A 57,671-nucleotide genomic window follows, 5' to 3' on the forward strand; every position below is an offset into this window, starting at 1 on the left:
TCGGCAGTGCGGAAACCCGCGACCATCAGGGCCACAAACACCGCCAACATGATGGCGCTATAGGTGCGGCGACGACGGGTCATTTCCAGATAATGGGTGCGGATGTCCGCAATCGGCGCATCGGCGGTTAGATCGGCCATGATGTATACCTCAAGTAAAAACAGGCCCCGGCATGAAATGCGGGGCCTGTTTCAAGAAAGGGAAAGCTTAGTTGGACTTCAGCTTACGCGCTTCGATGATGACTTCATATGCGTCATGATCGATGGGCTGGACGCCTTTGGCGTCGCCGGCCAGAACACCATAGGCGCAGTCAGGGTCAATCGCGGGCAGCGAGGCCAGCAGCGCGGTGAACTTTACTTTGACATCTTCAGGCAGCTCTTTACGCAGCACAAAGGGGCCTTCGGGGATCGGTTTGGATTTCCAGATCTGAACCAATTCGTTCATGTCGATCAGGCCAGCATCCACCGCACGACGCAGGGCGCCAGAGGTGTAGCCATCTTCCCATTCGCCCAGACCGTCGGCCCAGGTGACACCGCCATCGAAGTCGCCGTTGTAAACGCCAACGATGGTCTGCTCGTGACCGCCGGAGAATTTAACGTCGCCGAAGTAGTCGCCCGAGTCCATAGTGGCGCCGGTGATTTCAGGGATCTCGATCGAGGGGATCAGGAAGCCGGAGGTAGAGTTCGGATCACCGAAGCCGAAGGTTTTGCCCTTCATCGCTTCCAGTGTTTCAATGCCGCTGTCCTTGCGGGCAAAGCCGATGGAGTGGTAGCCGTAGCCGCCGTCCAGGTTCACCTTCACCAGAATCGGCTCAACCGCTTCGGGGTCAGACAGATAGGTTTTGGCGTATCCCGACGCGCCCAACCAAGCCATGTCGATGGTGCCGCCCAGCAGGCCCTGAATAACGCCGTTATAGTCAGCAGGCGCAAACAGTTTGGTGGGAACGCCCAGCACTTCTTCGGTTTTGGCGCGCAGGCATTCGTTGTTGTTCAGACGGTCTTGGGCGTTTTCGCCACCCAGCAGGCCGATGCGGAATTCGGTGATGGCTTTGTCTTCGGCCAGAACTGGTGTTGTCAGGGCGGTGGTGGCCGCAATGGCCGCGATCAGTTTTTTCATCTTCTCTCTCCGATGTTGAACCCTGCCTGTCGCGGCAGGAGATGAAAACTTGGTCAATCGTTAATGGGGTATGTCGTTACGCTGGCACGGCCGCAGGGCGCTGGGTGTTCAGTGCCTCGATCGAGGTGCTGGTGGCGGCCTCGGAAAAACTGGCGTCGGCGCCGTAGATGTCGCGGGCCGCGCCGGTGGTCAGCTGGTCGGGCGTGCCGTCAAAGACCACGCGGCCGTGACGCATGCCGATCACGCGGTCACAGTAGCGGCGGGCGGTGTCCAGCGTGTGCAGGTTGGCGATGACCAGACGGCCATCCTCGTCATGCAGGCGACGCAGGTCGTCCATCACGATCTGGGCGTTCATAGGGTCCAGCGAGGCGATGGGTTCATCGGCCAGCACAATCTTCGGATTTTGCATGACCGCGCGGGCAATCGCCACGCGCTGCTGCTGACCGCCAGACAGGGCTTCAGCCCGTTTGGCGGCGTGACCGGCGATGCCAAGGCGTTCCAGAATGTCCAGAGCGCGGTGAATGTCAGAGGTGGGGTACAGATTGAACAGTGTCGCTGCGGTCGAACGTTTGTTCAGTGTGCCGTGCAGAACGTTGCTGACAACATCCATGCGCGGCACCAGATTGAACTGCTGAAAGATCATCGCGCAGTCCGCCTGCCATCGACGTTTGTCCGCGCCTTGCAGGCCGGTCACGTCCTGGCCGTCAAAGACAATGCGGCCTGAGCTGGCGTCTTCCAGACGGTTCAGCATCCGCAACATGGTGGATTTGCCCGCGCCTGATGCACCAATCACGCCGATCATCATCGGTTTGTCCACTTTGATCGACACATTGTCGACGGCGGTATTGGCACCAAAGATCTTGGTCAGGTTTTCGATGTTCAGCATGGTCTGTCCCCAGTTCGTTAGGACAGCCTGCTAAAGCGATCAGGAATCGCTCAGTTGACAGTTTGATTAAAGTTTTGTGACCCCCCCGACTTGGGCTGTTTGAAGCTACGGGAGGCTAGATCATTCCTGTGACCGCAGTTTTGACCGCATCACATGACCGGGCAGAATGGCGAAGTTCTTGGCATAACGCGACGCCAGCCGCGCTGGATTGCCCAGCATCCGCCATAGCCATTCCATTGCCATCTGGCGAACCCATCGCGGTGCGCGTGTCTGCGTTCCCGCCAGAAAATCCAAGCCCGCCCCTATAGAGACAAAGCCAAGGTCGGGCGTCAGCTGACGGCCGCGCGCGGCGAACCGCTCTTGTTTTGGAGCCCCCAGTGCCAACAGGCAGACCCGCGCGCCTGCATCCTGCGCAGCGTTCAGAATATCGACGGCCTCCTCACCCATCGGGTCAAACCCCATCTTGGGTGCATGTTGATAGGCGATTTTCAGATCGGGATTTTCAGCGCGCAGCGCCTCCGCCGCGCGGGACAGGGCGTCTGCCTGGCTGCCGATCAGCGCAATCGGTACCTGATGCGCAGCACAGAGTGTGGTGATCGGCAGAACCAGATCGGACCCCGGCATCAGATCTACAGGCCGGCCCGCCAGCCGTGACATCCAGACAATCGGGTTGCCATCAGCCACCACCAGATCCTGTGCTCGATAGGCCTGCCGGAATGCCTCATCACGGCGCAGTTTTTCCAGATGGTCCATGTTCAGTGTCGCCAGCGCAAATCCTTGATGGGCTTCAAACCGCTGTACCAGCGCCTGCTGCAACCCCGCCCATTCAGCGACATTCACTGAGAGAGAGTAGGACCCGATCCAGAATTTCATGCAATTCCCCGATACACTGGATTAATTACGTTGGTTATGACTTTATAAATATCGCAATAGTAGATGCGACTTCGCTATCAAATTGAAGGGGCTTTGCCCAGTATTGGCTTTGGGCGTGGTTTCTGACGCACTATGTGACAATACGCACGACGTTCAGGCCCACCACGAAGAGTGGGCCGTGTTGGAGGGTGACAAGTGATCAAAGGCGATGTGGTTCTGATAGGTTGCGGCTTTGTTGCCGACCTCTATATGCGGTCATTTCAGACTTTCCCCGGTATTCGTATCCTTGGCGCTTATGATCACGCCCCCGCGCGGCTGCAGCGGTTTTGCGATTACTGGGATTTGCCGCGCTTTGCCTCGCTGTCTGATTGTCTGGCGGCGCTGCCGCAGGGCGGTGTGGCGCTGAATCTGACCAACCCGTCAGCGCATTTTGTGGTCAACAAGGCGATTTTGGACGCAGGTCATCATTGCTATTCGGAAAAGCCACTGGCCTTGGAAATGACAGAGGCGAAGGTGCTCTATGATCTGGCACAGGCGCGTGGGCTGATGCTGTCTTCGGCCCCCTGTAGCGTGCTGGGGGAGGCGGCGCAGACACTGGCGCAGGCGGTGCGTGATAAGGTGGCTGGCCCCGTTCGATTAATCTACGCAGAGCTGGACGATGGGTTCATTCCGCAGGCTCCGCTAGAGGATTGGAAGAGTGAGAGTGGCGCGCCCTGGCCTTTTGAGGATGAGTTTCAGGTGGGCTGCACGCTGGAACATGCGGGGTATTACCTCAGCTGGTTGATTGCGATGTTCGGCACCGTGCGTCGGGTTGTTGCCGCCTCGGCAGAGGTGTTGCCGGACAAGCGCGGCGTAGCAGATACCGCGCCCGATTTTTCGGTCGCAACCCTGTTTTTTGAAGCGGGCCCGGTGGTGCGGTTGACCTGTTCCATCGCCGCGCCCCATGATCACCAGATCCGCGTTGTTGGCGACAAAGGCGTCTTGGTGGTGAAACAGGCCTGGCACAATGGCGCGGCCGTGCGATTTCATCGCCGGTTCCGATTGCGCCGACGCTTGATCGACAGCCCATTGGGGCGTCGTCAGCGCTTGCGGGAGGTAACGCCGCCCAAGGTCGGGCGGCGCGGCGCGGCCTCGATGAACTTCGCGCTTGGCGTGGCAGAGATGTTGGCCGCTCTGGTGGATGATCGGGGCTGCAGATTGTCGAATGAGTTCGCGCTTCACCTTAATGAGGTCACATTGGCCATTCAAAACGCGGGCGAAACATCGGGTGCATGCACGATGACCAGCCGCTGTCCGCCGATGGCGACGGTTGGCTGGCCAGCGTAACGAAGGGCGTCAATAGTTTAGACGATCTGGTGTTTGAGTAGATGAGGGTTTTGTGACAGATCAGGCAATGCAAGGCAAAGAGACGGGGCAGGTGTTGCGGCTGTTGATCACCGGCGCGACGGGCGCGTTGGGGTGTGAAGTGGTGCGCCAGTGTCTGGTCGCGGGCCATCATCTGACGTTGGTTGTACGTGATCCGTCCCGCTGTCCGCCAGCGTGGCGGATTGATCAACGCATTACAGTGGTTGAGCGTGATCTGACCTCAATAACCGAGCTGCCGCAGGCAGATGTGGTGCTGCACCTCGCGGCGTCCCTCTCTGGCGATGCTGCGAAGCAGCAGAAAAATACCGTCGAGGCGACGCAGTCGTTGATGTGCGCAGCACAGCGAAGCGAGGTGCCTCCTGCGATCGTGCTGGCGGGGTCGATGTCTGTTTATTCGGCGATGCATCTGTCTGCGGGGGATGTGGTGGACGAAACCCGACCACTAGAGGATCAGCCGCATCTGCGAGACGCCTATTGTCACGCCAAGTTGGCGCAGGAACAGATGTGTCGCGACGCTGCTGTTGCCATGAACGTCCCGCTGCAAATCCTGCGGATTGGGGCCATTTGGGGCCCGGGGCGTTTGTGGAATGCCCATCTTGGCGTCATGTTGGGGCCGGTTTTCTTGCGTCTTGAAAACAAGGGCGAGTTGCCGCTATCCCACATTCGCCATGCTGCACAGGCGCTGCGATTGGCGGCAGAGGCGGCGGCGCGCGGGCAGTCGGATGTGATCAATGTGGTGGACAGTGATTTGCCGGATCGCACAACCTATCTGGCGCAGCATCGGCGCACAGGCTGGCCGCGTCTGGTGCTGCCGTTCCCATGGAAAATATTGGCGCTGGCAGCGCGGTTGACCCGGTCCTGTTTGCCGATTGGTCTGTTGAAATTGCCAACTATACGCTATCGTATGATGCCATTGCGTTTTGCCAACACGGCATTGACCGAACGCCTCAAATGGCGGCCTGAGGCAGGGTTTCAGACATTGATGGATGAGGCCGTGCGGCGGGGGGGTAAGCCATGACTGATCAGATCCACATCGCCTACCTCACTGGTGAATATCCTCGCGCTACCGATACTTTCATCCAGCGTGAGGTTGCGGCGCTGCGCGATCAGGGATTTACCGTCTCCACCTGTTCCATCCGCCGCACAGGGGCGGAACATCTGGTAGGCGCCGAACAGTGCGCCGAACAGGCTCGCACCTTCCATGTGCTGGAGGCTGCGCTGAGCCCGTTGACCGCTCTGCGCGCGCACTGGCGGGCGCTGTGCAACCCGCGTCGTTATCTGCGGGCGCTGAAACTTGCGCTAACAACCTCTCCCGGCGGGATCAAACCGACGATTTATCAGCTGTTCTACTTTGCCGAAGCTGTGGTGCTGGCTGATCATCTACGGACCCATGACGTGCAGCATCTGCACAACCACATTGCCAAGGCCAGCTGCACCGTGGCCATGCTATGCGAGGAGTTAAGCGGTATTCCCTATAGCTTCACCCTGCATGGGCCGGACATCTTCTTTGAACCCATACGCTGGCGTCTGGATGCGAAAATCGCGCGGGCGCGGTTTGTTGTCTGCATCAGTGATTTCTGTCGCTCACAAGGGATGAGTTTTGCGCACCGTCGCGATTGGTCGCGGATGCACATCGTGCACTGCGGCGTGACGCCAGAGCGGTATGACAGCGCGCCCAATCGCACTGGCAATCACCTGTTGTTCGTGGGGCGTCTGGCCGCTGTTAAAGGCGTGCCTGTCTTGTTGGAGGCGCTGGTCGAGGCGCGGCGCGAAAACCCCGAACTGCATCTGTCTCTGATTGGAGATGGGCCCGAGCGGGCAGAGTTGGAGGCCGAGGCGCAGGCGCTGGGATTGGGGCATGCGGTTCAGTTCCTTGGCTACCGTTCGCAGTCAGCGGTTGCGGAAATGCTATCCGAGGTGGACGCATTGGTCCTGCCCAGTTTCGCCGAAGGTGTTCCCGTGGTGTTGATGGAGGCAATGGCCGCAGGCCTGCCCGTGGTCACAACCCGCATCGCGGGCATTCCCGAACTGGTGGATGATGGGGTCAGCGGTCATGTGGTGTCACCGGGCGATGTTGATGCGTTGAGACGTGCATTGCGCGACGTGCTGGCGGATGCTGACGGCGCCGCACAGATGGGCGCAGCGGGTCGCGCCAAGGTGAAGGCTGAATTTGACATCGCGCAGGAGGCGGCGCGCTTGGGTGGCTTGTTCCGTGCTTATCATGGGGGCAAATCGCCGAATGTGGTGCGCGCGCCATTGCCAGATAAGGCGGGGGATCGACCATGACCCAGCCCACCGTCGCCGCCGTTGCCATTGGCCGTAACGAAGGGGAACGCTTGATCCGCTGCCTTATCAGCCTGCGCGGGCAGGTGGATCAGGTGGTCTATGTTGATTCCGGTTCCACCGATGGATCTGTGCAGGCAGCGCGGGATTTGGGTGTTGCGGTGGTGGAGTTGGACGCCTCTGCGCCCTTCACCGCCGCGCGGGCGCGCAATGCGGGGTTTGACGTCTTGCGTCAGGATTTGCCCACGTTCGTGCAATTCGTCGATGGCGACTGCGGGGTTGAAGATGGCTGGATTGCCGCCGCACTGGATGCTTTTTCGGGGCGCGAGGATTTGGCCATTGTCACCGGATGGCGCTACGAGGTGCATCCTGAGGCCAGTGTTTACAACCGCCTCGTGGACTATGAATGGCACCGTCCAGCTGGTGACATTAGTGCCTGCGGGGGCGACATGATGGTGCGCAGTGCGGATTTCATCGCGGTGGGTGGATTTGACCCAACCGTGATTGCCGCCGAAGATGATGAGTTCTGCACCCGCCTTCGCAAATCCGGCAGGCATCTGCTGCGTATCCCGCTGGCGATGACGCGCCATGACGCAGCTATGTTGCGCTTTGGTCAATGGTGGCAGCGCGCGGTACGATCCGGCCATGGCTTTGCGCAGGTGGGGGATTTGCACCCCGATTACTTTCGTCCTGAACGGCGGCGTGTGATGCTGTACGGTGGCGTGCTGCCTGCGATCGCCCTTATCGGGGCCCTATGGTTCTGGCCGCTACTGCTGCTGGTGGTTGCCCTCTATACGATATCGTATGGTCGCACAGTGCAGGGGCTACGGCGCGGGGATTTGCCGCGTAAAGAGGCATTGCATCAGGCTCTCTTCCTCAGCCTGTCGAAATGTCCCAATCTTTCCGGCATGATCCGCTACCATCTGCGCAAAGCGCGCGGGCGTGCCATGCATATTATTGAATACAAGTAAGGAGGCCCGATTTGCCGCATTCTTCCTCCACCCCTCGCCGGATCGGCATTATTGGCGCTGGCTATATCGCCACCTGGCACGCAGATGCGCTGAAGGCTTCGCCTCATGCGACTGTGACGGCTGTTTGTGACGTGTCGCTTAGTACGGCAGAAGCTTTGGCAGCGGGGTACGGTGCGCAGGCTTTTGGGTCGGTGGCCGATATGGTGGCGGCCGAGGTGGTTGATGCGGTGCACATCTTGACGCCGCCGCATTTACACCTGCCCATCGCGCTGGAGTGCATTGCGGCAGGACTGGACATACTGGTGGAGAAGCCAGTAGCAGAAAGTGCGGCTGAGCTGCGCCAGATTGCGGATGCCGCAGCGGCGGCTGGGGTGCAGTTTCACGCCGGTCACAACTTCCTTGCCGTACCGGGCTATCAGCGGCTGAAACAGGCGTTGGATCAGGGCCGCATCGGGCGGCTGTCATCGGTTGAGGTGAACTGGCATCTGCCCTTGGCCCCGTTGCGGTCGGGGCCGTATGGTTTGTGGCTGCTGCGAGAGGCCCGCAACTTGCTGCTGGAATTGGGTCCGCATCCGTTTTCTTTTGCTGTGGACCTGCTGGGTCCGCTGACGATCAAACACCTAGAGGTCAACCAGCCGATCACCCTGCCGGGTGGGGCGGTGCGCCATCAGGGCTGGCGCATCCTGGCAGAGGCAGGGGATGTGGCGGTGACGCTGAATCTGTCGATGGTGGAAACTCATGATGACCGCTCGCTCACTTTGCGGGGATCGTCGGGTTTGGCGCGGCTTGATTATGCGGCGGACGCTTTGGTTCTGGCGTCTGACAATGCGGCGGATCTGGTGATGAACCCGTTCTTGAAACAGATGTCTCTGGCGGGGCAGCACCTGCGCGAGGGGGTGGTGAACGCCGCCCGACAGTTGGTGACATTGAATCAGAAATCGCCCTACGGCCTCAGCTTCCGCGGTATGGTCGATGCGGTCTGGGGGCCGCAAACTTCGCCACAGTTTGCGCCCGAGGGGGCGGGCCATGTGATGCAGGCGATTGACGATGCTCTGGCGATGATGCCTGCGCCGGTTGAGGCTATGACAGTCACCGGCACCCCCGCCCCCCGCGTGATGGTCATTGGGGGTACCGGATTTATCGGCCGCAACCTGACCCGTCGTCTGGTTGCCGCAGGGCATGATGTACGGGTTCTCAGCCGGGGATCGTTTGGACCTTTTGCCGATCTTGCCGATCATGTGGAAACCATGGCCGTTAGCCTGCGAGACAAACAGGCCCTTATCGCGGCGATGGACGGCATCGACGTGGTGTTCAATCTGGCGAAGTCTATGGATAACACATGGGAGGCCGCGCTGGAAAACGATGTGGGGACTGCCCTGCGCATTGCTGAGGCGGCACAGGATGCGGGTGTGAAGCGGCTGATCTACACCGGGACCATCGCATCCTACGACATGTCGGATCCACGCCAGACAATTACCGAGGATACGGAATTCGGTGACATGTCCAGTCGCAACCTCTATGCGCGCTCCAAGGCGGAGTGTGAGGCGCGGCTGCTTCAAATGCACTGCGACAGTGACCTGCCTTTGGTCATTGCCCGCCCCGGTATCGTGATTGGCGAAGGTGGGCCGCTACAACATTGGGGCATCGGGCGTTGGCATGGTGCCGGGGCGGTGCGGATCTGGGGCGGTGGTGACCATACGCTGCCGTTTGTGCTGGCCGATGATGTGTCTGATGCGCTGATTATGATGATGGACCACTCTGATGCGGTGGGCCGTAGTTTCAATCTGATTGGCGACCCCATGTTGTCTGCGCGCGGCTATTTCGACGCGATCGAGCAGTCGCTGGGCGCACGGATAAAGGTGCGTCGCGGCAGCCTCATTGTCTTCTGGGCGGTGGATGGGATGAAGTATCTGCTGAAAACTAAGGTGCTGCGCCGCCATGGTGTTGTGCGTCCCTCGCTCAAGGATTGGCAGAGTCGCGCGCATTTCTCCCTTTTTGACAATGCGCAGCCTAAAGCGGTGCTGGGCTGGCAGCCGGAAGCGGACGCAAAGCGTTTTGTGGACCGTGGCATCCGCGACGCAAACCTGTTCGGTCTATAGAAATCTGGTGCTTTACCGGCTGTTCACCACGATGCGGGCACATTTTTGCCTATGTTCGCGCGCTACATGAAGGAGAGGTCCTGCGCGATTCGCAGGCCGAGTATAATTTTGCACCCGTGTAAGGGTTAGGCGATAGTATGGTTGAGCAGTCGAAGAAAGCAATTCGTCAAAAACGGCAAGCCCGCCGTGCGGCCCGCGCTGCGCAGGCGGCGGCTGAGGCATTGCAGGATACCCCCGTGGAAGAGGGTAAGCGCGAGGGTGGTTTCCTGATGCCCAGCGGCACCACTGCTGACGATATCGCTGATCAGGACCGTGCCCTGCGCGCGGCCTTCCCAATGTGGGAAGAGGATGAGGCAGAAGATGAGGTCGTCTCTTCTGCTGAACCTGTGCCTGAGCCTGCCGTTGAGGTTGCGCCTGCGCTGAAACCAGCCCCACTTCTGCTGACCCCTGCCGAAGCAGCACCCGCCGTGGAAAATATCGCTGCGGTATCGCACGATGACATCAAGGAAGAGGCGGTGGACGACTGGCCGTTTCTGGGTCCAATGCCGGTGCAGCGCGGCGCACTGTCGCGCAATCTGATCATCACCGCCAGTCGCCGCAATTCTGTGCATGCAGCCTTCGACGTCTTACGGACGCGGTTGGTGCAGGCGCTGTCGGAAAACGGCTGGAAACGGGTTGGGATAACCTCGCCCACGCGCGACTGCGGCAAAACCTTTGTGTCGGTCAATCTTGCTGTGGCCCTGTCACGTTATGACAATTGTCGCACGGTGCTGATGGATATGGATATGCGCAATCCTAGTGTTGCCAAAACGCTGGCACTGCGCGATGTGGGCAGCATCGGTGACTATCTGCGCGGGCAGGTTGCGACTCGCGATCAGTTTTTCAAGTTTGACCGCAACGACCTGAAGATTGGCGATAATCTGGCGGTTGCAATGAATGAACAGGTAGAGAGTTTTGCTGGTGAGTTGTTGCAGCAACCCGAAACTCGCGAACGCCTGCAACAGATGGAGGAGGAGCTGCATCCCGATGTGGTCCTCTTCGATCTGCCGCCTGCGCTGGCGAATGACGATGTTATTGCCTTCAAGTCGCAGTTTGATGGTGTGTTGGTCGTGATTGACGGCACCCGCACCAGTGCCGCACAGGTGCGGGAAGTGATGCGCCGTCTGGGCAAGGATACCCCGCTTCTGGGCGTTGTGCTGAATAAGGCCGAAGATGCCACTGGCGAGGAATATCGCTACTAATCCTGTGGAAATCACCAAAACAGACCAAAGGTCCCGGCATTGTCAGGGCCCGTTTGTGTATGTGCCAGGGGGGGGGGCTCAGCCGCGCCCGAACAGACCGGCCAGACGCCGCCGCAGCGGTGGGCGGTCGGTGTTGGCAGCGGTGTAGCCACGCGGTGTGCGCAGGTGCGGAATGATCACCACAGGGCGCACATCCAATGCTTGCTCCACATGGCGACTGGTGCGCAGCACGGGGCTGAGAAGCTCTATCAACAGCGCCAGCCCCAGCGCCCCGAAGACCGAGGCGATGCATCCCGCCAATACGATCTTAAACTTGCGTGAGGTGACCGCGTATTCCGGCACCAATGCGGTTTCCAGAACCTCGAACCGTTCGAACTGATCCTGACTTTCCAGCTGGCGAGCCATCGCGGCCTCTGTCCGGCGCTGGGTGATCTGTTGGTATTCGGTCTGCAGCTGTGCCGATTGACGCGCCAATAGGGTAAAGACACGCTCCACCTCTGGCGCGCCGGCCAGGGCGCGTTCGATACCAGCGATCCGCTCGTTCACCAGCGCGATCTGCTGGCGCAGTACCTCTGCCTGACGGACGCGTTCATCGGTGCGCAACCGTTCCGAACTGGTTTCGATCTGAATCAGCCGGTTTTCCAGCGTCAACTGGTTCTGCCGCAACAGCGCCAGCTGTTCGCGCTGGTCAGTGATCACGCTTGGCAGCGAGTCGGCGTGTTGTTCTTTGTAGCGTGCGAATTCAATCTCGAGTGCGTCCATCGCGGCGCTGATGCGTGCCTCTTCGGCCTCAAAGAAGGCAAGCGTCTGGGTTGTCTGGCCTTCGCTGCGTTTTTTGCCCTCAACCAGCACCTGTGCCAGCAGCTCGTTGGCTACATCTGCGGCCTGCTCGGGATCTTCCAGCCGTGCGGTGATCACCAGACCTGAGGGTTGTACATCGGTGCGCCATGCCTGAGAGGGGTCGATCAATTCGACAATTTCCACAGATTCACGCAAGGCGGTGACCTTTTCCGCCTGTGTCAGATCGGCAGAGCGGTTGAACAGATCAAATTTTTCCACCACAGCCAGCACGCTGTCGCGTGACATTAGTTTTTGTTCGATCAGCTTCAAGCGGTTGCGGTTGTTGCTGGACACAATCGCTGTGCCCGCGCCTTGCAGCGCGGTGGAGACCTGCGGTGCCTCGATCTGGATGACCGCGCTGGCTTCATAGACCGCGGGGCGGTTCAACGCAAACAGCACGGACAGAATGGATCCGCAGATCATGGTCGCAATGATCAGCAAGGCACGCCGGCACAAAATCCGATAAAGGCTGGAGGGAGAGATTAGAGAGCTCATAAATCGTCCTGTCGTGCGATACCGTCGCGTACTTGCGGACAAAACACGTCCGCATACTGCGTTTAGGTTAGCAGATCTGGCGCTTTGTTCCCAATTTTTTGGGGTATTTAGGGTGGAAACAATTTCTTTCTGGATCGTGGATCGGCGCCATGTTTCTGCCTTATTTGGTGGGGTTTTCGGCAAAAATGCCACTCAGGGGTTGGGTTTTGACCACCTCCCAGGTGATTTCTTGCATCAAACGGGCGGTTTCTGCGGGAATCGGGCTGAATGCGCTGCCATCAGTGCGCGTCAATTCATGAGGCAGGCCGACGGGGGATCGCTGGTAGATCGTTGCAAAATGGGTCAGCGCCGTCAGATAGGCGCCCAGATCGTTGATGTGGATCGGATCTAGATCACCCGATTCGGTGCGCGCAAACAGATCGTTGCGATCCTGCATGCCCGGCATACCGCCGCGGGCCTCTACCGCCCGGGTGACGGCGGCCATGACCTGACCGGTGGGTATGACGTGGATGCGTGTCGCCTCTGGCAGGTTCAGCAGTGCGGGGAATAGGATCTGACCTGTCCAATAGCGATCCAGATCCAGATCCAACCTGGTCAGCCATCCTGCGGGATCTGTCACCTCATGCCATGTTTCATAGAAATAGATCCGCACGTTCGGATTGCCTTGCCGCGCCAAACGCGCCCAGTTGGTCAAGGCCTCGGCACTGTCGAAATAGGCGATGGCATCGCGGATCTCGACCATCTCGGTCAGCACAACGGCGTCATAGTCACCAGAGGTCAGCGCCTCTTTGGCGTCGCGGTAGTGGGGGTGAGCGTTTTCAGTGTCAAAGCCGTTGATCGTCTCGGCGGGATCCCAATGCGCGCGTAGTGGCGTGCCCCAACCCAGTTGTGAATGATGATCTGGTGCGGTGCCAAAATGCGCGGCGGTCAGCTGTTGTAGCATCACCGGCATATCGCGACCCACCAGTGAATGCCCAAGGTGAAAGACCGCGCCTGCCTGATCCAACCCGTCCGCAGGTACGGCAAATCGCGCCGCGATGTCGGGATCTGTGCGAGGGATCACCGTGGGTGCCATGAGGGGTGGGATCACCTCCATCGCCATACGGATCAGTATGGCCAGCGCGGCCAATGATAAAACCGGATATCGTCTGATGTGTCGCAACACAGAGACCATCGCGTTTCTCCCGTCTCAGCGATCCTTGAGGGTGCAGGCAGAAATGACCCACCGGTCAGTTTGCACATAACGCCCTGTGGCGACAAACCCTGTTTGGAATGAACCCAGCTGTTGATTGAACCGCGCGGCGAACCGGTCGCCGTCTAACGTCACATCGAGTGCCTGAAAGTCGCACAGCTGATGGGTTAATGGATATTGCGCCTTGTAGACGGCTTCTTTGATGGAAAAGAGGACTTTAACCTGCTGAGCGCGGCGCCAGAAAGGCAGTTGCACCAGCGCTCGCTGTTCGCGTGAGGTGAGGATGATCGACCATGCTTCTTTCTCCAGCGGAGCGGTATTTTCGATGTCTACCCCGACAGCGCGCCAGACAGACATGGGGCAGGCCACTGCGACGCAGAGGTTGGCGCAATGGCTGATTGACCCCATGATGCCTGCGGGCCAGACGGGACTGCGATCTGCGGCTTGCGGGATGGCCTGCGGTGGCATGTTGATGTCCGCCAGCGCCATGCGGGCAGCAGCGCGGCCGGCGGCAAATTCGATCTGTCGCTTGGGGATTGCATTGGTGACAGCAGGCTGTTCGGGTGCCATCAGGGTATGGGAGGTGTCGCGGGGGTTGGTCACGCCGACCCCGACATCCGATCCAAAAAGATCCCGTAGGATCACACAAATTTTGCCGTTCACCATTCTGTCGTTCTAGTGGTTTCTCTTGGCCATACGGCGCTTGCGCATTTCCCGGCGCCGCGCCATTGCGTCGCTTCTTGATTGGGGGCCATCCTGTGCGGTTTGAGTTGTGGGCGCAAGGGGCGTGTGGTTTTCTGTTGCGGCGGGCGTGCTGGGCTTGGTGGAGAGACCTTCGGTCAGTTTGGCGCACAATGCCTCCAGTACGGGGAAGCGGAAGATATCCGTGATCGCCAGAGAGGTTGCGCCCAGTCGCATACGGATTTCACGGTGGGCCTGTACCGCCAGTAGCGAATGACCGCCGAGGTCAAAGAAGTTGTCGCGCGGCCCGATCTGATGCACGCCAAGGATATCGGACCAGATCGCGGCCACCTGATGTTGAATGTCGTCGCTGAGCGGCAGGGCTGGCACGGCTTCGGCACGGCGCGTTTCGGGCGCGGGCAGGGCGTTGCGGTCAATCTTCTTGTTTGGCGTCAGTGGGAACTGATCCATTCTGACAAAGGCGCTGGGCACCATATAGTCGGGCAGATTAGTCGCTAGACCCGCGCGCAGGGCCGCTTCATCTACGGCAGCAGAGGCCGTGTAATAGCCCACCAGCTGCGTGGTGCCAGAGGTGCCGTCGCGGGCCACGACCACCGCCTGCGTGATGGCGGCATTGGTTGCGATTGCAGCCTCAATCTCTCCCAGTTCAATCCGGTAACCGCGCAGTTTTACCTGATGGTCGGCGCGGCCCAGATAATCCAGACGTCCGTCACCGCGCCAGCGCACCAGATCGCCGGTGCGGTAGATGCGGTTGCCGGGGATAAACGGATCGGGCAGGAAACGTTCCGAAGTCAGATCCTCGTGCTGCCAATAGCCACGCGTCACACCCGCGCCACCGATATACAACTCCCCCTCCGCACCGATGGGCATCGGCTGCATCTGGTCATCCAGCACATAGACCTGCTGGTTGGCCAGTGGTGTGCCGATATTAGCGGTTGCCTCATCGCCCGTCGCAGCCGCTGTGGTGGACCAGATCGTGGTTTCGGTCGGCCCATACATGTTGCTAATCCGCGCCTCTGTCACGCTGCGCAGGTCGGAGACCAGATCACCGGGCAAAGCCTCCCCCCCGATCAGCAGGTGATTGATCCGACCAAGAGCGAAGCGCGCCTCATCGTTCATCGCAATCATCCGCGCCATCGACGGGGTACATTGCAGGTGGGTTACATCATGGCGTAGAATTTGCGCTGCGATGGAGAAGTCATCGTCGGCCAGTGTATCGCAAACATTCGCCCCTTCCAGTACGCGGGCCAGATGAGTCAGCCCCTGCAACACGGTTTTCTTTTCAATGCCATAGTCGATTAGGCACGCGACCTCATCCACGCCGATGCGTTTCAGTTGTTCGACCCGCGCCAGGCAGTCATTCACGGTACCAAATAGCCCTGAGTCTTCAAAATACCGCTGAAAAGCGAAATCAAGGATCGCCTCCAGCTCTTCCCCGTCGAGCGAGTCGAGGTTGAGGTCAAAGGCGTTTTTCACTCCCTCAGGCCGCTTGAAGGCGGGAAAGGCCCAAGCGAATTGCTTGATCAGCCCAGCGGCAGAGCGCAGATAATCCTTCATCGGCTCACGGGCGATGTCGCGGGCGGCTTCGCGATCCTCTGCCACAAAGGTGTGTAGCATCAGCGTCACGGTGAAATCCGCCGGATCATGGCCTGCCTCGCGCAGGGCGGCGTGGTAGATCTTGATCTTTTCACCCACTTCCTCAATCGACTGGCCCAGAAGGTGGGTTAGCACATTGGCGCCGATCTCTCCCGCTTCGCGCCATGTGGCGGGATTGCCTGCGGTGGTGACCCAGATTTGCAACGTCTTCGACACTGGGCGCGGTTGGGTGACGATGGGGTGCATGGAGCCATCGCCCATGGGAAACTCAACCGCTTCGCCACGCCACAGTGCGCGTAGCTGTTCTATGCTGCGCAGCATGGCGGGTTTGTTTTCCGGGGGGGTGTTTTCAGGGCGCAGAACAAAATCATGCGGCTGCCAGCCTGAGGCAATGCCGATGCCTGTGCGCCCGTTGGTCAGGTTGTCGATCACCGCCCATTCCTCTGCCACCCGCGCGGGATGGTGAAGGGGGGCAACGCAGCTGCCTGCACGTACGGCGATGTTCTGGGTCAGCGCGGCAACAGCGGCACCGGTCACAGACGGGTTGGGATAAGGCCCACCAAAGGCGTGGAAGTGGCGTTCTGGCGTCCAGACCGCGCAGAACCCGTTCTGGTCGGCGAATGTCGCCCCTTCGAACAACAGTTCGTACTTGTCACGGCCGACGCCATCATCGTTGCCCCAGTAAAACAGGCTGAAATCCATGCCGCGGCCTGTCTGATTCACCGGCCCAGATGACACCAGTGCACGGTTGTCGTCCGCGGACAGCACCAGCTTGAAACCGCGCGTCAGGGTATAGAACAGTTCCAACACCGAAATGTCGAAGTTCAGCGAAGTGACTGCCAACCATACGGTACCGTCTGCCGGGCAGATCACCCCGTCCATACCTGTGAAGAAGTTGCTAAGGTTGCGGTGTTCGACCATTACCCCTTTGGGCCGCCCGGTGGAGCCAGAGGTATAGATCATATAAGCCAGATCGCTGCCTGCGACCACGACATCCAGATTGTCAGTGGGCGCTGACAGGATGCGTGGATCCCTGTCCATCGCCAGCACCTCTGCCTGATGGGCCGGCAGATCGCCCAGCATGCCTTGTTGGGTGACGATAATCTGGCAAGCGCTATCTTCAACATATAGTGCGATGCGATCCGGCGGGAACGCGGGGTCCAGCGGTACATAGGCGCCGCCAGCCTTTAGGATGCCAAGGGCACCGATTATCAGATGTGGCGTGCGTTGAGTGTTGAGGCCGACGAGCGTTCCGGGTTTCACCCCCAAATCGCGCAAAACATGCGCCACCTGATTGGCGCGGGTGTTCAGTTCCAGATAGGTGAAACTGTCGCCTTCCACCACCAATGCTGTAGCATGCGGAGTCTGCGCGACCTGCCGTTCAAACATCTGATGCAGGCAGAGGTCAGCGTTATAATCGACCGCGGTCTGGTTCCAATCGCTTAGAACCATCTCTCGCTCTGCTGTGGCAAGACGGGGTAGGTCTGCAATGGCCCCGTCGGCGCTGGCCAGCATGCCGACGCGGGCGGCCAGTGCGGTGAGCATCGGCTGCGGTACCTGTGCAGCGTCAGCCCGTAAGGTTGGTGCGGGCGACAGGCATAGTGTAACCAGTGCATCAGGGCAGGGATCTACGCTGTCACTGATGGCAAGCAGTGGCTGCGCTTGCAGCGCACCAGGCAGGCGGGCAGGAAGGTCTGCAGCGACAGCGCCAAGGGAACGTGCCTGCGTTAGGGCGGCGTGTAATGTCTCATGTGCTTTCGTCACATCCGCGTCGGTGACCATGCGCAGTGGTGTCCACGGCAACAGATAGGCGTCCGCCGATGGACGCGACGCGTGATAGGCCAGATCGACACTTGCATTGCCGGTGATTTGCGCCGCGACCAGTCCCCATGCGGTGATTGCCTGATCAGCGGGCAAGTCCAATGGTTGCTCCAGCAGACCGGTTGCTCCCGTAGGCATGGCGGGCAGGGTCGCTGGTGTCAGCGTTTCAAACAACGGGCGCAGCATGGCCTCGGCCTGTGCGGCGGGTTGCAGGGCTGCGGAGATGTCAGCGGTTTCTGTCGCGTCAGGCTGCGTCAGGCGGGCGCCAACCACAGGCAGCGCGATGTCAAAGGCGCGGTCATTTAGCGCGCTTAATTTGCTGAAGATCACCGCCCCATCGCCGCAGGCCACGGTCAGTGCGTCCGCATCCGCCGCGAGTACCGTGCCCGGCGCTGTGCCTGCGGGCACTGTCAGGGTTGCGGGTTGTGCGCTGCCAACCAGCGCTAGCCTGTCCGCCAGCGTGATCTTGGCGCAGCAGAGTGGGTTCCAGTATCCACCATGATCCAGCGCCCGTACCAAAGCGCTGATTTCACCTGCGCCTTGGGTGAAATCCAGGTGTCCACCGGCTGCGGGCCGATCGCTGAACCCATAATAACTGCGCTGGGCGAAATCCTGCGGCTGCCCCGCGACGTCCCCTGTTTCCAGCAGGTCCATCAGATCGGGGAAGCTGTCCAGCGCTGCTTCATAGCAGCGGGTGTTCAGGGTCAGAGCAGTGTCATTTGGGTGAATGTCAAACAGACGTTGCACCAGAATATTGCCGCGATCGGCGCCGCTGGTGATGTGGTGCCAGCTGATGCCATGGCGGGCCTCGCCATTTTTCAGCGCCCATACGGGGGCGTTTAGGCCGGCATAGGCGGGCAGCGGGCCATCGTGGAAATTGATTCCGCCGCGCTGCGGGCATGCCAGCACATCGGCGTCCAGCATGTCGAGGTTGGCAATCGACAGCAGCCAGTCGAAGGTCGCAGGCAGGTGCGTCACCAGATCCGGGCCGGGGGTAATGGTATGCAGCCCCTTTTCTGCTGCCCAGACGGCGACGTCTTTGGACCGTGTGACCACCGCCGCCACGCCATGTCCGCGCGTCAACAGCTGCTCGCCGCATTGGATCAAAAGGGATTCGTTTCCGATTAGAACGGTGGAGAAAGACGACATATCAAACCTTGTTCAATGTATCGGATGGGGCGGATTGGGTGAGGTCGCTCGGGCAGTGAACTGCATGTGTCGCAGGCAGGTTCGGAATGCACGGTGAAGGCAAAGGGCGCAGCAGCGCCACCGCATCATTGCGCAAGAGATCGCGCAGGAAGTGATCAGGATCATCCGTGCGCTGCAGCCGGACCCAGCGGCGCAACCGGTGCACCACCCCACCCAAAAGGTGAAGCAGCGTGGCGCTGGTCGCTGTTATCCGTCCATGATTTTTCAGATAGTAATACCAGCGTGATCGAAACCAATACGCAGGCGTACGGTCCCAGCGGCCCATACCGGTGGACGCGGAGCCGATGTGCATCACCCGTGAGTGCGGCACAAAATCCACGTGATAGCCAGCGCGTTGGCCGCGCAGGCAAAGATCTGTTTCCTCAAAATAAAGAAAGTAGCGCTCATCAAAAAGGCCGATCCTCTCCAGCATTTCGCGCCGCATCAACAGGCTGGCGCCTGCCACCCAGTCCAGCGTGATGGGCTGACCTGCCTCGATCACAGGGGCTGGAATATCCAGCGGCACCCGCGCCTCTGACAGCAGGCGCGACACAGGGCCAAAGCGCATCGCGCCCTCTAACTCACCCTTCAGGCTGGGAAACCGAAAGGTTGCCAGATGATTCGCGCCGTCTTCGCCATAGATCAGGCTGCCGGCAAATCCGGTGCTGGGGCTAGCTTGCATGTGATTGACCAGTGTGATGATCGCATCCGGTTCGGGAAAGGCGTCGGAGTTCAGGATATAGATAAAATCGGGCAGCTGTCCGATGGTTTCTGCGGCTTCCAGACCAACTTTGATGCCGTGGTTGTTGCCCGCACCAAAGCCGCCGTTACGTCCTGAGGCAGTGACAGTCACATCCGACCAGTCAGCCTGCGCGACGTGATCGCGCATTACTTCAAATGATCCATCCTGCGAATCGTTGTCGACCACAACAATCAACCCGTTCAAGGGCGCCATCGCGATGCGGGCGCAGGCCACAGCACGTAGGGTCATCGCGGCAGTGCGGTAGTTCAGAACGATACACAGAACGGTTGTGGCAGACGGGGCTGGAGGGCTATTTTGATCGCTCATTCTGCGGCCTCCGTCTGTGTTGGCTGGTCTAAGTTGGTGTGCGTGTCTGCGTCGTTCAGCAGGCGGCGCAGATGGGTGGCCATCACCCGTACATTGGGTTCCAACACCATCGAGTCATGATCGCCCGGCACCTCAATCACCTGCATGTCAGGCACCCATTGACCCCAGTCATTGTCATGCAGCACATAGGCGCGTTCGCTGTTGATCAACCGACCCGGGGCCACCTGCCACTGACCGCGCATCGGTGGACGCAATAGGGTAAAGGGGCCGGACCATGGCTTCACCTGATAGCTGGCAACTGCGGTGAGGAATGCCGCTTCAATTGCCGCATTGTGGAACTGTACGGCTGCAAGACCGCCCTGCGCGGCGGCGTCATCGGGCGTTGCGCCACGGCGCTTGTCCAGTTCCCAGCGCAAGCGCCTTGTCACCCAGCGGCTTAGGTAGGCGGGGCCTTCCTGACGGATATTCAGCGCCTGAATAGCCACGCGGTCACGCAGGCTGAGCGGACGGCGTTGTGGCAGCGGTGTGTCCAGCATGATCAGCGCCTGCACCTCTTCGCCCATTGCGCGCAGTTGCTGCGCCATTTCATAGGCGGTGATGCCGCCGCCGGAAAATCCGCCCAGCAGATAGGGGCCATGTGGCTGAACCTGGCGCAGCTCCGCAATGTAATCCCGTGCGGCGTCAGGAATTTTGGTATGGGGGGTGGCGTCGCCTGACAGGCCCCGCGCTTGCAGGCCGTAAACAGGACGGTCGCGTCCCAGCATGCCAGCCAGATGGCGCAGATTCAGCACGTTGCCAAACATTCCCGCCACTAGGAAAAACGGCGTACCTGTGGCGGACGCATTGTCGTGCATCGCCACCAGATGGGTGAAGCGCGGCGCAGGGGCCTCTGGCTGTTCTACGGGCGTATCTGCCTCTGCGCCTTTGACCGCGTTCTGCGGGATTTGCGCGGCGATTTTCCGGACCGTCGGCGCCTCAAACAGCAGCGAGATGGGGAAGTCGCTGCCAAAGGTTTTCTTGATACGCGCAAAGAGCCGCACCGCGATCAGTGAATGACCACCAAGGTCAAAGAAACTGTCATCCAGCCCCACTTGATTGACGCCCAGTAACTCTTGGAAAAAGGTTGCCAGTTTTTGTTCCACCGGCGTTTCCGGCGCCGCATAATCGGTGTCGAGCGACGGGCGCTCGAAGCTTTGGTTGGTACTTTGTGTGGTGCCTGTGCTCTCTGCTTCGGCGATCAGCCCGTGCAGGTCGAGTGATGAGATTACGATCTGTGATTGCGGTTGCGCCAGCGCGCGCAGGAAGGCCTCCGCGCCGTCGGTGGGGCGGATGCCTTGGCTGACGTTATGGCGCAGTCGTTCCTCCGCAGGGGAAAGGGGGCGGGGTTCATTGGCGCTGGATTGCGCGGGGCGCAGGCCCTGCATCAGTCGGCGCAGGGTCAGGCCGGTGACCTTAATCAATACGGTGCCGTCTGGTGCTGCGATGGTGACATCAAACCGTGCGGTGCCGCTGCCATCGCTGTTGTCGTCGGCGCATCGGACCCAAGACATGATCTCTTGTTGCAACGGTGCGAAAACCTGTACCTGCTGATAGCTGACCGGCACCCACAAGTGATCACCCTTATAGCCATCAATCAGCCCCATCGCCCACCCTGTCGCAATGTCGAGGAGGCCGGGGTGCAGGCCGTATGCGGTCAGATCGTTTGCAAATTTATCGGCAAGGCTGAGGCGGGCCAGACCTTCGCCTGCATGCAGCGAGGTGTTGCGCAGCACTTTCCAGCGCGGTCCAAAATTCAGGTGCACCTCTTGTGGGGCCTCTATCACGGTTGTGGGGATCGGGGCGTTGATCCATTCGCAGCCACAGCGCTGGGCAATCATTGAGATGTCCAGCGGTTCCGTCTCTGATGGCAGGATTTCCACCCACGCCTCTGCGTTCAGGTCGAAGGCACCGCTGGCGGCGCTTTGAACAGTGACGTTGTAGGTCATCGCATCCTTAGCCGTCAGTGACAGGCGCATGTCAGTGCTGCCGTTCTCGTCAACGGTGAGGGGGGATAGGAAGGTCAGATCATGCACCACATAGCCTGCCGCAATTTCCTGTGCCCGCATGGCTTGGTGGATCAGTTCCAGATAGCCAGTGCCGGGCAGCAGGATCGCGCCATCCTTGGTACGGTGATCACCCAGCACCCAATCGCGGGGGCTGAGGGTGTTTTGATAACTGATTTCCGATTCCATACGCTCGCGTATAGTTCCCAGAAGGGACTGGCCGGAGACAGGCCCAGTGAGCGCTGTCCCGTCATTGCCCCGGCCAGCCATCGCGTCGGCGGCCATGCCGACCTCGGCCCATACACCCCAATTCAGCGCCAGCGTGCGGGTCTTAGCCCCCTTGCGGGCATTGGCAAAGGCGTTGAGGTAGGCGTTGGCGGCGACATAATCCACCTGCCCCGCAGGCGTTGTTACGGTAGAGCTGGAGGAAAACAGAACCAGCCAGTCCAATGCGCCATCGGCGAAGATCTGATCCAGAATGCGGGTGCCGTACAGCTTGGGTGCAAAGACATCGGCCACGTCGCCCAGGGATTTGCCAGCGATCGGTGCGTCTTTGATTACACCAGCACCGTGAATGACGCCGTGGATGGGGCCAAAGGCCTCTTCTGCCTCAAATTTCACCCGTTGCATGTCTTCGATGTTGGTGACGTCTGCGGCGACGGTCAGCACTTTGCCGTCCAGATTTTCCAACCGCTCAACAGCGCGGATGCGGCGGCTGATCGGATCATCGGAAGGATGGCTGTGCAGGTGATCGGCCCAGAGGTCGCGCTGCGGCAGGGCGCTGCGGGCCACCAGTACGATATTGGCGCTGTAGTTGCTTATCAGCATCTCGGCCAGCGTCAGGCCAATACCGCCGAAACCACCAGTGATCAGATAAGTCCCGCCATCCCGCAGGTTTGTGCACATATCTGCGGGCAGAGCATCGTGCGGTACATCCGGCAAGGGGGCGCTGCCGTAGCTTTGTTGCAGGCGTTTGTTACCCCGCAGGGCGGCAGTATGATTGGCGGGTTTGGCCAGCACCTCTTCCAGCAGGGCGTCAGTTAGTTGCGCCCGTGCCGCCTGCGTCAGGGCAGGTAGACTTGGTGTTGGCAGTGGTAGGTCCAACCATGCGCAGGTCAGGCCGGGGTATTCGCGCGGGATCACTCGGACGGGGCCTTGCACAGTGGCTTTCTCTGGATAGGGCAGTGCCTCATCCCGCACTTGCAGCGCGCCAGATGTGGCGACAATCATATGCGCCTTTGGGTCGCAGTGGTCGGCCAAGGCCTGCGTTAAGTGCAGCAGCGCATAAAATCCCTGTTCCAGATTGCGATGGAGGAAGGATGAACCGGGGCGGAACACCTCTGCTCCAGTGCTGAGCCAGAGATGTACAATACGATCCGGCAGCATCTGATCCGCCGCCAATGTCTCGATCAGCTGTTCATAGCCCGTGCGACCCTGTTCCGGTGCCAGAACGAAGTCCTGACCGAGTTGAGCGAAGCCATCTCCCGCCCGTACTGTCACCACCAGATGCCCAGCCATACGTAGCCGTATGGTAAGATCAGCACCGAAGCCTGCCTCATCCTCAAAGATCAGCCATGTCTGTGGTGCCACTTCGCTAAGATCGCCGTGAATATCTGCCGCGCAGTCGGCGTAGCGTGGCATCCAGATGGGACGATAGCCCCAGCTATCAATGTCGTCGCGACGCATTAATGGCGCGACCTCCGCTGTCTGCGTGCCCGCTGCGGGTTCGATGAAATAGTCCTGATGCTGCCAAGCATAGCTGGGTAAAACAACGCGGTGTCGCTGTGCTTCGCCCCAGAACTGGCCCCAGTCGAAATCCACACCGACAGCCCAGAGGCGCCCCAGCATGGTGGCGAAATAGACGTCATCGGCCACCTCATCCTGCGCATGGCGCAGGGTAGAGATGACGCGGTTTGCGGTTACGTTCGGTTGCACCTGTGTCAGGGATGACAGCGCCTTGCCTGGCCCAACCTCAAGGAACACCCGATCCGGGGTCTGATCCAGCGTGGCGATACAGTCGGCAAACAGCACCGTGTGGCGCAGGTGATCTACCCAGTAGTCTGGGTCCGTCGCCTGCTGATCGGTGATCATCTGGCCTGTGAGGTTGGAGGCAAAAGGGATCTGCGGCGCGCGCAGGTCCAGGCCCTGCAGGAAACTGCGGAAGCGTTCAAGGATCGGGTCCAGCATACGGCTGTGCGCGGCGATGTTGATTGCCACATCCTGACAGTCGATGTCCTGCAGCCGCAGGTGATCGCGAAGGCGGTCCAGTGCCGCACGCGGACCGGTGGCGACCGACAGACTCGGCGCGTTGACGCTGGCCAGATCCAGATCGGATCCTAGATGTGTGCGCAGTTCCTCTGCCGATAGCGCGACCGACAGCATGCCGCCGGTGGGCACCGTGTCAAACAGTTGCCCGCGCAGATGCACAAGGTCGATGCAATCGGTAAATCCGATCACGCCCGCCAGGCAGGCGGCGGTGTTTTCGCCCATGGAATGACCGATCAGTGCCGCAGGTTGCACGCCCCAGCTGATCCACAGCTGCGCCAACGCATATTCGGTGATCATGATCAGTGGCAGTTGGACGGAGGGTTGCTTTAACGCCTCATGCGCCGTCACCTCATCATCTTTTTCGGGCAGCCAGAGCGCGCGGATGTCATAATCCAGCTTGGCCTGCAGATGCTCTAACCCACGGTCCATCCAATCGGCAAAGACAGGCTCCACATCATAAAGATCGCGCGCCATGCCCGCATATTGCGCACCGCCGCCGGGGAACATGAAGACCACCTCTGGCCGGTCGAGTGCAGTGTGGGTGAAGACGCGACGGCGGTCATTTGCAGCCAGCAGCTTCGCTGCTTCTGCATGGGTTTCGGCCACGACCACGCGGCGGTGATCAAAGGCACGACGGCCTTCTTTTAGCGTATAGGCAACATCGGCCAGTGGCTGATCTGTGCGGCTGTTTAGGTGATCAGACAGTCTGTCACTGCCTGCTTCCAGCGCCTTTTTGTTGCGGGCCGAGAGGGTGAGGATCTGGAAAGGAAAATCGGCCTCTTCAGAAGTGGCGCGCATCGGCGCCTCTTCTAGCACCGCATGGGCGTTGGTGCCGCCCACGCCGAGCGAGTTCACGCCGGCACGGCGCGGCCCCTTGTGCGACACCCAATCCTGCAGGCGATCGTTCACCTGAAAGGGCGAGCCGTCGAAATCAATCGCTGGATTGGGCGCCTCATACCCCAGAGAGGCGGGCAGTTTGCGATTGTACAAGCTAAGACTGGTTTTGATCAGGCTGGCCACACCCGCTGCCGTGTCCAGATGCCCGATGTTGGTTTTCACCGACCCGATGCGGCAATAGCCCACCTCATTGGTGGTTTCGCGGAACGCTTCGGTCAGGGCCGCGACCTCAATTGGATCGCCCAGATAGGTGCCGGTGCCGTGGCATTCGACGTAATCGATCGTATCTGCGCTGATGCCTGCCAGCGCGTGGGCCTCAGCCACTGCATCAGCCTGTCCCTCGACAGATGGTGCCAGATAGCCCGCCTTGGCCGCGCCGTCGTTGTTGACGGCGGTGGACTTGATCACCGCCCATATATGATCGCCATCCGCCAGCGCATCGGAAAGGCGACGCAGCACGACGACGCCTGCGCCGGAGCCGAAAACCGTGCCTTGCGCGCGGTGGTCAAAGGCGTGGCATTCACCGTCGGGCGACAGAATTTCCCCTTCTTTGAACAGGTAGCCACGGCCCTGGGGCAGTTCAATCGTGACGCCGCCGGCCAGCGCCATATCGCATTCACCGTTGAGCAGCGACTGACAGGCGTAATGTGTCGCCACCAGCGAGGTGGAGCAAGCGGTCTGTACGTTCACCGATGGCCCTTTGAGGTCCAGCACATGGCTGAGGCGAGTGGTCATGAAATCCTTGTCATTGCCAGTGTGGCGCAACAGGAACATGCCTGTATCGTCGACCAGATCGCGGTTTGAGCAGATGTTGAAGTAGAAATAGCTACCCATGCCGCAACCACCAAAGACTCCGATGGAACCGTCGAAGTTTTCCGGCATGTGGCCAGCGTTTTCCAGCGCCTCCCACGATGCTTCCAGAAACTGGCGGTGCTGGGGGTCAAGGATGGCCGCCTCTTTGGGGGAGAAGCCGAAAAATTCGGGATCAAACGCCTTATAGCCCTGCAGCTCTGCCGCAAAGGGCACGTAATCTGCACGCTCCACCAGATGTGGCGCCTCACCATTGGCGATGAGCTGGTCGCGCTCCACTCGCCGAATGGCGCTGTTGCCCTGCAGCAGATTGTCCCAATAGGTCGCAACATCCTCTGCGCCTGGCAACCTTGCAGCGATCCCGACGATGGCAATATCCGTCTCAGCTGGCGCGGCGGCGTCAGGCTGGACCGTGCTGTGAGGGACACTTGGCTTGGTCATCAACAGAACTCATCTACACAAATCTACATAACGGACATACGGGGCAAATATGGATAGTTTGAGGCGTTACCCCACTAAAATCGAATAAGTTTTCGAGTTTATTGACTAAAACGCCTCTGTCACCCTTTATTTTGGTCTGATGGGTCTAGGGCAGCAGTGTTAGGATGCTATGCCAGTGCCAATAAAGGACTGCAAAAGCCCCCAAACCACCCAAAAGTGTAAAAGCCAGATCGTGCAGCGGATCCCAAGCACCTTGGTGGCGGGCCAGCCAGACCACCACCGGATAGGCCAAGAGGCCAGAGAGGCCGATGCCGATGAGGCCACCGATCAGACCGTAATATTGCAGCCCCAGTGCCAGCGCCCCCAGCAGCAGTACCGCACGGGCCAGCGCCAGTACAAAGAATCGGCGGCTGTCGCCATTGGCCAAAGCTGCACGATCATAGGTCAGCACAATCACCTGCGGGATCTGCATCGCGGCCAATAGGGTCACGATCCCCTTGGCCCCGGCATAACGATCATCATAAAGCAGACCGACCAGCCACGGCCCGAGGGCGGCCATCATCAGCAGCGTTGCCACCAGAAATGCCGTGGCTGTCAGCCGCATGCGTCGAAGCGCCAGAAAGTTTTCGCGCGACTGATCCGGCGGGCTTTGACGGTAGATTGGGATTAGCACCTTATGCGTGACCATTCCCCCCAGCATCAGCGGGAAAGAGGCTAAGAAATAGCCGATGTTATAAACCCCGAATTGATCAAGGCTGAGGTATTTTCCGATCAGCAGCTTATCGCCCTGCGCCACCAGAAACCCGCAGATGGTCGACAGAAATATCCACTTGCCGAAATGCACCAGCTCCGCCGTTGCGCTCTGGTCCCAGCGCAGGCGGTTGCCGGGGCCGGGCAGCCACAGGTGTAGGAGGATCAGATTGATCACCGCACCCGCGATGCCGCTGATCACCAGCGCCCAGACGGATTGCAGCGCCCATGCGGCGGTGATGGCGATCAGCAGGGTGCAAGCCTGCACCGCCAGTTCGATCAATGTGACCCGCCCGGCGCGCAAGTGCCGGTTGGCGGTTTCCAGCTTCGTCGGGTTGAACCCACCGATCAGCAGGCTGAGCGCGGCAAAGGGCAGGATCTGGGTCAGCAACGGCTCGCCATAAAACTGGCCTATGGGATAGGCCAGCACGCAGGCTGCCAGCCACAACCCGAAGCCGCGCAGGATTTGCAATGTCCACGCGGTGTTAAGGAAATCGGGTTCATCGCCGCGCTTGCTTTGCATGATCGCGGGGCTGGTGCCCATGTCGGAAAACATCGACAGGCCGATCATCACCACAGTGACCAGCGCCATTAGGCCAAAGGCCTCTGGGAACAACAGACGGGTCAGAACCAGATTAGAGAGCAGGCGTAGAAACTGAAACGCGGCAAAGCCACCGGCGTTGATCACCGAACTGCGCAGGGCGCGGGACATCAGGCTGGTTTTTTCGGCGGTCTGTTTGGGGAGGTCTGTCATCGACCGCGACTCCAGCCTGTGTTGTTGCGCGCCAGTCGGCCGATCAGGCGGACGCCGCTGTAGACTGCAAAACTTAGCGGCATACGCACTATGTTGCGGAACAGGTCGGGCTTGGCATAAGGCAGCTTGTCATCATTGGCTAACAGCGCGGGGTACAGCGCGTTGATTTCGCGCACCCCTTCATCCTGACGGCGGCGCACCTTGATCAGATTACGCAGCCCCGCGACCAGAGGCCAGACATAGCCGGCCGCGACCTTATGCCGTTCGGCGGCGTTGAACTGCAGGCGGACAAACGTGTCGTCGGCGATAATGTCTGGAAACTGTTCCCATCGCGCACGCCCCTTCGCATTGACCGCAAACAGGCCACAGCCCGGCACCCCGTCGCGGATGAAGGGTACAGTGCGATAGAACCGGGCAAAGGCGCGGGTAATGGCGCTGGGGCTGTCGGGAATAACCATCGTGCCGCTGGCGTAGGCGGCGCTGTCCTGATCCAGCACGGTCACCAGTTCGGTCAGCATCATTGGTGTGATCTCGACATCTGCATCCAGATAAACGCGCATAATGCCTGTGGCCGCGCCGTCGCCCGCGTTCAAGGCTGCGGGTTTACCCCCCTGCGGCAGATCCAGAACCGTCATCGCAAAGGGCGCGGTCGCGGCGAACTGCCGGGCCAGATCAGCGGTGCTGTCGGTGCAGCCATTGGCTACAAACAGCACTTCAACCCCGCATTCGGGCTGTACCGCTGCCGCCAGTGCGTTGAGGCAGGGCAGCATCGTTGCGGCCTCATTATGGGCGGGAATGATGACAGAAATCATGCGCGGATCGAATCGGGTCTAGGGCGAAATTCCATGCAGGGCAGGACGTGTGACATGACGACAACGTGAACTCGTGAACAGCGGTCGGATTAAAGTGACCATCATTTTTTACGTATTAGAGACTGTATTCCCTTTTATCTGGCCTTTGGGTCAAAAAACAATCTTCGGCTGATCTAAAACACAAAGGACCATCAGACGTGACCGAAATACCCAAGCTTGGTTACCTGCTTCCCGGTTTTCCGGCGCAGTCTCACAGCCGCTACTGGCGTGAGATCCTGAAGCTCGAGTCGCTGGGTGTTGAGGTGGTGGTGTTTTCAGATCATCCAGATGAAACGGTGGTGCATTCCTGGGCCAAAGGGGCAGAACAGCGCACTCAGTATCTGACGCAAACCACGCTCAGTGCCCGCCTGGCGGCACTACCGCGCTTGCCTTGGCGGCATCTGCGACAGGGGCGTGGCGGTGTCGATCATTGGCGTGCGGTGACCCAGGCGGCGCCTTTGGCGCGGCATCTGGCGCATATGTGTGCGGATCAGGACATCTATCATGTGCATGTGCCCGGCTGTGGTGACATGGCGCTGGTTATGGCACTGGCGCAGCGGCTTTACGGTATCGACTATTCGCTGCATCTGGATCGCCCGCTGGCCGAGGCAGGAGTGGCCCAGCATGTGAAATGGGGCGGTGCGCGGTTTGCGTCGGTTGGGTCCCAAACCATTCTTGATGATCTCACGGTGCGGCTGGGGGCGGATATGCCATCGGATGTGACTGTGCATCCTCTTGGCGTCGATACAGCCTATCTGCGCCGTGATAGACCCTATCGCGCGCGCGAAGTGGGCAAACCCCTGCGTCTGATCGCCAGCGCGGATCTGGCTGCCGACAAAGGTCATGACGCGCTATTACAGGCGGTGCTACATCTGCAAAGCCGTGACATTGAAGTGCATCTGGAGATTTTGGGTGAGGACGCAGATGGCGGCGCAGGGTTCCGCGCCGAGCTGGAACATCAGGTGGCTGAGTTGGGCCTCATAGGTACTGTTTTTATTCCCGGTGCGATGTCTGACGACACCCTGCGTGATCGGTTGTGCGCGGCTCATGTCTACGTGATGTCCAGTCCGGCAGAGATCACTGAAACCGCAGTGTTAGAAGCGATGAGCTGTGAATGCCCTGTTGTCGCGGTGGAGTGTGAAAGTGTGAACCAAATGATCACAAACGGGTTGAATGGCATTTTGGTTGGGCCTGCGGATACCATCGCCCTTGCCTCTGCGCTGGAGTATCTGGCGTTTGACCCTGCCCGTGCCGCGCAGGTGGGGCAGGCGGGGCGCAAACGGGTGATGGAGGCCGCAGATGTGGCCGCAAGCGCGTCGCGTTTGATCACCCAAATTGGTCTGGAACTGCCTGAGGCCGAAGAGGGCGTGCAGGGCTGGAGCATGCCGGAAAAACAACTGGCCAAATTTTAGAGGCGTTTAGCCTGGCCTGCTCAAGGGGCACTTACACGGTAGATCCGGCCCTGTTCTGCTGCAAACTCCAACTGCTCAATCGCGTGCATATAGATCGTCGCGCGCTCGCTTTCGGCTATCAGAAAGCGCCCCCGCGGGCCATTGGTCCAGTTGAGTTGATAATCCGTTGCGGCACCGGGCAGAACGGCAGTATCGACGCCATCGCCCCCATGCAGCCGGTCGCCACCGCCGTTGCTGATCAGCCAGTCATTGCCGTTATGCGCGATCATCAGGTCCGGGCCGGTGCTGCCGGTCAGCAGATCATCGCGGTCGCTGCCTGCCTGACTGCGTAGCTGTTGGAACACTGCGGAATCACGCGCCTCCCATGATGTGGGCAGGTTGGCATTTGCGGTATGCAGTACCTGCCAGCGGGGGTTGTCATCGCCCAGATGGCGCAGCCCCCCCCAGCTGCCCCATTTGCTGGGCGCGCCGACATCGACAAAGGCGTTGAACAGCGTGCCGCCTGCGGCCTGCCAGCCCTCGATCACTTGCTCATAGAGTGATGCGACCTCTTCACTGTAGTTCAGTGTAGCGAAAAAGGCTGTCAATTGCGTGTCCCCCTGCCATTCGCTGTCTGCCACGATATGCGTGCCGCCTTCGTACATGATCAGCGGCAGTCCGTGCTTGGCTGCGACATTAGCATGATAAGGGAAGGTTTCGTTGACCAGAGAACGCACCTCACCGGATTTCAGCAGCGCATAGGCGCGTCGCTGTGCCTCTGTCTGACCAAGGCGCAGCCAGCCCTTTACCTGATCCGCCTGTGGTGAACTGCCAAGGGCGTGGCCGAAATAGCCGGTGACAGCATACGCATCAAACTGCGCCACCGGCGGTTGGTTGCTGCGATCTTCAGCGGTGTAGAGGGGCGCGGTTAGCAATGGCTCTTCCAACCCGGGCCAGCCGGTGTGCGTGGCAATCACACGGGTCAGCCGTGTCGGTGCATCGGCGCCGAATACATCGGCCCAGATCGCCGCAACCTCTGCCGCGCGCAGGCCGGCCCATTGCATCCACGCATCGGTGTCGCGCACGCCCTCGCCCCAGCGGGCGACGGCCTGATCACCAGCATATTCTGCCTGCGAAAAGATGAAGTTCCACACCTCGTTGGAATATTCCACATAGGCCTTCAGCTGCGGGTTCAGTCCTGCCTCCACCTGCGTGGCAAAGCGGCGGACATAGGTATCATCGGCGCGGTGGGGCATGTTGAACCACGGATCGGCGCCAATGCGATTGGCCAGATCCAGCATCACCTCCAGCGGCACACCGCGCCAACTGTAGCTGTAATCTTGCGGGAGCGGCCGGTCGCCCCATGTGCGAATCGGGCTGTCGTTGGTGCCCATCCAGTCCATGAAGCGGACAACGCGCATGTTCTCAATCCGGCTCAGCCAGTCGGGATTGAATGTTTCTCCCATCGCCCAGTAGGGCAGGTGGCGTTCATGGATCACCTCAATGTCGCGGATCGGGTCTGTTGTGTCCAGCGCCGCAATCGAAATGGCGACCAGCCCCTCACCGGGTGTGAAGTCAAACCACATTTCGCCCCTAGAGCCATCGTGGCGGGCGCTGACATTGCGGGCACGGCCCAGCAGCTGGATGCGGCCTTTGCCTGTATAGCGCATCCGGTAGCGACCGGCGGCCAGCGCTGCGTCTGGGGGCAAATCCGCCAGCACAAAGGTTTCCAGCCGCTCGACCCCCTCGGGCAGGCGCTGCGGCCAGCCTGCGGGCGAAAGCGCCCCAGCGGCCCGCAGCTGATCAGCGTCCATGCCACCCCATTGTCCAGTCTTGTGTCCGATCCAGGGACGGGCGGATTTTATCTGGTCGATGAAGGGCATCTGTGTGGACCAGTCCGCAATGCCTTGCAGACCGATGCCTAATGCGGGTGCTCGGTCGGGGGGCGTGGCATGTGCGGCAGGCTGCGGGTGTGTGGGTTGCGGCTCGCGGGCTTTGACCTTGAGCGGGCGCTGGGCATGCGCCATCCCAGCACCAATTGTGGCTGCGATCACACTGTAGTTCTGACGCACCAAGGGATGAATAGTAGCGGGCAGCTCCATGCGGGAGGGCAGTGTGTCCTGAAACATCGGCCCATAACTGATCATCGCTGCAAGGAAGTAGAGTGTTGGCGTCCCATGCGGCGCATCATCGCTGAACAGATCAATAGGCTCTAATGCTTCCAGCGCAGGCAGCTGCAGGATGTGGACAAGTGAGGTTGCGATGGGCAGCAGCTCAATCTGTAGTTCGGGTCGTGCCTCATGCAGGGTGGCGGCGTAGTCGTGATACCATTGATCGTAGGCCCCGCCCTGCGCGTCCAGATAGGCTGTATAGCCCGCGCGGTCAGGGGGGAAGCTATTGACCACAGCCTCCATATCCGCCCATCCCTGATAAAGGAAGAATCGCATTTCAGTGCTGCCGCGATCGGCATTTGCCCAATCCAGTACCGGCAGGCTGGCGGCTACCGCGCTGAGGTTTGCAGGATTGTTGCCGGGCATCACGGCTTCGGGGGATTGATATTGCAAGTAGTTTTCAGCGCTCAGCACTACGGCAGAGATGCCCGATTGCCCCAATCCCCCACGCCGACGTTCCCAGACGCCACGCACACCGTCGATTTTCCAGTTCGGATCGGGTGGCAGTTGGCGGGCGTGATCAGGCAGAAAGCCCCAGCTGCCATCCGCCTCCAGACGACTGCCGCGGGCCTTGGCGATTTGGTTCAGCCAATAGGGGGTCGAGGTCAGCGGCAAGCCTTCGCGGTGGTGCACCAGTGAGTTGCCGAAGAAGAACGCCTTGAGCGGTGGCGTTTCTGCCTGCGCCGCGCTGGGCAAAGGGATGGCTGTCCAAAGGGTGCAGATCAGGGCAAGTGTCAGATGGAAGAGGCGCATCACGCATCCTTTGCGGGCAAACGGGTCTTGGGTTTGGTCTGCTGCCTAGCCTAGCGGGTTTTGTCCTGCTTTGCCCACCATCTTTGCGGGTGGGATTGCGGTGCCCATCAGATGACCGATTGCAGGCCCTTTTTGCGCGGCTCGTGCTGTGCGGCGCTTGCACTGCCTTCGGCGCGTGGGCCACGTTGGGTGATGTGTTCGCAATGCCCTAGCAGCGCGCCGGTCAGCAGCCATGTCAGCGGTGTCAGCGTGGCGTTTGGCAACAGGTCCAGGATGTTGATCGCCAGCGTCAATGCAATAGCGCCTGATAGCGGCGAGATCCCCGCCGCCTGCAGGGCACCAAACCGCCAGAACAGCACCAGAATGGGCGCGGCCAGCAACAACATCTCGGCTCCGAAGCCCAGCCAGCCGTAGAAACCCAACGCAATGATCCAGCGCCCGTCAGAAATTGTTTCGCGGCCGGTGATCGGGTTAAACACCTGATTACGCCCCCAACTGCCCCACCCTAGCAGCGGGCGTTCGTTCGCGCGTTCCAACAGGATCGCCTCATTGTTCAGACGGAATTGCAGTGATGCAGCGCGTTCCGGGCTGATGCGGGAAAACAGATCCAGCAGGGCCTGCTCCGGCAGCAGACCAGCCCCTTTCAGCAGCGGATAGGCCAATGCGACCAGCGCCACTGTCGTTGCTACTGCGACTTGCAACCGTACCGACAGCCCCAACACCAGCGGTAGCAGCAGCAGTGCAAATAACAGCGCACCGACGGATTTGCACAGTACCAGCACCGCAAAGAGGTAGAGCGACACCACGATCGCCCGCGCACGCTGTGGCCCGCTCTGATGGCGCGCCAGTGTCGCTGCGGCCACCATCGCTGTCATGGTAAAGAACGCAACCCAAATTCCGTGATAGAGGAACACCACAGGGCGGAAGCCGCCAAAGCGGATCGCCTGATCAAACAGGTGCTGGTAAAACCCGTAGATCCAATTGTTCAGCTGTGGTGACAGGCGAATTTCGACCAGCATCGGCAGGCTGTAGATCAGCCCGAACAGAGCAAAGGCCATCAACATCTCACGCAGATCGTCTTCTCGGCGCAGTAGGGAATAGGCCATCACCATCGGCACCACCATCACCAGTCTTGTCAGAACCAGAGATATCGCATCGCGCAGGCCTAACCCCGGCAGGCCGACACGGCCGGTGAATTGTGCATCGGTGTTCACAATCACCGTCAGCACCGGCGATAGCACGAAGATCAGCAGCACCATCCGCAGAACGACCGATTGCGGCAGCAGCGGGTGCTGCGCCAGATGATCACGCATCCGCGCCGAAAGCAGCGCGGCCAGCATGGTGAAGGCAGGCAGCGTGTCCTTGTCCAGCGGCGGCAGCAGCGGCAGGTCAAATTGGGTTGGGAAGGGGGGCAGGAATAGGTAGGACAGAAACAAGTTGGCCAAAAACGCACGTGCGGGCGGCAGCCATTGGAACAGGCCAATGCCGATCAGGGGCCAGAGCCCCAGTATCAGATATGCAAATGTGTTTGGATCCATCACATGCCGGCGGCGTTTGGTGTCCTGTTGAAAAATACGTTTCGGGAATCAGGCCTACGCCCGATCTCCTTCAGCATAACGCGTTCTTGCGGCATAAAAATGGCGAAGTGTTCAGCGGCCTGTTGCGCTCAGTACGACGCTAACGGTGGCGGCCAACAGGCGCAGATCGGTGCTGAAAGACAGGCTGCGATAATACTGCGCGTCAAAGGCAGCCCGATCAACAAAGCTAGCCTCATTACGGACGGAGGTTTGCCAGATGCCGGTGATTCCCGGCACCAGCGCGTAGTATTCCGAGCCGGGATAAAGGGCACGCTGGCTGGGCAAGAAAGGACGCGGGCCAACCAGCGACATCTCACCTTTTAGCACGTTCCATAACTGCGGCAGTTCATCCAACGAGGTGCGGCGGATCAGGGCACCAATACGGGTGACACGCGGATCGTTGGTCAGTTTCTGATCGCGGTCCCATTCGACGCGGGCCTCGGGGTTTTTGTCCAAATAGCGGGCCAGTTGCTGTTCGGCGTTGGGCACCATGCTGCGCAGTTTCCACATGTGGAACTCTTTGCCATGCAGGCCGACGCGACGCTGCCGATAGAACGGGGAAGCACCATCCAGTGCGATCATCACCATCAGAATGGTAACAACCACCAGAACGCCGGGTGCCATCAGCAGCACCAACAGAATGTCGAAGCCGCGTTTCCACACAGTCTGATATCCTACAGCCACTGGCGCCTGAGGGGCGAAGTGCGCTTTCAGGTCGGCGGCATCCAGCTTGGTGGACGTGGCTTGGACATGTGCATTCATATCAACGGCTCCCCCAGAAAATCTGGCGTAACTAACGGGTCGGCCGCCTAACGACGGCACGAGTGTAACACCCCTCTCCGAGTGAACTCGGAAAGAAATTGGTCAAACATTGTGTGCAACGCCGGGCAATTGGCAGACCATTGCCCGGTGCGGGTCTTCGAAGCTGGCCCGATGCCCCCACATCTTCCGATAAAACTCTTGTCGAGTTTTAGTGGAATTCACTGCAAGTTTTCCCCACAGATCAGCCAAACTTTCTTAACTTTTATGGCGATTTTGGCCTTTTGCGTCAATGAATTCAGGCGTTTTGCAACCCCTAGATGCCCTACCTACGAAGGTCCTAGCCCCTCCAAACGATTAGGTATTTTGGTACCAAAAGGATAGGTGGGCCCCCTTTCGGCTTTTCCGACAAAAAGGCTCTGAAAGCAAAGATCGTGCCATGTTGCCCGTCGGGATTCAGGCAGGTGATTGTGTGAATTTCGGCGCCATTGTTTTCGTGCTGTTGATAATCAACTTTTGATCGCGCTTATTGTATGCAGGGCCTGAACGGAAAGGGCCCTGTCGTGGTTCCGCAGGCGTTTGATTTTAGGCGTAGCGATGTGGATATTTTGACATTAAATCGCCCTCCCGACCGATTGACCGTTTGACGGGGTATTTCCGCGTGCAACGGTCGTGGTCACATTACTAGGACTTTTGTACAGGCCTTCGGATGGCAATCATGGTTAATGACGCAACCAATAAGTGTTTTGCAATTGCGACAAACGAAGTGATGTGGGGGCTATTGTTTGCAATTTTTGAACAAATCACCCGCTTGGATGATTCGTTTTTGTGTTAAAAACGGGGTGTTGGGCGGCAATACATCCTTTCGAGTCGGTCTTCATCTCGGATGTATGGCGCGGGTGTCAGGAAAATCCGATGGTGCCTGACAGGTATAGGTGGCGGGACTATAGCGCCCCGCCATACGGCGTTTCGGTTTATTTGAAACAGGCGTCCAGTAGTTCAGCAGTGTTTTCCGCTGTCATTTCCACCGGATTGCCTCCGGTCGAAGGATCTGTCAACGCGCCCTTGATGATCGCCGCCTTATCGGGATTGGTCACGCCTAGTTCCGTCAGGTTGGCAGGAATGCCAAGCGATGCGTTCAATTCCCCGACAAAGGCGTAGAACCCGTCAAAGCCACCTTCGATACCCAGATAGGCAGCGGCCTGTTCAATCCGCTCCTCAATCGCGGCGCGGTTATATTTCAGCACCGGCTGCATGACGACCGCGTTGGTGGTGCCGTGGTGGGTGTTGTACATTGCCCCGATGGGGTGCGACAGCGCATGGATCGCGCCCAAACCTTTCTGGAAGGCCACGGCGCCCATTGCAGCCGCTGCCATCATCTGACCACGGGCCTCAATATCAGTGCCATCTTTGTAGGCGCGGGGCAGGTATTCCTTGACGATGCGCAGCCCTTCAAGCGCGATGCCTTGCGACATAGGATGGAAATGCGGGCTGCAGAAGGCCTCCAGACAATGGGCGAAGGCATCCATGCCTGTGCCAGCGGTGATCATTGGCGGCATGCCAACGGTTAGCTCTGGATCCGCGATGACTACGGTGGGCAGCACCTTGGGGTGGAAGATGATCTTCTTCTCATGGGTTGTCGAATTGGTCAGGACGGACGCGCGCCCCACCTCGGATCCGGTCCCTGCGGTGGTGGGCACGGCGATGATCGGCGCGATGGCGTCACTGTCGGCGCGGGTCCACCAATCGCCCACATCTTCAAAATCCCAAACAGGGCGGGTTTGGCCGGCCATAAAGGCGACCATCTTACCCAGATCAAGGCCAGAGCCGCCACCAAAGGCAATCACCCCATCATGACCTCCTGCGCGGTAGACCTTTAGGCCTGCGTCCAGATTCACCTCGGTCGGATTTGGGTCCACCTCGGAAAAAATGCCACGGCCCAGACCGGCGGCTTCCATTATCTCTAGTGCCTGCGCTGTGATCGGCAGCGGCGCAAGGCCCTTGTCGGTGACGAGCAGGGGTTTCTTCATGCCAGCCGCGGCACAGGCGTCGGGCAGTTCATTGATGCGGCCTGCGCCAAAACGGATGGCGTTGGGGTAAGACCAGTTTGCGGTGAGTGTCATGGTGTTATTCCTCTCGATTTGCCGGACTTAGCCGGTCACCTTTTTCAGGTGGTAGGATTTGGGGCGGGTCAGGTTGTGATAGCCGATAACCGATAGGCCACCGCCGCGTCCGGTGTCTTTGCAGCCGGTCCAGCACAGACCCGGATCAAGATAATCGGCGCGGTTCATGAACACGGTGCCGGTTTCAATCTGGTCGCCAATCGCTTGCGCGCGTTCAACGTCCTGCGTCCACAGGGATGCGGTGAGGCCAAAGTCGCTGTCGTTCATCAGCGCGATCGCCTCGGCGTCGTCCTTCACCTTCATGATGCCGACCACGGGGCCAAAGCTCTCTTCGCGCATCACCCGCATGTCGTGGGTCACGTCAATCAGGATCTGCGGGGCCAGATAGGCGCCGCCATCTTCGGGGAACAGGGCGGGGTCGATCAGCGGCTTGGCGCCTGCCGCCACCGCCTCGGCCACCTGTGCGCGGACCTCATCAGCGAAACGGATGTTGGCCATCGGGCCAATTGTTGTTTCTGGGTCCATCGGATTGCCCAGCTTGTAGCCCTCGACGATCTTCACTGCCTTGGCAACAAATTTGTCAAACAGACTCTCCACAACATAGATCCGTTCAATTCCGCAGCAGCACTGGCCGGAATTGAACATTGCGCCGTCAATCAGCGTATCCACGGCAGCGTCCAGATCGGCGTCTTCCATCACATAGCCGGGATCCTTACCGCCCAGCTCCAGGCCAACACCAGTAAAGGTACCCGCGGCCGCGCGTTCAATGGCGCGGCCGCCGTTGACAGAACCGGTGAAGTTCACAAAGCCAAAGCTTTTTGCCGCGATGAGATCCGACGTCACATCATGGCTGAGGAAGACGTTTTGGAACACATCCGCAGGCACACCCGCAGCAGTGAACGCCGCAACCATGCGTTCGCCTACCAACAGGGTCTGCGTAGCGTGCTTCAGTACCACGGCGTTGCCCGCGATCAGTGCGGGCGCGACAGTATTGATCGCGGTCATGTAGGGGTAGTTCCACGGCGCCACCACCAGCACCACGCCATGGGGCACCCGTTTGATGTAGCGTTTGAAGGTGGCGTCTTCGCCCACCTCAATATCCGCCAGACTGTCGGCAGCGATCTGGCCCATGTAGCTGGCGCGTTCGTTGAACCCGCCAAATTCGCCACCATAGCGGACCGGACGGCCCATCTGCTGGGCAATCTCTGGCACAATCTCATCATTCATCTCGCCCACTTTGGCGACACCGGCCATGACCAGATCAATCCGTTCTTGTAGGGGGCGCGCGGCCCAGTTGGCCTGCGCGGCCTTGGCGCGGGTGACCACATCCGTCGCAGCCTCAAGCGACAGAACCTCACGTTCTGCCAGAACCGATCCGTCGATCGGCGAAATGCATGTCAGTTTTTGTCCCATGCCTCAGACTCCAGTCAAAGGGGCGGGGCCCCGTTTCATCGTTTGTTTATTTTTGTGCTGGTGGCCTGAGACCACCGGCGTGAATTTCAGTGATCAGGCGCGTTCAAACCCACGGGCCAGCTCCCAGTCGGTCACTGCATTGTCGAACTCTTCCTGTTCGACCTCTGCTGCACGGGTGTAGTGATCGACAACCCAATCCCCCATCGCCGCCCGTAACATTGCGGAGTTGCGCAGGGTTTCGGTTGCCTCGCGCAGGGAGTGCGGCACGTCGGTCACGCCGTCCATCTCGTAGACGTCACCCTGCAGCGGATCGGCCAGTTCCAGTCTTTCCTCAACACCTGCCAGACCGGCGGCGATCAGCGCGGCCATGGCCAGATAGGGATTCAGATCAGACCCACCGATGCGGCATTCGATGCGCACGGCTTTGCTGCCCGCGCCACACAGGCGGAAGGCGGCAGTGCGGTTGTCAACGGACCAGACCGCCTTGGTCGGGGCAAAGCTGCCTTTCTGGAAGCGTTTGTAGCTGTTCACATAAGGCGCGAGAAAATAGGTCAGGTCGCTGGCGTATTTGATCTGTCCTGCCACATAGGCGCGCATCAGATCCGACATGCCATAGGGTTTATCCGCGTCGAAAAAGACGTTCTGCCCGTCCTGCCACATCGACTGATGCACATGGCTGGACGACCCAACACGGTTCGGATGCCATTTCGGGATGAAGCTGGCGGCGTGGCCCTGTTGCCATGCGATCTCTTTGGTGGCGTGTTTCGCGATCGAGTGGTGATCGGCGGTCAGCATCGCAGGCGCATATTTGATATTAAGCTCTTCCTGACCGGCCTCTGCTTCACCCTTGGTGTTTTCCACGGGAATGCCTGCGGCGTAGAGGTGATTGCGCAGAGGGCGCATCACATGCTCTTCCTTGGTGGTCTGGAAGATGTGGTAATCTTCGTTATAGTCAGAGATTGGCGTCAGATCGCGGTAGCCGCTGGCGGAAATCTCTTTCAGTGATTTTTCAAACAGGAAAAACTCCAGTTCCGTCGCGGTGACAGGATCCAACCCCATCGCCTGCGCGCGTTCGACCTGTTTTTTCAGGATCGCACGGGGGGAATGTTCGACGTCCTTGTGATGGTGGTGGTCCAGCACATCACATAGCACCAGCGCGGTGCCCTCCAGCCACGGCAGCGGGCGGATGGTGCCAAGGTCTGGCTTCATTACATAATCGCCATAGCCCTCACGCCAGCTGGTTGCAGCAAAGCCGTCCGGCGTGCCCATTTCCAAATCGGTGGCCAGCAGATAATTGCAGCAATGGGTTTCCTCCCAAGCGCTGTCCACAAAATGGTGGCCCACAAATCGCTTGCCCATCAGGCGGCCCTGCATATCCACCATGCAGGCCAGAACGGTGTCGATCGTGCCGTCCGCAACGGCTGCTTTCAGCTGTTCAAAAGTCATCATGCCAGCCATTTGCGGGCTCCTTTGCCTTACTTTACGTCCTAGGGCCCCGGTCGGTGCCGGGGCCTCAGAGTGTTGTGTTTCGCGTGTTCAAGACGCGGGGCAGGGTGCCTTAACCGTAGCGGTAGGGGCGGCCCGCTTTTTGCATATCGGCGTTGTATTTCTTGATGATTTCGACAACCTTCGCCTTGGTCGGGCTTTCGGCCGCAACTTCATCCCAGAATTTATAAGCGGCCTCTTCCACGGTGGCCCATTCGGCATCGGGGATCGAGGTCAGTTCCATTTTGGGGCCGTTGACGCGTAGGTCAGCTTCGCCGCCCCAATACCACCACTGGCGATAATAGTGAGACTGGTCACAGCAGACGCGGAACAAGGTTTGCAGATCTTCGGGAATGCCGTCCCAGCTGCCCTGGTTGGCAAAGAACGACCCGGCCCAAGCGCCAGAGATGTTGTTGGTCAGGAAGTAGTTGGTCACATCGGCCCAGCCAACGGTGTAGTCTTCGGTGATGCCGGACCATGCGATGCCGTCCAACTCGCCGGTTTGCATCGCGACCTCGATATCTTCCCAAGGCAGGGTCACAGGCACCACGCCAAACTGGCTGAGGAAGCGACCGGCGGTTGGGAAGGTGAAGACGCGCTTACCTTTGAGGTCCGCCAGCGAACGGATCGGATCTTTGGTGGCGAAGTGGCAGGGATCCCACGCACCGGCAGAGATGTGTTTTACGCCAACTTTGGAATATTCCTCATCCCAGATCTCATTCAAGCCGTACTGGTTGAACAGCACTGGCACATCGAGGCTGTAGCGCGAGGCAAAGGGGAAGTAGCCGCCGAACACAGTGACCTCGGTAGGGGACGCCATCGAGTCGTCATCGGATTGCACCGCATCAATAGTGCCACGCTGCATTGCCTGGAACAGCTCACCCGTGGGGACCAGCTGATCGGCATAGAACAATTCGATCTGCATGCGGTCGCCAGCGATTTTGTTGAACATGTCGATAGCGGGTTTTACCACATGTTCTGCCAGCGCAGGGCCGGCATAGGTTTGCATACGCCACTTGATGGTGCTGGACGCCAGCGCCGGGGTGGCAAGGGCGGCCGGTGCAGCTGCGGCACCGGCAAGAAACTTACGTCTTGTGGTCATGTCATACTCTCCAATTTTCTGTTGGCCTTTGTCAGGCGTTGATGGGGTTATCCCCTTGTTATTGGACGCTCCCTTGGCAGGAGTTCTGTCATTTTCCATAAACGTATTCAGGCAGCCAAAGTGCGATCTGCGGGAAGGTCATGATCAGGATCAGCGCCGAAACCATGATCATCACAAACGGCAGGATGGATCCGTAGATGTCCTGCAGCGTGATTTCTGGCGGTGCCATTGCCCGCATCAGGAACAGGTTGTAGCCGAACGGCGGGGTCATATAGGCGATCTGCGTGGTGATCGTATAAAGGACACCATACCAGATCAGATCGAACCCCAGTGTATGCACCAGCGGCACATAAAGCGGCGCGACGATTACAAGCATCGCAGTGTCATCCAGAAAGGTGCCCATCAGGATAAAACTCAGCTGCATCAGGATAAGGATCATCCACGGATCAAGGCCCAGTTGTTCGGTGAATAAACCCTTGATCGCGTTCACCGCACCCAAGCCATCAAACACCGCGCCAAATCCCAAGGCGGCCAGAATGATCCACATGAACATACAGGAAATGCCCAGCGTCTGACGGATCGAGTTTTCAAACACCTCGCGGGTCATCCGTCCCTTCAGCACGGCGGCCATAAAGGCGGTCATGGCGCCGATGGCAGAACTTTCCACCAGCGAGGTCCAGCCATTGACAAAAGGCACCATCATTGCGGCAAAGATGATCAGCGGCAGTAGACCCGCGCCCAGTAGGCGGATTTTTTCCCCACGGGATACATTTCGCTCTTCTTCGCTCAGCGTCGGGCCAAGGGCGGGGTTCATTTTACAGCGGATATAGATGTAGAGGATGAACAGCGTCGCCATCATCAGCCCCGGCACCACACCGGCCAGCCACAACTGCCCCACCGGCTGGCGCGCAATCATCGCGTATAGTACCAGAACCACCGAAGGCGGCACTAGGATCCCGAGGGAGGAACCTGCCTGAATGACCCCCGTTACCATGCGCTTGTCATAGCCGCGGCGCAGTAGCTCCGGTAGCGCGATGGTAGCACCAATGGCCATACCTGCAACGCTTAGGCCGTTCATCGCCGATACCAGCACCATCAAGCCGATGGTGCCAATGGCCAATCCACCGGACACTGGCCCCATCCAGACGTGAAACATCTTGTACAGATCGTCCGCGATTTTGGACTCTGACAGCACGTAGCCCATAAAGATGAACATCGGCAGGGTCAGCAGCGGATACCATTTCATCAGCTTCATCGCGGATGAAAACGGAATGGCCGATCCGCCATCCCCCCATAGGAACAGGGCGGCAACAGCCGCCACGCCGCCAATCGCGCCAAAGACCCGCTGGCCGGTGAACAGCATCACCATCATGGTGGCGAACATGAAGATTGCGATCATTTCATAGGACATTTTGATCAGATCTCCTGTCCGCGCATGCGGGCGATATCTTTGAAGAATTCGGATAGTGCCTGTAGCAGCATCAAAAGGATGCCGAGTGTCATGATCATCTTGATCGGCCACAGGATCGGGCGCCACGCGGTCGGGCTGCGTTCCAGATAGCCCAGCAGTTCAGCCGCTGCCGTTGGGCCAGCGGTGAAGAAGGTGGTGACCAATTCCCACAGGAACGCAAAGGGTGTGCCGCGGAAATGACCCAGCGAATAGGCAAAGGAATCCACTGCTCCGTAAAAGAGGACGCCAAGGTAGAAGGCCAGGACCACCACCGTTGCGGCGTCAAACTGTGCTTTCTTGCGGTCCGACCAGTTGTGATAAAACAGGTCCATCCGCACGTTTGATCCCATCTGGATCGAATAGGGGCCACCAAGGATGTAGTAGGTGACCATTGCAAACTGCGCCATTTCCAGCGTCCAGAGCGATGGCAGGAAAAACGTCTTCGATATCGATGACCACATCAGGATGCCAACCATGACAAAGATGCCATACATCACGATCCGGCCCAGCCGGTAGTTGATGGCATCCACCCAGCGGACATATGCGCGGATCAGGCGGGGCATTGGGCGCCTCCTTCCTGTGGGATGTCACAGGCGACCATCGCCGTGCGCAGCCAGATATCCATCATCGTGGCCATTGCGGCCTGTTGGTCGGCGGTGGCGATCAGGTCATTGCGCACCTCGATCATCACATTGTGGATGCCGCGGGGCAGGGCGTGTTTTTTCAGCGTATGGGTGACGCCATGTTCCGGCCCGTAAGGATCGTTGCGGCGCACCACATGCGCAGTGTGATCAGCGGCGCAGGCCAGCAAAGCATCGGCAAAACGGCTGTCGTCGTCATGCAGAACGCCAATTTCGACCTCGCGCGGCTGACTGTTATAAGTGGCGGTGAAGCTATGCATGGTGATCATCAGCTGCGGGACCTGCGCGTCCAACAGCTTGACCATTGCAGCGTTGAACGGATCATGGAACCGGCGCACCCGCTCGGCACGGGCGGCATCGCTCAGGTTCTGATTGCCGGGAATCTCGAAGACTTCACTGTGGGGGGGCATAGCATCCACCGCTTCTGGCGGGCGGTTGCAATCAAACAGCAGGCGGGAGGCTGCACCCGCGATCAGCGGCGCGTGCAGGCTGGTGGCAATGGCGCGTGCCACAGGCAGCGCACCGGGATCCCAGGCAACATGGCTTTCCCGCGCCGCTCTATCCAGACCCAGCCCGCCAAATTCGGACGGCATGGCATTACTGGCATGTTCACACACCACCACGACCGGCGCTGCGTCTTGCGGCAGCGAGGCATGCACCGCCTCATTGTCAAAGATCGGATATCGATCTGCCATGTCCCTAATCGTCCCCCACAGGTCGTTCGAGACACAGAGACTTTCGGTCCACTGTGCCAACTTTGTAAACAATTCTTCACATCGGTCTGGCCTGTCAACAATAATACTGAAAAAATATCTTCAGATCGAGCGCTATTGTTTATATCGTAATCAAAACGGGTGTAGATCCAGATGCTTGTCCTGAGGGGGGCGCAAATGACGCAACAACCGGAAACTATTGCCGAACGCCTACAGGGTGCTTTTGACAGTCTGACACGGGCGGAACGCCAGCTGGCAGATTCGCTGTTGCAGAACTATCCGGTCTCGGGCCTTGCCTCGATCACACAGGTGGCCAAGGCGGCGGAGGTGTCGACGCCAACTGTTGTTCGGATGGTGCAGAAACTGGGCTTCTCCGGCTTTCCTGATTTCCAGAACGCCCTTCGGCGCGAGCTGGAGGCGCAAATCTCTGACCCGATCAGCAAGCATGATACCTGGGTCGAAAGTGCGCCGGATGCGCATATCCTCAACCGCTTTACCGATGCGGTGATGGGCAACATCCGCCAGACCTTGACGCAGATTGATCCGGCGCAGTTTGATCGCGCCTGCGAAATGCTGGCGGAAACGGATCATTCGGTGATGGTTGTGGGCGGGCGGATCACTCGCGCGCTGGCGGATTACTTCTTTATGCACATGCAGGTGGCACGGCCTGGTGTGACTCACATTCAGTCGATGTCGAACGCTTGGGTGCACTACCTGTTAGAGATCAAGCCGGGCGACACCTTGGTGATTTTCGATGTGCGCCGGTATGAAAATTCGACCCTGCGCATGGCCAAGATGGCGCGGGAGAAGGGCGCGCGGATCATTCTGTTCACCGATCAATGGCGCAGTCCGGTGCATGAATTTGCCGACGTGACCTTCTGTGGGCGGATCACAGTGCCGTCTGCGTGGGATTCCAGCGCTGCCCTGATGCTGATTGTCGAAGCGATGATTGCGGAGGTGCAGGAACAGACGTGGGATATCACCCGCCAACGGATGGAAGAGCTGGAAGGCATGTTCGACCGAACCCGCTTCTTCCGCAAATTTACCTAAGGCCAATTACCGCCGCGCCATCATTGCCAGCCGGATCAAGGACCGTTCGACCAGCGCCATCGCAGGGGCGTTTTGGCCGGCGGAACGCAGTTGCAAATCAGTATCTAACAGCAGGGTTAGTGCCGCTTGCAGCTTGACCGGGCCCCACGTGCGGGCCTGTTTCTGACTGCGTTCTTTTTGCTTGAATGAGCCGGGAATAAAGATGCGCCCGCCGTCATTGGCCGCGATATTGAATAGGGTCCTGAAATGGCGCGTGGTGCCGATGCACAGCGACACAGCGTTCACCCCCTGTGCTTTCAGCTTTTCCAGAATCGGGCCGATTTGGTCCGATCGTCCTTCGGCCACGACGTTCAAAATATCGTCCAGCGCCGCTTCAATCGTGGCAGGCGCGCAGGCGGTGACGTCTTCGGGGGTGACGGGCGTGGCGTCATTCAGTTTGTACAGCGCCAGCTTTTCCATCGTTTGACGGAAATCACCGGGCGACAGGTCTTTGCCCAGATCCATCAGGTCGGTCATCGCGGCGGTATCGACGTTTTTTACGCCGCTGCGCGCCAGCTCTGCCTCGATATCTTCGCGACTGGGAGGATCATCGTAGAGGCCGACGGCATAGGCGTTTGGATGGGCCTCAAACAGTTTGCGCAGCTTTGACGTGGGTTTCAGCGCACCGCCGGTGACGATGACCTGCGCATCGCCTGCTGCCCAATCGACCATCGCGTTGGTGATCGCGGGTGTGGCGCTGTCGTTGGCATCCTCAACAAACACCACACGCGGGCCGGGGAAGAAGCTGACCGCCTTGATCGCATCCAGAAGCTGCGCCGGATCCTTGCGCAGCGATGCGCCTGACATGCGGGTCAGGCGCATTTCCTCTTCGCCGTTTGGGCCGATGAGGGCGGCGATCACCTCTTGCCGTTTGAGCGCTGCGCGCATCGCATCCGCTGAATAGATCAACAGGCCAGCGCGGTCTGCCTCTGGTTTGCGGAAGTATTTGTTGGCGTCGCGCGGGGACAGTTTCATCGGGTCACTGCACCAGGTCGGCTGATTTGGCGAACAGATGTGCGACGATCTGATCCCCCAGAATCACCATTAGACGAGCGCGCGCATCTTCATTCGCGGCGCGGGTGGCCACGGTGGTGCCGGTGGCGGAAAAACCGGTGAATTGTGTGGCGCTGCCACTGATCAGAACGGTTTCGCTGCTGGCATCAGTCACACGGTAGCGCACTTCGCCAATCAGGTTGAACCGTGCGGTGGTGTTGGTTTCTGTCACCGCAATCCGTCGTTGATCCACCGTCAGATCATAGCTGAGGCGATAGCGACCTGCTGTGGTATATCCCAGCCGCTGTTCCAGATGACGTACCAGCAATTGTTCGTCACGGCTGCTGGGGTCGGCAAAGGCGATCTGCCCCTCCAGATCCGAGGCCGCGCCGTCCGGTGCATAGACCGGGGTGAAGCCGCAGCCCATCAAGGCCACGGCACATGTCATCATCATCAGATGGCGTTTAGACAACCACATTCACGATACGTCCCGGAACCACGATCAGCTTTTTCGGTTGCCCCCCGTCGAGGGCCTTGACCACAGCTTCTTGCGCGAGGACGAGGTTTTCAACCTCTTCCTTTGCCATATCCTTGGACACGCTGATTTCCGCCCGACGTTTGCCGTTGATCTGGATCGGCATTGTGACGGTGTCATCGACCAGCATTTTCTCATCTGCAACCGGCCATGCGGCCGCAGCGATCAGACCTTCGCCGCCCAGCACCTGCCAGCATTCTTCGGCCAAATGCGGTGTCATCGGCGACATCAGCTGTGCCAGCACCTTGGCGGCCTGACGTTTGGCGCCAGCACCCGCCTTGGATTTCGACAGGGTGTTGGTGAAACCATACAGCTTCGCGATGGACGCATTGAAGCCAAAGCTGTCAACGCCGCCAGTTACCTCTTGGATGGCTTTGTGCATGGCACGCAGCAGCGCTTCATCTTCTGTGGCATTGTCGGCAACATCAGAGGCGGCGATTTCCGCACAGATGCGATAGACGCGGCCCAGATGTTTATGCGCGGCCTCGGCGCCGGACGCGGTCCATTCGACGTCACGTTCGGGCGGGCTGTCGGACAGGACAAACCAACGGGCGGTATCGGCACCGTATTGGTCGATTATCTGCACTGGATCCACCACGTTGTTTTTTGATTTCGACATCTTGGCCGACGGCACGATGGTTACTTCGCGCCCGTCCTGCAGGAAGCCTTTGCCGTCGCGCAGTTCGACCTCTTCGGGGTAGTGATAGACCGGACGGCCATCCTTGCCCTCGGTTTGGTAGATCGCGTGGGTCACCATGCCCTGCGTGAACAGCGCGTTGAACGGCTCTTTCGATTTCTCCGGCAGGTGGCCGCAGATGTTCATCGCGCGGGCAAAGAAGCGCGAGTAGAGCAGGTGCAAAATCGCGTGTTCAATGCCGCCGATGTACTGATCGACGTTCATCCAATATTCCGCCTCGGCCTGATCGGTCGGGGTGTCTGCCCGGGGTGCGGTGAAGCGGGCGAAATACCATGAGCTGTCGACGAAGGTGTCCATGGTATCGGTTTCGCGCTGCGCCGGCTTGCCACAGTTCGGGCAGGTGCAATTGCGCCATGACGGGTGACGGTCCAGCGGGTTGCCAGGGATGTCAAAGCTGACGTCCTCTGGCAATTCAACTGGCAGGTTTTCCTTTTTCTCGGGTACCACGCCGCAGTCCTCACAGTGGACAACCGGAATCGGGCAGCCCCAGTAGCGCTGGCGGCTAAGGCCCCAATCACGCAGGCGGAATTTGGTAACGCCTTCGCCAAAACCAGCCGCTTCGCAGTGATCTACGGCGGTGTTTACGCCCTCTTCACCGGTTTGCACCTCAGCACCTGCATAGCCTTTGATGTAGCGAACCTTCTCGGCCTTGGTCGGAACATAGGCTTTGCCCGCTTCTGCCTGACCTTCGACTGGTTCAAACACTGGAATGATCGGCAGGTCGTATTTGGTGGCAAACTCGTAGTCGCGTTCATCATGGGCCGGGCAGGCAAAGACCGCGCCGGTGCCGTAGTCCATCAAGATGAAGTTCGCGATCCACACCGGCAGCTCCCAATTTGGGTCCAGTGGGTGTTTTACGGTCAGGCCAGTGTCAAAGCCCAGCTTGTCGGCCTTTTCAATCGCTTCGGCGGTGGTGCCACCTTTGCGCGCCTCAGCACAGAAGACGGCGACATCTTCGCGCTCTGCCTCTAGCTGTTTGGCCAGCGGGTGATCGGGGGAGATGCCGACGAAGGACGCGCCCATCAGCGTGTCGGGGCGGGTGGTGTAAACCTCAATCTTCTCGCCGCCATCAGTGCGTTCAAAGCCGAACTGCAGACCGCGCGATTTGCCGATCCAGTTTTCCTGCATCAGGCGCACCTTGGCAGGCCAATTGTCCAGGCCTGACAGACCGCCGAGCAATTCGTCAGAGAATTCCGAGATCTTGAAGAACCACTGGGTCAGTTCACGACGTTCCACCTCGGCGCCGGACCGCCAGCCTTTGCCGTCGATCACCTGTTCGTTGGCCAGAACGGTCATATCGACCGGATCCCAGTTCACAACCGCGTTCTTACGGTAAACCAGACCCTTTTCGATGAAGTCGATGAACATCGACTGCTGCTGGCCATAGTATTCGGGATCGCAGGTGGCAAACATGCGCGACCAGTCCAGACCAAAGCCCAGCGGTTTCATCTGGTTCACCATCGTGTCGATGTTGTCATAGGTCCAGGTTTTTGGGTGACCGCCCGATGCCATTGCGGCGTTTTCGGCAGGCATCCCAAAGGCGTCAAAACCCATCGGGTGCAGCACGTTGTGGCCCGTGGCGATTTTGTAGCGCGCGATCACGTCGCCCATCGTGTAGTTGCGCACGTGACCGATGTGGATGCGTCCTGACGGGTATGGGAACATCTCTAGCACGTAGTATTTGGGTTTGTCGTCGCTGCGGACGGCCTTGAAGATGTCGGCCTTGTCCCAGGCTTCCTGCCACTTGCCTTCGATTTCGGCTGCTACATAGCGGGTCATGTCGCGCGGACCTTTCCTGGCGTTTTATAACTGTATCGCAGGGGTGATAGGGGGCTGCGACGCATTGGTCCAGTGTCTCCTCGCAAACCTGCGCGCAAAAATGCCATGTTGCTGCGTGGAAACGGGACCTGCGTTATAGCCTCATCGTCAATGCGCGTTATAAGGGAGGTGTGGTTAGCCAAGGCGCGTTATGAAGATCCTCTTTATCCATCAAAATTTCCCCGGACAATATAAACACCTTGCCCCTGCGCTGGCCGCAGCGGGTCATCAGTGCGTGGCGCTGACTCTTAGGGTGAAGGAGCCGACCACATGGCAGGGTGTGCGGGTGCTGCCCTACAGTATCCAGCGCAAGCAGGGCGGCGGCACCCATCCGTGGCTGTTGGATTTCGACACCAAGGTTATTCGTGGTGAGGCTTGTTTTAATGCCGCGCTGAAATTGCGGGAGGCTGGATTTCAGCCTGATGTGATCATTGGCCACCACGGTTGGGGTGAAACAATGTTTTTGCGCGACGTCTGGCCGACCGCGCGAATCGGTCTGTACTGTGAGCTGTATCATCGCAGCGATGACCAGCATTTGGGTTTCGATCCCGAATTTCAGCCCAAGGTGCCAGTGGCGGAATCTTTGCGCATCCGGCTGAAAAATATCAACAATATGGTGCATTTTCCGGTTGCTGACGCGGGTATCAGTCCGACGTATTTTCAGGCCGATACATTCCCCGAAGAATGGCGTCGCAAGATTGATGTGATTCACGATGGGATCGACACCACTGCGATGACGGCGAATCCTGATGTGCGTTTCGCCTTGCCCGACGGATCAGAGGTCACGCGTCAGGATGAGGTTATCACCTTTGTGAACCGAAATCTGGAACCCTACCGCGGCTATCACATCTTTATGCGCGCGCTGCCGCGTCTGCTGAAGGAACGTCCGAACGCGCAGGTGTTGATCGTTGGTGGGGATGAGGTCAGCTATGGCGCGCGACCGCCCAAAGGACAAACGTGGAAACAGATATTCATCGATGAGGTGCGTGGTCAGATTCCCACGGCCAACTGGAATCGCGTACATTTTCTGGGCAAGATTCCCTACGATCAGTTCACCAGGCTGTTGCAGGTTAGCCGTGTGCACCTTTATCTGACCTATCCCTTTGTGCTCAGCTGGTCTCTGTTTGAAGCCATGAGTGCCGAGGCTGCGATTGTTGCCAGCGATACGGGCCCCCTGAAAGAAGCGATTCGCCATGGCGAGAACGGGTTGCTGGTTGATTTCTTTGATGGTGATGCGCTGGTTTCTGAATGTTGCCGCCTGCTGGAAGATGTGGACATGCGCCGCGCCTTTGGTCAGGCAGCCCGCCAGCACATCGTGCAGAATTATGATTTGCAGACCCACTGCCTGCCGCGCCAATTGGAATGGGTGAATCACCTTGCATCGCTGACGCCGCAACCAGTGAAAGACTGAGTCGACTGACGTTGCCTGCCTGCTGTTAAAATTAAAAAAGGCGCCCGTGTGAGGCGCCTTTGTGATTCTTTGATGCCGGAGTGGCTTATAGGCGGCCATCTTCGATGCGCAGCTGACGTGCGCGGGACAGAATCGCGTCCTCAATCGCGCGCTGGGTGCTGGCTGAGACGGGTTTGCCATCGCGACCCTGCAGCGTCACGATCAGCGATCGTGCTGCCAGTGCCGGATCTTTTACATAAACAGTGGCACGATAGGCGCGATTGCCGCCGGGTGGGGTTCCGTAGCCTTTGACGATCACACCAGTGAAGGGATCAATCGATTCGACGGGCATAAAGTTCAAAACTTCCAGCGAGGCGTTCCAGATGTATCGGTTCACCGACACATTTACGTCCTGATCCTGATTGTTGAAAATATCCCAGATCGTTTCACGACGTTCTTCGGTGGTTTGCGCCTGTGCCTCGGGCGAAAGGGCCGCCGGCTGGACCAAACCACAGGCGCTGACAGCAATCAGTGCAGCAGCAGAAACCCCAAGTTTGATGCGGTTTTGAACGGTCATAAGCATACCCCAGCTTGCTAATTTCCATTCGTCCTACCGAAGGGCGCCTTTAGGGGCAAGGCTTTAGTCATGTGCACAGTATATATAAGGCGACTGTCGGCAGGGACTTGCCATTCGGCTTATCCTGGGCGGTAGATCTGTGGCTGAAACAGGTGTGGCAAAGCTGCACCATCCGGGGGACAGATTTGCAACGCCCCCCTCGCGCCGCTTGCAAACGCCCCCCGAAAAGAGCGAAAGAACGGCCATGCCCAAACGGACAAACCGTTATGGGGCGCTTGATTGGAAATTCGAGGGAAAAACCATGAAAAAGATTCTCTTCGCGACCACCGCACTGGTAGCAACCGCTGGTGTAGCTGCAGCTGAAATCAGCTTCAGCGGCTCCGCAAACTTCGGCGCAACCTACGACGGCGACAACACCGCCATCGAAAACGAAATCGACTTCAACATTGAAGGCACCGGCGAAACTGACGGTGGCGTATCCTTCGGTGCATCGCTGGACATCGACGGCGGCTTCGACACCGAAGAAGCTACTCAAGACAGCCAAGCTGAAGTTTCCTCCCCTGAAGTATTCGTTTCGGTTGCCGGCCTGACCGTAACCGTTGGTTCTTCGGACGCAGCAAACGACAACGAAGGTCTGTCGGACATCGGTTTCGACGGTCTGGGTGTTGACGACGTTGCAGAAATCTCCGGCAACGGTTCCACTTCCGTTCTGGTTGAGTACTCGCTGGGCGACATCGCAGTATCCGCATCGGTTGAAACTGGCTCCGTAGCTGGCGACGACTGGGCACTGGGCGCAACCGGTTCCTTCGGCGACATCTCCTTTGCAGCTGGCTACGGCGAAGCTGACAAAGAAGACGAGTACAACCTGTACGTAGGTTACTCGATGGGTGCGATCGCAGTTGGCGTTCAGTACTCCGAAACCGACGACAACACCGGTTACGGCCTGCAAGCTTCGTACACTCAAGGTGACCTGACCGTAACCGGTCTGTTCGCTTCGAACGATAACGACGACGCATACGGCATCGGCGCATCCTACTCGCTGGGTGGCGGCGCAGCTGTTGCTGGCGGTATCGCCGAAGTTGCAGACGAGACCGTTGCAGAACTGGGCATGACCTTCTCGTTCTAATTCAGAACGACTTAGGACTACCTAAGAGAGGGGCAGGCGTTTCGCCTGTCCCTTTTCTTTTGCGCATATCGTCCTTGTGATGCGCCATGGCCCCCTGACCTTTGCGGTCTGGGGTTTTCTTTTTCCTGAGGTTGGTGTTTTCTCCGCCGCGACGACAGCACCGGAGGCCGCCCATGTCCCTAACCGAAATCACCGCGCGCCTGCGCAAAGCCGAAGAACAGGCCGGTCGCGCCATTGGCAGCACACAGCTGATCGCTGTCAGCAAAGTGCAACCGAACGAGCGGGTGGAGGCTGTGCTGTCCGAAGGTCACCGTCTGTTCGGCGAAAACAAGGTGCAGGAAGCGGCGGGCAAATGGCCTGATTTCCGCGAACAGTTTGACGGTGTGAACGTGCATCTGATCGGCCCGCTGCAGACCAACAAGGCCCGTCAGGCGATGCAGCTGTTCGAGGCGATCCATTCCGTTGATCGCCCGAAACTGGCTCATACGCTGGCCCGTCTGGCGCAGGAACTGGGCCATTGCCCCGATCTATTTGTTCAGGTGAACACCGGTGCCGAGGATCAGAAGGCTGGCGTTTTGCCGTCCGAAGCGGACGCCTTTATCGCTGAATGCCGTAGTCTGGACCTGCCAGTGCAGGGCCTAATGTGCATCCCGCCGGTGGAGGAGGAGGCATCTCTGCACTTCACTTTGTTGGCCAAGATCGCCGCACGCAATGATCTGACCGGCCTGTCGATGGGGATGAGCAGCGATTTTGAGAAGGCGGTTAGTTTTGGCGCCACTCATGTGCGTGTTGGTTCCGCCATTTTTGGGGCCCGTGATTACGGCTAAGGCCTGAACGAACATCGCCCCGACACAGGGTCGGGGCGATTGTTTAGCTTTCGTTATGTTCACCCAGCTTGGGTGAGGCGCGATTCAGTTTCAGCTCCGCATCAGAGAAGGTGAAGGGCGCGCGCACACCGGGAATACCGTCCAGCTCCACCTTCATCCCGCGTGCTTTGACCTGCGGGTCTTCAAACACCTCGGACATGTCATTGATCGGACCTGCGGGAATGCCCTCTGCTTCACACCCGGACAGCAGCTCTGCCTTGCTGCGTTTGTGCGTTTCGGCCATCAAGAGGTCGATCATCCGATCCCGATTGGCGATCCTGTCGGCGTTTTTCAGAAATTCTGGCGCTCCTGCCATCCAATCAAGGCCCAGCAGGCGGCACAGGCGTTGGTACTGCCCGTCATTGCCTGTGGCGATGATGATGTGGCCATCGGCACAGTCAAACACTTGGTAAGGTGTCAGATTCGGATGGTAGTTTCCGGTACGCCCTGGTGGGTTACCGGTGCTGAGGTAGTTCATTGCCTGATTCGCGGTGACAGAGACCGCCACATCCATCAGGGCCATATCCACATGCTGGCCCACGCCGGTCATATGCCGCTGATGCAGCGCTGCCAGAATCCCGCTGACCGCATAAACGCCGGTAAAAATGTCCGTCACTGCAACGCCTACACGCTGCGGCTGGCCATCTGGATCACCGGTGATCGACATCAGGCCGGACATGCCCTGAATGATATAGTCATAGCCCGCACGATGCGCATAAGGTCCGGTTTGACCAAAGCCGGTGATCGAACAGTAGATCAGCCGAGGGTTAATTGCCTTCAGACTGGCGTAGTCGAGGCCGTATTTCTGCAGGCCGCCAACCTTGAAGTTTTCGATCAGAATGTCTGCATCCTGCACCAATTTGCGGATCTGTTCCTGACCCTCGGGCGTGCGGAAATCAACGGTGATGGAGGATTTGCCACGGTTGCAGCTGTGAAAGTAGGAGGCAGAAGTGTCGTCGTGACCTTCGCCATCCTCGCTAGTGCGTTCGATGAACGGGGGGCCCCATTGGCGCGTGTCGTCGCCAGCGGGGCTTTCGATCTTGATCACATCGGCGCCAAGGTCGGACAGGGTTTGACCGGCCCAAGGGCCGGCCAAGATACGGGCGAGCTCAACAACCTTGAGCCCGGCAAGTGGTGCAGTCATTACATTCCCAATTTTTCGTCAAGGATCTCTTTCAGATCCGTATAACTCATATTGGAATGTTTCACACCATCAATGAGAAGCGTCGGCGTTCCCTGCACGTCATCTGCTTCGACGTTTTTCTGGAACCAGCCGTAAAGTGCCTGTGCGTTTTCCGCATCTGACATACAGGCGTCCAGCTTAGCTTTGTCCAGGCCTGCCACCAGACCAATTTTGCGCAGGTTCTGGTCAATCTCACCTAGATTACCGCCAGCGACCCAGGACTTCTGATCTGCATAGAGCATGTCGACGATGCCGAAAAACTTGCTGGGTTCACACCGCGCCATCATCGCCCCCCAAAGACCAGGACGGTCGAAATAGACATCGCGATAGATGAACTTCACCTTGCCGGTCTCCACATACTCGGCCTTGATTTTGCTCAGCACATTGTTGTGGAAGGTGGCGCAATGCGGACAGGTGAAGGAGGCGTATTCAATCAGTGTAACCGGTGCGTCATCAGCGCCAAGGGTCATCTCTACGATGCCGTTTTCTGCGGCCTCTTGCGCGGCGGCAAAGGACGGAATCAGCGCGCCAGCGGTTGCGGCGACAGCGGTGGCGCCCATCAGGTTTAGTGCATGTCTGCGGTTCATCTGTTTACCTCTCTTGAGAATTCATTTTGGTCAGAACGCTCTGGGACAGCCGTTCCAGCGCCTGACGCAATCCGTCGTCCCCGACACCGGCGGCCAGCGTTGCGGCTTCGGCCCGTACTTCGGGGGTGGGTTCGGGTTTTGGTTGTTCTTTGCGGGCGTAACTGAAATCCGCCTGCCCCTCGGCAAAGCCGGTGGGTGCGGTTTGTGTCACGCGCACGCGGGAAATCGCATTGTAGCCGTAGACGCCGTTCACCTTGGCCCGCATCTGCTCTTTCTGCATTTCCACCATCGGGGCCATCGCGCCAGTGGTCAAAACGGTCAGCGTCGCGCCAAAGCCCTGGCGATTATATTTCACATCTACGGGACGGGCCATTGCGGCCAGATCTTCGCCCATGATGTCGGGCCAGTGGGTCAACAGGCGCGTCACGGCAAAACCACGCGACTCTCCAGCCTGCCGGATCTGCTGCTGTAACAGGGATCCAGTGCGAGCGAATCCACGTGTGAATTTGCGTGTGGTTTTAGAGCGCCGTTCGGCCATGCTTTCTTTCCTTGGTCTTGGCTCTATTTTAGGTGTGCTGTAGGCGGATACCAGTGAATAGAACAATACGGGGCATAAAGATTGCGTGACGACAGGCGGAAGCCCGCGAATTCTGAGGATTTGTTGACGTGGTATGATGTGCATGCCCGTGACATGCCGTGGCGTGTGCCCCCTGCTGATAAGCTGTCGGGTGTGCGTCCTGATCCCTATCGGGTCTGGCTGTCAGAGGTGATGTTGCAGCAAACCACTGTGGCGGCCGTACGTGATTATTTCCAGCGGTTCGTTACCCGTTGGCCCACGGTGCAGGATCTGGCTGCGGCGGAGGATGGCGATGTTATGGGCGAATGGGCAGGCCTTGGCTATTACGCCCGTGCGCGTAATTTGCTGAAATGTGCCCGTGTAGTGGCGATTGAACATGGCGGTGTGTTTCCAACCACGCTTGCTGGTTTGCTGAAGCTGCCGGGGATTGGGCCTTATACTGGCGCGGCCATTGCCTCTATCGCGTATGACCTGCCGGAGGTGGTGGTGGACGGCAACGTCGAACGTGTCATGGCGCGGCTGCATGATGTGCATGATCCTCTGCCGGGGTCCAAACCGCAGCTGACCAAATTGGCTGGTGCCCTGACGCCCGATAGCCGTCCCGGTGATTATGCTCAGGCGGTGATGGATCTGGGCGCGACCATCTGCACCCCGCGCAATCCGGCCTGTGGGATCTGCCCGTGGCGCGATCCATGTGTGGCGCGCGTGGAGGGTACAGCGGCGGAACTGCCCAAGAAAACCCCGAAGAAGCCGAAGCCCACCCGTCTGGGGATCGCCTACATCGCACGCCGCAGCGATGGTGCCTATCTGCTGGAGCGGCGACCGGATACAGGGCTGCTTGGTGGCATGCTGGGCTGGCCCGGTGGCGCGTGGTCCGAGGAGGGCGCGGCAGAGGCGCCGCCTATGGCCGCCAACTGGCAGCGTCTGGGCACAGAGGCGCGCCATACGTTTACCCATTTCCACCTGATCCTAGAGGTGCGGGTGGCAGAGGTGGCGATGGGTACGAACCCAGAGGTTGGGCAATTTATCGAGCCTGCGTCCTTTCGCCCATCCGATTTGCCCACTGTGATGCGAAAGGCATTTGACCTCGCGCTTGGGGCGTTCGACAATGCGTCATGACTGACCGTCCTGAGAACCCGCCGGTAGCCGACGCAACCCCCAAAAGATTGAGCCTGATCGGCGCCTTGCCCTTCTGGCTGTCGCTGACATTGATCCCGATTGCGTTGATCGCCGCGACGCAGGGGGGCTACTATACGCTGCTGCTGCCGTTGTGGGCGTGGTGGCTGTTTACCTTCCTTGATTTCGTGACTGGGCTGAATCTGGATAACGCTGATCCCAACACGCCGGATGAGGCCCTGTTGTGGTATCGGATGATTACATGGATTTGGTTTCCGCTACAGGCGGCGGTGATCTTCGGAATGATCTACTATGCCACCCGGGCGGGGCATCTGGGCGTGGTTGAGAAACTGGTGCTGTTCTTCGGCATCGGGGTTATCTCTGGCACTGTGGGGATCAATTACAGCCATGAACTGATGCACCAGAAGAACAAGTGGGAGCGGTGGCTGGGCGATCTGCTGCTGTCCACTGTTCTCTATTCGCATTTCCGTTCGGAACACCTGCTGGTGCATCACCGCCATGTGGGTACGCCAGCCGACGCAGTGACCGCGCGGTATAATGAGGGGTTCCATCGGTTCTTTTTTCGCGTGCTGCCGGAATGCTGGATATCGGCGTTCCGGGCGGAAAAGGCCCTGCTGGCGCGGGGAAAGCGGCCTGTTTGGTCGCGGCGCAATCCGTTCTGGCGCTATGCGGTGTTGCAGGTGGTTACAGTCTCGCTGGCGGTTGCCTTGGGCGGTGTCGAAGGTCTGGCGCTGTTCGCGGTGCAGGCCTTCAGCGCTATCTGGCAGCTGGAGCTGACGAATTACGTCGAACACTACGGTCTGACCCGCAAACATCTGGGCGGCGGCAAGTATGAACACGTCAAACCCCGCCACAGTTGGAACGCGGCGCATAAGGCCACCAACTGGCTGCTGATCAATCTGCAACGTCATAGCGATCACCATTATAAACCTGATCGCCGTTTCCCGCTGCTGCAGAACTATGATGCC

General features: G+C 59.1%; 42 protein-coding genes (2 of these 42 running past the window's edge). 13 read left to right on the forward strand and 29 right to left on the reverse strand.

The genetic code is table 11. The annotated features are described in order from the left end of the window. The 4 genes from phnE to MHM86_RS10860 all read right to left on the reverse strand — a co-directional run. Positions 1–140 carry the 5' end (the start) of a phosphonate ABC transporter, permease protein PhnE gene (gene phnE, locus MHM86_RS10845; RefSeq protein WP_239199139.1) on the reverse strand. The gene continues 742 nt to the left of window position 1, outside the view, so 140 of the gene's 882 nt are visible here — the first part of the coding sequence; it begins with the start codon at positions 138–140; its stop codon lies off the left edge, out of view. Between the two features lie 67 nt (positions 141–207). Then, positions 208–1,116: a phosphonate ABC transporter substrate-binding protein gene (gene phnD, locus MHM86_RS10850; protein WP_239199142.1), complete on the reverse strand. Its 909-nt coding sequence runs from the start codon at positions 1,114–1,116 to the stop codon at positions 208–210. Between the two features lie 76 nt (positions 1,117–1,192). Continuing rightward, positions 1,193–2,002 (reverse strand): phosphonate ABC transporter ATP-binding protein, encoded by an 810-nt coding sequence (gene phnC, locus MHM86_RS10855; RefSeq protein WP_239199145.1) that lies wholly within the window; start codon positions 2,000–2,002, stop codon positions 1,193–1,195. 120 nt (positions 2,003–2,122) lie between these two features. After that, complete coding sequence (locus MHM86_RS10860; RefSeq protein WP_239199148.1) at positions 2,123–2,875, reverse strand: WecB/TagA/CpsF family glycosyltransferase; 753 nt, start codon at positions 2,873–2,875, stop codon at positions 2,123–2,125. Between the two features lie 195 nt (positions 2,876–3,070). Here MHM86_RS10860 and MHM86_RS10865 point away from each other — a divergent pair, with 195 nt between their 5' ends. From MHM86_RS10865 to MHM86_RS10890, 6 genes are all read left to right on the forward strand, one after another. Next, on the forward strand, positions 3,071–4,201 hold the full coding sequence (locus MHM86_RS10865) for a Gfo/Idh/MocA family protein (protein ID WP_370644123.1): 1,131 nt from the start codon (positions 3,071–3,073) through the stop codon (positions 4,199–4,201). Positions 4,202–4,253: 52 nt separating this feature from the next. Then, positions 4,254–5,258, forward strand: a complete 1,005-nt coding sequence (locus MHM86_RS10870) for an NAD(P)-dependent oxidoreductase (RefSeq protein WP_239199151.1) — start codon at positions 4,254–4,256, stop codon at positions 5,256–5,258. Continuing rightward, positions 5,255–6,526 (forward strand): glycosyltransferase family 4 protein, encoded by a 1,272-nt coding sequence (locus tag MHM86_RS10875; protein WP_239199154.1) that lies wholly within the window; start codon positions 5,255–5,257, stop codon positions 6,524–6,526. The genes MHM86_RS10870 and MHM86_RS10875 overlap by 4 nt, the downstream gene beginning before the upstream one ends. After that, complete coding sequence (locus MHM86_RS10880) at positions 6,523–7,494, forward strand: glycosyltransferase family 2 protein (protein WP_239199157.1); 972 nt, start codon at positions 6,523–6,525, stop codon at positions 7,492–7,494. The genes MHM86_RS10875 and MHM86_RS10880 overlap by 4 nt, the downstream gene beginning before the upstream one ends. A gap of 11 nt (positions 7,495–7,505) precedes the next feature. Continuing rightward, positions 7,506–9,593: an NAD-dependent epimerase/dehydratase family protein gene (locus MHM86_RS10885; protein WP_239199160.1), complete on the forward strand. Its 2,088-nt coding sequence runs from the start codon at positions 7,506–7,508 to the stop codon at positions 9,591–9,593. Positions 9,594–9,730: 137 nt separating this feature from the next. Next, entirely contained in the window at positions 9,731–10,834 is a 1,104-nt protein-coding gene (locus MHM86_RS10890; RefSeq protein WP_239199163.1) for a CpsD/CapB family tyrosine-protein kinase, read from the forward strand. A gap of 78 nt (positions 10,835–10,912) precedes the next feature. On the opposite strand, the gene MHM86_RS10895 is transcribed toward MHM86_RS10890, so the two are convergent. From MHM86_RS10895 to MHM86_RS10930, 8 genes are all read right to left on the reverse strand, one after another. Then, positions 10,913–12,169: a Wzz/FepE/Etk N-terminal domain-containing protein gene (locus MHM86_RS10895; protein ID WP_239199166.1), complete on the reverse strand. Its 1,257-nt coding sequence runs from the start codon at positions 12,167–12,169 to the stop codon at positions 10,913–10,915. 160 nt (positions 12,170–12,329) lie between these two features. Further along, the gene (locus MHM86_RS10900; protein ID WP_239199169.1) at positions 12,330–13,343 is read right to left on the reverse strand and encodes a hypothetical protein; all 1,014 of its coding nucleotides are present in this window, start codon (positions 13,341–13,343) and stop codon (positions 12,330–12,332) included. Between the two features lie 15 nt (positions 13,344–13,358). Beyond that, a complete protein-coding gene (locus MHM86_RS10905) occupies positions 13,359–14,027 on the reverse strand; it encodes a 4'-phosphopantetheinyl transferase (RefSeq protein ID WP_239199172.1) in 669 nt (222 codons plus the stop codon). 9 nt (positions 14,028–14,036) lie between these two features. Beyond that, positions 14,037–18,629 (reverse strand): MupA/Atu3671 family FMN-dependent luciferase-like monooxygenase, encoded by a 4,593-nt coding sequence (locus MHM86_RS10910; protein ID WP_239199175.1) that lies wholly within the window; start codon positions 18,627–18,629, stop codon positions 14,037–14,039. Position 18,630: 1 nt separating this feature from the next. Continuing rightward, the gene (locus MHM86_RS10915; RefSeq protein ID WP_239199178.1) at positions 18,631–19,737 is read right to left on the reverse strand and encodes a glycosyltransferase family 2 protein; all 1,107 of its coding nucleotides are present in this window, start codon (positions 19,735–19,737) and stop codon (positions 18,631–18,633) included. Further along, positions 19,734–26,195, reverse strand: a complete 6,462-nt coding sequence (locus tag MHM86_RS10920) for a type I polyketide synthase (RefSeq protein ID WP_239199181.1) — start codon at positions 26,193–26,195, stop codon at positions 19,734–19,736. Before MHM86_RS10920 ends, MHM86_RS10915 begins: the two co-directional genes overlap by 4 nt. A gap of 145 nt (positions 26,196–26,340) precedes the next feature. Then, a complete protein-coding gene (locus MHM86_RS10925; RefSeq protein WP_239199184.1) occupies positions 26,341–27,699 on the reverse strand; it encodes an oligosaccharide flippase family protein in 1,359 nt (452 codons plus the stop codon). After that, positions 27,696–28,511: a glycosyltransferase gene (locus MHM86_RS10930; RefSeq protein WP_239199187.1), complete on the reverse strand. Its 816-nt coding sequence runs from the start codon at positions 28,509–28,511 to the stop codon at positions 27,696–27,698. Before MHM86_RS10930 ends, MHM86_RS10925 begins: the two co-directional genes overlap by 4 nt. Before the next feature lie 197 nt (positions 28,512–28,708). Here MHM86_RS10930 and MHM86_RS17155 point away from each other — a divergent pair, with 197 nt between their 5' ends. Beyond that, positions 28,709–29,962, forward strand: coding sequence for a glycosyltransferase family 4 protein (locus MHM86_RS17155; protein ID WP_239199190.1), 1,254 nt, complete (start codon positions 28,709–28,711; stop codon positions 29,960–29,962). A 20-nt stretch (positions 29,963–29,982) separates the two neighbouring features. Here MHM86_RS17155 and MHM86_RS10940 read toward each other — a convergent pair whose 3' ends face one another. The 10 genes from MHM86_RS10940 to MHM86_RS10985 all read right to left on the reverse strand — a co-directional run bounded on the left by MHM86_RS10940 (position 29,983) and on the right by MHM86_RS10985 (position 44,110). Beyond that, on the reverse strand, positions 29,983–32,865 hold the full coding sequence (locus MHM86_RS10940) for a calcium-binding protein (protein WP_239199193.1): 2,883 nt from the start codon (positions 32,863–32,865) through the stop codon (positions 29,983–29,985). Positions 32,866–32,972: 107 nt separating this feature from the next. Beyond that, the gene (locus MHM86_RS10945; RefSeq protein WP_239199196.1) at positions 32,973–34,403 is read right to left on the reverse strand and encodes a hypothetical protein; all 1,431 of its coding nucleotides are present in this window, start codon (positions 34,401–34,403) and stop codon (positions 32,973–32,975) included. Positions 34,404–34,514: 111 nt separating this feature from the next. Further along, positions 34,515–35,204 carry a sugar transferase gene (locus tag MHM86_RS10950; RefSeq protein WP_239199199.1) on the reverse strand — a complete coding sequence of 230 codons (690 nt, stop codon included), beginning with the start codon at positions 35,202–35,204 and terminating at the stop codon, positions 34,515–34,517. Between the two features lie 971 nt (positions 35,205–36,175). Next, positions 36,176–37,324, reverse strand: coding sequence for an iron-containing alcohol dehydrogenase (locus MHM86_RS10955; RefSeq protein ID WP_239199202.1), 1,149 nt, complete (start codon positions 37,322–37,324; stop codon positions 36,176–36,178). Between the two features lie 27 nt (positions 37,325–37,351). Then, positions 37,352–38,737 (reverse strand): aldehyde dehydrogenase family protein, encoded by a 1,386-nt coding sequence (locus tag MHM86_RS10960; RefSeq protein ID WP_239199205.1) that lies wholly within the window; start codon positions 38,735–38,737, stop codon positions 37,352–37,354. Positions 38,738–38,830: 93 nt separating this feature from the next. Further along, positions 38,831–40,195, reverse strand: coding sequence for a glutamine synthetase family protein (locus tag MHM86_RS10965; protein ID WP_239199208.1), 1,365 nt, complete (start codon positions 40,193–40,195; stop codon positions 38,831–38,833). Between the two features lie 100 nt (positions 40,196–40,295). Continuing rightward, complete coding sequence (locus tag MHM86_RS10970) at positions 40,296–41,324, reverse strand: TRAP transporter substrate-binding protein (RefSeq protein ID WP_239199211.1); 1,029 nt, start codon at positions 41,322–41,324, stop codon at positions 40,296–40,298. Positions 41,325–41,412: 88 nt separating this feature from the next. Further along, positions 41,413–42,735 carry a TRAP transporter large permease subunit gene (locus MHM86_RS10975; protein ID WP_239199214.1) on the reverse strand — a complete coding sequence of 441 codons (1,323 nt, stop codon included), beginning with the start codon at positions 42,733–42,735 and terminating at the stop codon, positions 41,413–41,415. A gap of 5 nt (positions 42,736–42,740) precedes the next feature. Next, positions 42,741–43,337, reverse strand: a complete 597-nt coding sequence (locus MHM86_RS10980; protein ID WP_239199217.1) for a TRAP transporter small permease subunit — start codon at positions 43,335–43,337, stop codon at positions 42,741–42,743. Next, positions 43,325–44,110 carry an N-formylglutamate amidohydrolase gene (locus MHM86_RS10985; protein WP_239199220.1) on the reverse strand — a complete coding sequence of 262 codons (786 nt, stop codon included), beginning with the start codon at positions 44,108–44,110 and terminating at the stop codon, positions 43,325–43,327. The genes MHM86_RS10980 and MHM86_RS10985 overlap by 13 nt, the downstream gene beginning before the upstream one ends. Before the next feature lie 195 nt (positions 44,111–44,305). Between MHM86_RS10985 and MHM86_RS10990 the strand changes: the two genes are divergently transcribed. Next, complete coding sequence (locus MHM86_RS10990) at positions 44,306–45,178, forward strand: MurR/RpiR family transcriptional regulator (RefSeq protein WP_239199223.1); 873 nt, start codon at positions 44,306–44,308, stop codon at positions 45,176–45,178. Between the two features lie 6 nt (positions 45,179–45,184). Here the strand turns inward: MHM86_RS10990 and holA are convergent, their stop codons facing one another. Genes holA through leuS form a run of 3 tightly spaced genes read right to left on the reverse strand, consistent with a single transcriptional unit; the run spans position 45,185 to position 49,221 of the window. Further along, positions 45,185–46,192, reverse strand: a complete 1,008-nt coding sequence (gene holA / locus MHM86_RS10995) for a DNA polymerase III subunit delta (protein WP_239199226.1) — start codon at positions 46,190–46,192, stop codon at positions 45,185–45,187. A gap of 4 nt (positions 46,193–46,196) precedes the next feature. Then, positions 46,197–46,688, reverse strand: coding sequence for an LPS assembly lipoprotein LptE (gene lptE, locus MHM86_RS11000; RefSeq protein ID WP_239199229.1), 492 nt, complete (start codon positions 46,686–46,688; stop codon positions 46,197–46,199). Further along, positions 46,675–49,221 (reverse strand): leucine--tRNA ligase, encoded by a 2,547-nt coding sequence (gene leuS / locus MHM86_RS11005; RefSeq protein ID WP_239199232.1) that lies wholly within the window; start codon positions 49,219–49,221, stop codon positions 46,675–46,677. The genes lptE and leuS overlap by 14 nt, the downstream gene beginning before the upstream one ends. Positions 49,222–49,411: 190 nt before the next feature. On the opposite strand from leuS, the gene MHM86_RS11010 reads away from it, so the two are divergent. Further along, positions 49,412–50,671, forward strand: a complete 1,260-nt coding sequence (locus MHM86_RS11010) for a glycosyltransferase family 4 protein (protein ID WP_239199235.1) — start codon at positions 49,412–49,414, stop codon at positions 50,669–50,671. An 85-nt stretch (positions 50,672–50,756) separates the two neighbouring features. Here MHM86_RS11010 and MHM86_RS11015 read toward each other — a convergent pair whose 3' ends face one another. Beyond that, a complete protein-coding gene (locus MHM86_RS11015; protein ID WP_370644124.1) occupies positions 50,757–51,233 on the reverse strand; it encodes a DUF3576 domain-containing protein in 477 nt (158 codons plus the stop codon). Between the two features lie 295 nt (positions 51,234–51,528). Here MHM86_RS11015 and MHM86_RS11020 point away from each other — a divergent pair, with 295 nt between their 5' ends. Together MHM86_RS11020 and MHM86_RS11025 are read left to right on the forward strand one after the other, a co-directional pair. After that, on the forward strand, positions 51,529–52,353 hold the full coding sequence (locus MHM86_RS11020; RefSeq protein ID WP_239199240.1) for a porin: 825 nt from the start codon (positions 51,529–51,531) through the stop codon (positions 52,351–52,353). A gap of 173 nt (positions 52,354–52,526) precedes the next feature. Continuing rightward, positions 52,527–53,180, forward strand: a complete 654-nt coding sequence (locus MHM86_RS11025; RefSeq protein WP_239199243.1) for a YggS family pyridoxal phosphate-dependent enzyme — start codon at positions 52,527–52,529, stop codon at positions 53,178–53,180. Between the two features lie 43 nt (positions 53,181–53,223). Here MHM86_RS11025 and MHM86_RS11030 read toward each other — a convergent pair whose 3' ends face one another. From MHM86_RS11030 to MHM86_RS11040, 3 genes are read right to left on the reverse strand one after another with little or no spacing between them, the layout of a single operon-like run. After that, positions 53,224–54,363 (reverse strand): CaiB/BaiF CoA-transferase family protein, encoded by a 1,140-nt coding sequence (locus MHM86_RS11030; protein ID WP_239199246.1) that lies wholly within the window; start codon positions 54,361–54,363, stop codon positions 53,224–53,226. Continuing rightward, on the reverse strand, positions 54,363–54,989 hold the full coding sequence (locus tag MHM86_RS11035; protein WP_239199249.1) for a DsbA family protein: 627 nt from the start codon (positions 54,987–54,989) through the stop codon (positions 54,363–54,365). The genes MHM86_RS11030 and MHM86_RS11035 overlap by 1 nt, the downstream gene beginning before the upstream one ends. 4 nt (positions 54,990–54,993) lie before the next feature. Then, complete coding sequence (locus MHM86_RS11040) at positions 54,994–55,527, reverse strand: DUF721 domain-containing protein (RefSeq protein WP_239199252.1); 534 nt, start codon at positions 55,525–55,527, stop codon at positions 54,994–54,996. A gap of 81 nt (positions 55,528–55,608) precedes the next feature. Between MHM86_RS11040 and mutY the strand changes: the two genes are divergently transcribed. Together mutY and MHM86_RS11050 are read left to right on the forward strand one after the other, a co-directional pair. Continuing rightward, positions 55,609–56,685, forward strand: coding sequence for an A/G-specific adenine glycosylase (gene mutY, locus MHM86_RS11045; RefSeq protein WP_370644125.1), 1,077 nt, complete (start codon positions 55,609–55,611; stop codon positions 56,683–56,685). Beyond that, positions 56,682–57,671: the 5' portion of an alkane 1-monooxygenase gene (locus MHM86_RS11050; protein WP_239199255.1), read on the forward strand. It continues 177 nt past the right edge of the window; 990 of the gene's 1,167 nt are visible here — the first part of the coding sequence; it begins with the start codon at positions 56,682–56,684; the stop codon falls past the right edge of the window. The genes mutY and MHM86_RS11050 overlap by 4 nt, the downstream gene beginning before the upstream one ends.

Origin of the sequence: Thalassobius sp. Cn5-15 (assembly GCF_022347685.1) — a bacterium.
Taxonomy (GTDB): domain Bacteria; phylum Pseudomonadota; class Alphaproteobacteria; order Rhodobacterales; family Rhodobacteraceae; genus Thalassobius.

Coding starts and splice junctions, on each gene's coding strand:
- MHM86_RS11030 (WP_239199246.1), bottom strand. CDS start 54,363: ATGACTGCACCACTTGCCGGGCTCAAGGTTGTTGAGCTCGCCCGTATC.
- MHM86_RS10985 (WP_239199220.1), bottom strand. CDS start 44,110: ATGGCAGATCGATATCCGATCTTTGACAATGAGGCGGTGCATGCCTCG.
- MHM86_RS10955 (WP_239199202.1), bottom strand. CDS start 37,324: ATGACACTCACCGCAAACTGGTCTTACCCCAACGCCATCCGTTTTGGC.
- MHM86_RS10990 (WP_239199223.1), top strand. CDS start 44,306: ATGACGCAACAACCGGAAACTATTGCCGAACGCCTACAGGGTGCTTTT.
- MHM86_RS10930 (WP_239199187.1), bottom strand. CDS start 28,511: ATGATTTCTGTCATCATTCCCGCCCATAATGAGGCCGCAACGATGCTG.
- MHM86_RS10875 (WP_239199154.1), top strand. CDS start 5,255: ATGACTGATCAGATCCACATCGCCTACCTCACTGGTGAATATCCTCGC.
- MHM86_RS11020 (WP_239199240.1), top strand. CDS start 51,529: ATGAAAAAGATTCTCTTCGCGACCACCGCACTGGTAGCAACCGCTGGT.
- MHM86_RS10980 (WP_239199217.1), bottom strand. CDS start 43,337: ATGCCCCGCCTGATCCGCGCATATGTCCGCTGGGTGGATGCCATCAAC.
- MHM86_RS10915 (WP_239199178.1), bottom strand. CDS start 19,737: ATGAGCGATCAAAATAGCCCTCCAGCCCCGTCTGCCACAACCGTTCTG.
- MHM86_RS10890 (WP_239199163.1), top strand. CDS start 9,731: ATGGTTGAGCAGTCGAAGAAAGCAATTCGTCAAAAACGGCAAGCCCGC.
- lptE (WP_239199229.1), bottom strand. CDS start 46,688: ATGTGGTTGTCTAAACGCCATCTGATGATGATGACATGTGCCGTGGCC.
- MHM86_RS10900 (WP_239199169.1), bottom strand. CDS start 13,343: ATGGTCTCTGTGTTGCGACACATCAGACGATATCCGGTTTTATCATTG.
- MHM86_RS11010 (WP_239199235.1), top strand. CDS start 49,412: ATGAAGATCCTCTTTATCCATCAAAATTTCCCCGGACAATATAAACAC.
- MHM86_RS10970 (WP_239199211.1), bottom strand. CDS start 41,324: ATGACCACAAGACGTAAGTTTCTTGCCGGTGCCGCAGCTGCACCGGCC.
- MHM86_RS10880 (WP_239199157.1), top strand. CDS start 6,523: ATGACCCAGCCCACCGTCGCCGCCGTTGCCATTGGCCGTAACGAAGGG.
- MHM86_RS10860 (WP_239199148.1), bottom strand. CDS start 2,875: ATGAAATTCTGGATCGGGTCCTACTCTCTCTCAGTGAATGTCGCTGAA.
- MHM86_RS11035 (WP_239199249.1), bottom strand. CDS start 54,989: ATGAACCGCAGACATGCACTAAACCTGATGGGCGCCACCGCTGTCGCC.
- MHM86_RS10950 (WP_239199199.1), bottom strand. CDS start 35,204: ATGAATGCACATGTCCAAGCCACGTCCACCAAGCTGGATGCCGCCGAC.
- MHM86_RS10965 (WP_239199208.1), bottom strand. CDS start 40,195: ATGGCTGGCATGATGACTTTTGAACAGCTGAAAGCAGCCGTTGCGGAC.
- MHM86_RS10945 (WP_239199196.1), bottom strand. CDS start 34,403: ATGGATCCAAACACATTTGCATATCTGATACTGGGGCTCTGGCCCCTG.
- MHM86_RS10975 (WP_239199214.1), bottom strand. CDS start 42,735: ATGTCCTATGAAATGATCGCAATCTTCATGTTCGCCACCATGATGGTG.
- MHM86_RS10895 (WP_239199166.1), bottom strand. CDS start 12,169: ATGAGCTCTCTAATCTCTCCCTCCAGCCTTTATCGGATTTTGTGCCGG.
- MHM86_RS10920 (WP_239199181.1), bottom strand. CDS start 26,195: ATGACCAAGCCAAGTGTCCCTCACAGCACGGTCCAGCCTGACGCCGCC.
- MHM86_RS11040 (WP_239199252.1), bottom strand. CDS start 55,527: ATGGCCGAACGGCGCTCTAAAACCACACGCAAATTCACACGTGGATTC.
- MHM86_RS10905 (WP_239199172.1), bottom strand. CDS start 14,027: ATGGTGAACGGCAAAATTTGTGTGATCCTACGGGATCTTTTTGGATCG.
- holA (WP_239199226.1), bottom strand. CDS start 46,192: ATGAAACTGTCCCCGCGCGACGCCAACAAATACTTCCGCAAACCAGAG.
- MHM86_RS11015 (WP_370644124.1), bottom strand. CDS start 51,233: ATGCTTATGACCGTTCAAAACCGCATCAAACTTGGGGTTTCTGCTGCT.
- MHM86_RS10960 (WP_239199205.1), bottom strand. CDS start 38,737: ATGGGACAAAAACTGACATGCATTTCGCCGATCGACGGATCGGTTCTG.
- MHM86_RS11025 (WP_239199243.1), top strand. CDS start 52,527: ATGTCCCTAACCGAAATCACCGCGCGCCTGCGCAAAGCCGAAGAACAG.
- phnC (WP_239199145.1), bottom strand. CDS start 2,002: ATGCTGAACATCGAAAACCTGACCAAGATCTTTGGTGCCAATACCGCC.
- MHM86_RS10910 (WP_239199175.1), bottom strand. CDS start 18,629: ATGTCGTCTTTCTCCACCGTTCTAATCGGAAACGAATCCCTTTTGATC.
- leuS (WP_239199232.1), bottom strand. CDS start 49,221: ATGACCCGCTATGTAGCAGCCGAAATCGAAGGCAAGTGGCAGGAAGCC.
- MHM86_RS10940 (WP_239199193.1), bottom strand. CDS start 32,865: ATGCGCCTCTTCCATCTGACACTTGCCCTGATCTGCACCCTTTGGACA.
- MHM86_RS10925 (WP_239199184.1), bottom strand. CDS start 27,699: ATGACAGACCTCCCCAAACAGACCGCCGAAAAAACCAGCCTGATGTCC.
- phnD (WP_239199142.1), bottom strand. CDS start 1,116: ATGAAAAAACTGATCGCGGCCATTGCGGCCACCACCGCCCTGACAACA.